The following is a 56428-nucleotide window of genomic DNA, read 5'->3' as shown; positions in this document are numbered from 1 at the left end:
ACCGCTTCCTGGCTGGTCGACAACACCTCGCTGTCGTTCGACCAGATCGCGGACTTCTGCGGTCTCCACATCCTCGAAGTGCAGGCGATCGCCGACGATACCGCCGCGACCAAGCTGACCGGCCGCGATCCGGTGCGCGCGCACGAGCTGACGCAGGACGAAATCGACAAGGGCCAGGCCGATCCCGCCTATCGCCTGAAGATGATCAAGGGTCCCGAGCAGGTCCGCCGCACCAAGGGCCCGCGCTACACGCCGGTGTCGAAGCGCCAGGACAAGCCGGACGGCATCGCCTGGATCATCCGCAACCATCCGGAAATAACCGATGGCGCGATCAGCAATTTGATCGGCACCACCCGCACGACGATCGCCGCGATCCGCGACCGCAGCCATTGGAACATCGCCAACATCACGCCCAAGGATCCGGTGACGCTGGGCCTGACGACGCAGCGCGAACTCGACGCCGCGGTTGCCAAGGCATCGAAGGGCACCGGCGAAGCCGCCCCGGCCGACACCCGCCTGGAAGGCGATCGCGAGGCGCTGATCGCCTCGCTCCGCGCCGAGCGCGACGCGGCGAACCGCGAGGTCGATTCCTACGACAACGATCCGGCAGCGGCCGCCCAGGCGCTGTTCCAAGATCCGTTCAAGCGCTGATCTAGCCCGTCACCCCGGGTCGAGCCCGGGGTGACGACATTATGGGCGCAAGGCTACGCCGCGTCCTTCACACCACCGCGGGCGTCACCGCCACGCCCGCCACGCCCGGATCGAAGGCGAACAGATTCCCCGCCTCGGGCTGCTCGGCCAGCGCCACCGCGTCCAGCCCCTTGCGCGCGCTCGTTGCGTAGGCCGTGCGCAGATCGGGCCCGCCGAACGCGATCTTGGTGATGTTCGACGCCGGCAGCCGCACCGTCCCCATCAGCTGGCCCGCTGGATCGTAGCGGCGCACGCCCCAGCCGCCCCATAAAGCGACCCACAGGCACCCCTCCGCGTCCGCGACCGATCCGTCGGGCCAGCCCGCCCCCTCCTCGATCGTGACGAAGCGCTCTTCCGGTCCCAGCGTGCCGTCGTCGCGGATCGCCGCGCGCCAGATCGTCTTGCCCAGTGTATCGGTGTGGTAGAGCGTTGATCCATGCACCGCCGGCCCGTTGGTGATCGTCACGGCCGGCAGCCCGCTGCATCGGATCGCGCCGCCGTGATGCGCGAACAGCCGGCCGGTATCGGCGCTCTCGCCGTCGTCCATCGTCCCGAACCAGATGCGGCCGTGCGAATCGGTCGCCGCGTCGTTCAGCCGGTTATGCGTCGGATGGCCATCGGGCGTGGCATGCGGGCGGAAGGTGCCGTCGGCGGGATCGAAGCGATACAGGCCGCTCTGCAACCCGGCGATCATGCCGCCGTCCGCGGCGGGCAGCACCCAGCCGACCTGTTCTGGCGCGTCCCAGCGATGCGCGGTGCCGGTCGCCGGATCGAAGCGGTGGACGTGGCGCTGCTTGATGTCGACGAACCACAAGGCCGCGTCGCGGCCGATCCACACCGGGCCTTCGCCCAAAGTCGCCTGGACCGGCAGGACGGATCGAACATCATGGCGCATCGGGAATCATCCTCTCGTCTGTCCCGCGCACCATTCCCGCTCGCGCGGCCGGCGTCTAGTCAGACAAATGCGCGCGCCGGCAGGGTGACCTGCGCGACGAGGCCGCCGCCCTCGCGGGCATCCAGCGTCAGCGCGCCGCCATGCAGGCTGGCGAGTTCGCGCACGATCGCGAGGCCGAAGCCATGGCCTTCGCCGCGTTCGTCCAGCCGCACGCCCGCCTGAGTGACGCGGCTGCGTTCCTCCTCGGGAATGCCGGGGCCGTCGTCGGCGACGGTCAGCACCAGCCGCCGCGCATCCGCGGGGTCGAGCGACGCGGATGCCTGCACCATGCTGCGCGCATGCTGCGCAGCATTGTCGAGCAGGTTGCCGAGCAGTTCGTCGAAATCCTGCGGTTCGATCGCCGCAACCGGATCGCCGCGGACGTCGCCGGTGATCGCCAGACCACGCATCCCGTGCAGCCGCCCGATCGCCTGCACCAAATCCGCGACCGCGGGCCGCACCGCGGTGCTGGCGCGCGTATCGACCACACCGGCACGGGCGCGGGCGAGGTGATGGCGGATCGTCGCGTCGATCCGCTCGACCTGCGCGGCCCCCTCCGCATCTGCGCGGAGCCGCAACGCCAGCGTCGCGACCGGCGTCTTCAGCGCATGGGCGAGGTTGGCCGCGGACTGGCGCGCGGTGGCAAGCGCCTGTGCGCGGTCCGCAGCGAGCGCATTAAGTTCGGCGGCGAGGCCCTGAAGCTCGACGGGCTGGTCCTCGTCGACCCGCTCCGCTTCGCCGGCGCGGATGGCGGCGAGCTGCGCGCGCAGCCGGGCGAGCGGCTTCAACCCCAGCCGCAGCTGCACCAGCGTCGCCGTCGCCAGCAGTCCGGCGAGGATCGCCAGCGCGGCGAGCAACGGCACCAGCGCCTCGCGCAGCGGCCGCGCGATCACCCCGCGCGGCGCGGCGGCGAACAGCGTCACCGGGCCGCTACGCGTCGTCAGCACCAGCCGTCGCGCATGCAGGCGCGCGCCGCTGGCATCGGTGCCGTCCACGCCCTGCGGCCCCGCATCCGGCAGCGGCGCCACGCCCGGTGGCGGCGGGCCCGGCGGTCCCGGCAGGCGCGGGCCGGGTCGTGCCGCATCGGGCCGGGGCACGAACCGGTCGGTCGAGCCGATGGCACCACCCGGTGCCTCGATCCGCCACAACCAGTCGCGCCCCGCGTCCAGCGCCCCCTGCCGCTGCGCCAGCGCCGCGCGATCGACCCGGCCGTCGCCATCGACGACGCTCGCCATCAGCGCGATTTCGGCATCCAGCCGCCGGTCGATGCCTTCGGTGACGACGCGCTCCAGCACGCCCGCGATCGCCCAGCCGGCGATGCCCAGCGCCGCCAGGATCGCCACCGCCGACAGCAGCAGCATCCGCCCCTGCAACGACCGCGGCATCATGATCCGCCCCCGCACGTCAGCCGATACCCGCGTCCGCGGATCGTCTCGATCCGGTCGGCGCCGATCTTGCGACGCAGCCGGCCGACGATCACCTCCAGGCTGTTCGAATCGACATCGGCGTCACCTTCGTAGACGCGCTCGAGCAGGTCGAGCCGCTCGATCACCGCCTCCTTGCGCAGCATCAGCGCGGACAGCACGCGCCATTCGAACGCGGTCAGCTTCAGCGGCAGGCCGTCGAGCTCGAAATGCCCGATCTGCGTATCGAACGACAAGGGCCCGCAGGTCAGCACCGGCTGCGCGTGCCCTGCCGCGCGGCGGACCAGTGCGCGCAGTCGCATCATCAGTTCCTCGACGCGGAACGGCTTCACCAGATAATCGTCGGCGCCCGCCTTGAATCCGGCGACCTTGTCGGACCAGCCGTCGCGCGCGGTCAGGATCAGCACCGGCAGCGCGCGCCCCGCCGCCCGCCATTCGCGCAGCACCGTGATGCCGTCCTTGCCGGCAAGCCCCAGATCCAGGACGGCCGCGTCATACGCCTCGGTCTCGCCCAGATGCGCGGCGTCGATGCCGTCGGCGATCAGGTCGACCGCGCAATGTTCGGCCCGCAGCGCGCGCGCGATCGCCGGACCCAGTTCGTCATCGTCCTCGACCAGCAATATCCGCATGACACCCGTCACCTATGGCCCCTGCCTAAACCGAAACTGAACCGCATGGTTCAGCGGGCGTCGGCTGCGAATCGGTAGAACCCCCTCATCGACCCCCAAGGAGACGACAGATGGGTAGGTTCACGAAGCGTATGAAGGAAAAACTGACGCTGGAGCATCGCCAATGGGCGGCGCTGGGCGCAGTGGTGGTGCTCGCTGCGAGCGCGGGCGGCGCCGGCGCGATGGCGATGACGCGGCCGTCGATCGAAATGGCGCCGACCGTCGCCACGCCGATCGCCAAGCTCGCCTCGAGCAGCGGTATCGTCACGGTGAAGGGCCGCGTCGCCGAGGTGTTCGGCAACCGCATCGTCGTGCAGGACGGCAGCGGCCGCGCGATGATCGACGCCGGACCCGATGGCGCGAGCAACCTCACCACCGGTGCGCCGGTGATGGTGCAGGGTCGCTACGACCAGGGTCAGTTGCGGGCGCAGTTCCTCGTCGGCCCGAATGGCGCGGTCGAGGCGGTCGGTCCGGCGCACCCGCCGCACGGCCCCGGCGCACCGCCCCCGCCTCCGGGCGCCGGTCCTGCCGGTCCGCCGCCGCCCCCATCGGGTGCCGGCCCCGCCGGTGCGCTCCCGCCGCCGCCGCCGGGCGCTGGCCCTGCCGGAGCCGGTCCGACCGGCGCACCGCCGCCGCCGCCTGCCGGCGCGAACGGTGTCGCCCCGCCGCCCCCGCCGCCGGGTGCAGCGAGCGCTCCGCCCGCCGCCGGCGCCCCGGTGCCGCCGCCCGCAGGTGCCCGTCCGCCGGCCCCCGCGGCAGGCGCGCCCACCGCGCCGCCGCCCGCCACTCCGGCGCGCTGATCTGATGAGCCGGCTGCTCTGATGGGCGGCCGGCTTTTCTTGGATCACGCGGAGACGCGGAGACGCGGAGGTGTCTCGATCAAATCCAGCTCCCGCCATTCGACATGCGGTATGCGATAGCAGGGCCTCGTCTCGCCGAGGCGAACCACCTCCGCGTCTCCGCGTCTCCGCGTGAATCTGCTACCCCGCCGCGACCGCCGCATCGTCCAGCGCCGCCGCGCGAACCAGCGCCTCGCGGCTCGCCAACCGGCCCGCATATTCCTCGAACGCCGCGCGCTTGGGCAGCGACCCGAATTGCAGCCCCCACATCACCTGCGCCCCGACATAGACGTCCGCCGCGGTGAACCGATCGCCGGCGATGTACGGATGCGCCGCGACCGCGCGCTCCAGCACATCGACCATGCGATCGTAATTGCCGTATCCCGCCGTCCGCTGCTGCTCCGCGGTCGGCGCGACGCCCATCGATCGGTTGGTGATGGCGTGCTCCGCCGGACCCGCGGCGAAGAACAGCCAGCGGTAATAATCCGCGCGCTCGTCGTCGGTCGGCGCCAGCCCGGCGTCCGGAAACGCCTCGGCGCAATAGGCGCAGATCGCCGCGCCTTCGGTCACCACATGGCCGCGATGGACGATCGCGGGCACCTTCGCCATGGGGTTGATCGACAGATACGGCTCGGCCTTCATCGTCGTCGCGTAGTCGAGCAGCACAACGTCGTAGGGCGCGCCGGTTTCCTCCAGCATCCAGCGCGCGATCCGGCCGCGTGACATCGGATTGGTGTAGAGCGTCAGATCGGCGGGCATCGGGCGTTCCTTCACAGCTGCTTGCGGAACAGGTCGAGCATCCGGCCCCAGGCGCGTTCGGCCTGCGGCTGGTTGTAGACCTTGCTGTCGATGACGCACCAGCCGTGCATCGCGTCGGCATAGACCTGGATCTCCGCCGGGCGCTTCGCCGCGGCGAAGGCGTCGCGCAGCACGGTCTTGTCGTTGGGGCTACGCGCATCGTCGTTGCTGGCGATCGCGATCAGATAGCCGCCGGCGAGCTTCGGGATCAGCCGGTGCGGGCTGTCCGCCGCCTCGCTGACGAGGCCGGCGCCATGGAAGGACGCGCCGGCATGCACGCGGTTCGGCACCGCGGCGGCGGTGCGCAGCACCATCGGCCCGCCCATGCAATAGCCTGCGCTGCCGACGTGCCGCTTGGTGTCGACCTCCTTCTGCTTGTCGAGGAAGGCGACGAAGGTCGTCCCGTCACGCGTCACCGCGTCCGCGGTCAGCGCCGCACGCCACGGCATGATCTTGTCGCGCACCGCGGGCTGGTCGAACGATTCGCCGGGCTGGACGATCGGCGACTTGGTCGACCGGTAGAATTGATTGACGACCAGCACCGCATAGCCTTCGCCCGCCAACCGGTCCGCCATCTGCCGGAACGCCGGCCGCAGCCCCATGATGTCGGGCCACATCAGCACGCCCGGATGCTTGCCGCTGGCCGGCGCGGTGAAATAGGCGTCGCACTGCCCGTCGGGCGTCGTGATCGTGACGTCGCGGCCCTTCACGGGTTTGGCGTCGGCCGAGGTCGGCAGCAGCGCCGCCATGCCTACTGCACCGGCAGACGCGCCCAATTGGCGGCGGGTAAGATGGGTGGCGTTATCGGCTTCGGTGATCTCGTCGCACATGCGGCCTCTCCTTTTGCGGGCAGAGGCTAATCGAGTGCGTGGCAAGGCTCCAGCCGGAAAAGCGTGCGGACCCAACGCTTTCCTCAACCACCCCGTCATTCCCGCGCAGGCGGGAATCCAGACGCGCTACCGTTTCGATTCCATCGCGGACGTCAGAGGTTCTGGATCCCCGCCTCCGCGGGGATGACGACAGGTGGGGGAATGACGGCCGCCCCACCCATCCCGTCACCCCGGACTCGTTCCGGGGTCCACCCAACGACAAGGGGGGGCAAGAGGCTCAAACCAACCCCCTCGCCGCAGAGTGGACCCCGGACCAAGTCCGGGGTGACGGAAGGGAAGCAACCCTTACCGCGGGCTCGCCTCACGCTTGCCGTCCAGCCGCCGCGCGATGCCCCACGGATTGGCGTCGTCCAGCGCCGCCGGCAGCAGCGCGGGTGCCAAATTCTGGAAACACACCGGCCGCAGATAGCGCGCGATGGCAAGCGTACCGACCGACGTCGTGCGCCCATCGCTCGTCGCCGGGAAGGGCCCGCCATGCACCATCGCCGGCGCGACCTCGACACCCGTCGGCCAGCCATTGGCGAGGATGCGACCCACCCGGCGCGCGATCACCGGCACGAGCCGCGCCGCATCGGCCTCGTCCGCGGCGTCCATCTGCAGCGTCGCGGTCAACTGGCCTTCCAGCCCGGCGATGACGCGCGCGATCTCCGCCATGTCGCGGCAGCGCACGACGACCGACGACGATCCGAACACCTCATGGCTCAGCGCGCGGTCGGCCAGAAACGCCTCGGCCGTCGTGTCGAAGATCGCGCCGACCGCCTGGTTGACGCCATCGCCCACCTTGCCGCGCGCGACGGTCTTCACCGCATCGTGGCCGGCGAGCGCATCGACGCCCTGTTCGAAGCTCGCATGGATGCCCGGCGTCAGCATCGTCGCCGGTGCCGCGTCGGTCATCGCCGTCGCGGCAGAGGCGATGAACGCATCGAGGTCGGGGCCGTCGATCGCCAGCACCAGACCGGGGTTGGTGCAGAACTGGCCCGCGCCCATCGTCAGCGACGCGACGAATTCCTTGCCCATCGCCTCGCCCCGCGCGGCGAGCGCGGCGGGGAACAGCACGACCGGGTTGATGCTCGACATTTCGGCATAGACCGGGATCGGCTCCTCGCGCTCGGCGGCGATGCGGACCAGCGCAAGGCCCCCGCCACGCGATCCGGTGAAGCCCACCGCCTGGATACGCGGATCGCGCACCAGCGCAGCCCCCAGTTCGTTCGTCTCGCCGGGCAGATAGGAGAAGACGCCCGCGGGCAGGCCGCTGTCCTTCACCGCTTGGGCGATCGCCCGTGCGACCAGCTCGCCGGTGCCCGGGTGCGCCGGATGGCCCTTCACCACCACCGGGCAGCCCGCAGCGAGCGCCGAGGCGGTGTCGCCGCCCGCGACCGAGAAGGCGAGTGGGAAGTTCGACGCGCCGAACACCGCGACCGGCCCGATCGCGACATTGACGCGGCGCAGGTCGGGGCGCGGCAGCGGCGCGCGATCCGGCATGGCGGGATCGATCGTCGCGTCGAGGAAATCACCCTGGCGCACCACGCCCGCGAACAGCTTCAGCTGGCCGACGGTCCGCCCGCGCTCGCCCTCCAGCCGCATCCGCGGCAGGCCGCTTTCCGCCATCGCGCGCACGATCAGGTCGTCGCCGAGTCCCACGATATTGTCGGCGATCCGCTCGAGGAACGCCGCGCGCGTCTCGGGATCGGTCGCGGCAAAGGCGGGGAAGGCGGCATCGGCCAGCGCACATGCCTCCGCCACCGCATCGGCACCCGCCGACGAGAAATCGGGGGTCAGCGTCTCGCCGGTCGCAGGATTGACCGCGGTGAAACGGGTCTCGGCCTGGCGAGTGTCGCCGCCGATCAGCAGGGCGCCGTCGATCATGGATGTGCCTCGTATCGAAGATAATGTCTGACTAATTGTAGGGTGGCACGACGCTGCGGACAATGACCGATTGTTCGGGAGTCGCTACCCATCCCCCGCCACCCGTTCGTGCTGAGCGTGTCGAAGCACGGGGTGCCACATGCGCGCCGTCTCCTGTGGCAACGCGCCCTTCGACAGGCTCAGGGCGAACGGGGGTGGGGTGAATGGGCAGCGTTTACAGAAACGCCCGCCCGCCCGTCACTGGAATCGTCGCGCCCGTGATATAGCTCGATTCATCGCTCGCCAGCAGCACATAGGCGGGCGCCAGCTCCGCCGGTTGCGCAGCGCGGCCCAGCGGCGTGTTCTCGCCGAACGTCTTCACCGCTTCCGGCGGCATCGTCGACGGGATCAGCGGCGTCCACACCGGCCCCGGCGCGACGGCATTTACGCGGATCTTCCGCTCCGCGAGCATCTGCCCCAGGCCGGATGTGAAATTGTAGATCGCGCCCTTCGTCGTCGCATAGGCGAGCAATTGCTGGTTCGGGTCCTGCGCGTTGATCGACGTCGTGTTGATGATCGACGCACCTTCGCCCATGTGCGCGACCGCGGCCTTCGACAGATAGAACATGGAATGGATGTTGGTCGCGAAGGTCAGCTGCCATTCCTCGTCGCTGATATCCTCCAACGCCTCGAAGCTGCGCTGGTGCGCGGCGTTGTTGACCAGCACGTCGATCCGGCCGAACGCCTCCACCGCCTTGGCGATCACGGTGCGGCACTGATCGGGCTGCGACAGGTCGCCCGCGACCAGTACCGCCTGCCGCCCCTCCGCCTCGACCAGCGCCTTGGTCGCCTCGGCATCGTCATGTTCGTCGAGATAGGCGATCAGCACGTCGGCGCCCTCGCGCGCAAAGGCCAGGGCGACCGCGCGGCCGATGCCGCTGTCGCCGCCGGTGACGATCGTCTTCTTGCCGGCAAGGCGCCCGGAGCCCTTGTAGCTCGATTCGCCATGGTCGGGGCGCGGGTCCATGTCCTCGGTACGGCCGGGGATCGCCTGCTGCTGTTCGGGATAGGGCGGGGTGGGGTAATCGGTCATGGGGCACTCCTTCGCTCCGGCCAACCGATCGCCCGCGCGCTCGTTCCGGCTCATCAACCTGGATCAATGAAGTCGCCCCGAACCCGACAACGACACCGACACCGACACCGCCGCGGCGCGGCATTGACGCCTCGGCCCGTCTGACCGTAAGGGCGCGGCCGTGAAAGGTCCCCGGAGACGGGGTCAAAAGGGAAGCCGGGATGCGCAACGGGAGGCGCGGATCCGGCGCTGCCCCCGCAACTGTGACCGGCAAGCCGGTCCCCATCGAGCCACTGGATCCGCGACGGATCTGGGAAGGCGGGGACACAGGCGACGACCCGGAAGCCAGGAGACCTGCCTTTCGCCGTCGATCCTTCGCGCGGACGGGGTGTGCCGGGCGGACGAGGGAACCCCCTCGATGCGAGCGACATCCGCCGTGCGCGAATGGTCGCGCGCGGTCAAAAAGGCCGCCGCGCGCGATCCGTCGCGTGCGGTCATAAGGGGTGTGCCCAATGACTGTTCGCCTATCCGTTTCCGTTGTCCGTCCGTCGCTGTTGACGCTCGGCCTGCTGCTCGCCGCGCCCGCCGCCGCGCAGATCGCGCCGACCGCCGATCCTGCGAACAGCGACGACATCGTCGTCACCGCGACCCGCGTCGCCCAGCCCGCTGCCGAAGTCGGCCAGGCCGTGACCGTCATCACCCGCGACGAGATCGATCGCCGCCAGACCGTGTCGGTCGCCGATCTGCTGTCGACCACCCCCGGCGTCACCGTGACGCGCAATGGCAGCCTGGGCGGCTTCACCGGCGTGCGCCTGCGCGGCGCAGAGGCGGAGCAGACTTTGGTCGTGATCGACGGCGTGCGCGTCAACGATCCCTCGTCGCCCGGCGGCGGCTTCGACTTCGCCAATCTGCTGTCGGCGAGCGTCCAGCGCATCGAAGTGCTGCGCGGCCCCAATTCGGTCCCCTGGGGCAGCCAGGCGATCGGCGGCATCGTCAACGTCATCACCGAAGAACCGACCGAGCGGCTGAAGGCGCGCGCCAGCGCCGAATATGGCTATGCCGACAGCCTTTACGCGCAAGGCGGCATCTCGGGTCGCAGCGGCGCGATCTCGGGCGCACTGACCGGCGGCTATCTGCGCAGCGACGGCATCTCGGCCGCGGCCAACGGCACCGAGCGCGACGGCTATCGCCAGTACGGCGCGACCGGCCGCCTGGGCGTCGACTTCACCGACGGCATTGGCCTCGACCTGCGCGGCTATTGGGCCGACAGCAAGACGCAGACCGACGGCTATCCTGCGCCCAACTACATCCTTGCCGACGACCCCAGCTTCTCGACCGCGAACGAACTGTACGGCTATGCCGGCCTGCACGCGAACTTCGGCACGTTCCGCAACCGCGTCGCCTTCACCATCGCCGACATCAACCGCGACACCTATGCCAAGCCCGGCGCCACCCCGTCGCCGTTCCGCGGCCGCTCGGAACGCTACGAATATCAGGGCGATTATCAGCCGATCGATCAGGTCCGCATCGTCGCCGGCGTCGAGCATGAAGACAGCCGCTACCGCGACGCGACGCTGCGCCGCTCGGTCGGCATCACCAGCGTCTATGGCGAAGCGATCGTGAAGCCGTTCGACGCACTGACCCTGACCGGCGGCGTCCGCAACGACGACCATGAGACGTTCGGCAATCACACCACTTTCGGCGCCGACGCCGCGCTGGCGCTGCGCACCGGCACGACGCTGCGGGCGAGCTATGGCGAGGGCTTCAAGGCGCCGACCCTGTACCAGCTGTACAGCCCGTACGGGAACACACGCCTCGATCCGGAAACCGCGCGCAACTGGGATGCCGGCATCGAACAGGCGCTGCTCGACGGTCGCGCCCGCGTCTCGGCGACCTATTTCAACCGCGACACGCGCAACCAGATCAGCTTCCGCGGCTGCTCGGGCGCCGAGCAGAACACCAGCGGTTCGATCTGCGTCAACCGCCCGTTCGGCGTCTACGACAACATCCAGCGCACCCATGCCGAGGGCGTGGAGTTCGCGATCGGCCTGCGCCCCGTCGACGCGCTGACCGTGTCGGCCAACGTGTCGTACATCGATGCGGAAAACCGCACGCCCGGCACCGCCTTCCGCACCGATCTGCTGCGCCGGCCCAAGGAAACCGCGGCGTTCGTCGTCGACTATCGCCTGCCCTTCGGTCTGGGTATCGGTGGCACCGTGCAGATCGTCGGCGACAGCTTCGACAGTGACAGCTACGGCAGCCGCGTGCGCGTCGACGGCTATGCGCTGGCCAGCGTCCGCGCCGAACTGCCGATCGGGGATCGCCTGTCGATCTACGGCCGCATCGATAACGTCACCGACGCGCGCTACCAGACGGTTGCCGAATACGGCACCTACGGCCGCGCCGCCTATGGCGGCGTGCGCGTGAAGCTGGACTGATGCGGATGCCCTCACCCTACACCGGTGTTGCCGGCTCTTCCCTCTCCCGATGGGAGAGGGAGGGAGGCGCGCAGCGCCGGAACGGTGAGGGTCGTCGCCGGCTGTCGTCTATGCTTACCTTCCTTCCGTCATTCCCGCGAAGGCGGGAATCCAGACGCGCTACCGTCTCGCAAGGGCCGAAAGGCCAGCCAGTCTGGATCCCCGCCTGCGCGGGGATGACGGAGTGGGTGGGGCGGGTCGCTGCCCTGATAGTCACCTGCGGCACTGCGCCGTGGCGGGGGTTCACCGATCGGGTGCCCCACACACCTCGTCACCCCGGACTCGTTCCGGGGTCCACTCTGCGGCTAGGGGGACGGCAAGAGGCTCGGGCCACCCCCTTGCGGCCCGGTGGACCCCGGACCAAGTCCGGGGTGACGGCAGGCGCTTGGCTGAGCGCGGCCCTCACCCTCACCGCCTGCGCCCCCGCCCCCCGGCAGGGCGGCATCGTCTCCACCAACCCCTGCGCCGACGCCATCTTGGCGCAGATCGCGCCCGATCGCCTCGCCGCGGTCAGCCATTATTCGCACGATCCGGCCGCGACCTCGATGCCGCTCGCCCTCGCGCGCCGCTATCCCGCGACCGCCGGCACCGCGGAAGAGGTGATCGCGCGCCACCCCGATCTCGTCGTCACCGACACCTTCGCCCCCGCGGCGACCCGTGCCGCCTATGACCGCGCCGGGCTGAAGGTGCTCACCCTCGATTCCCCCGCCACCATCGCCGCCAGCGAAGCGCAGGTGATGCAGATCGCCACCGCCGCCGGCGTTCCCGCGCGCGGCGCGGCGATGGTCCGCGCGATGCAGAGCGCGATCCCGCCCGCGACCGGCGCGAAGCCCGCCGCGTTGCTCTACATCTCGGGCGACCTCGCCAATGGCGGCGGCACCCTGCTCGACGACCTGATGACCCGCGCCGGTCTGCGTAACGCCGCCGCCGATTACGGCCTCGCCTTCACCGGTACGCTGCCGATCGAAACCATCGTCGCGCACCCGCCCGCGCTGATCCTCAGCGACGGCGACGGCCGCACGGCCGAGTTGCGCCGCCGCATCCTCGCCCGCAGCGGCGCGCATGTCGCGGAGGTGCGGTTTCCCCGACACCTGATGAATTGCGGTGGCCCCACCATCGTCCCCGCGCTGCGCCGCCTGTCCGCGATCCGCGCGCAGCTGCTGTCATGAGCCGCGGGCTCCGCCTCACAGGCCTTGCCGCGCTCGTCGTCGCCGGCTTCGCGCTGTCGCTGGTCGCCGGCAAGCAGTGGCTGCCCTGGGGCAGCGACGCCGCCACCGCGATCTTCCTCGAACTGCGCTTGCCACGCGCGTTGCTCGGGCTTCTGCTCGGGGCGATGCTCGGCGTGTCGGGGGCAGTGCTGCAGGGCTTCCTGCGCAACCCGCTCGCCGACCCCGCCGTGATCGGCGTCTCGTCCTCCGCCGCCTTCGGCGCGGTCGCGGCGATCCTCTATGCCGGCGCGTCCAGCCTCGGCATCTTCGCCGCGGCGATGAGCGCCGCGGTCGCGTCGATGCTGCTGCTTGTCGCGCTCACCTGGCGCAACGCGGACCCGGTCGCCTTCATCCTCGCCGGCACGGTCCTGTCGAGCCTTGCCGGCGCGCTCACCGCCTTCCTCATCTCGATCGCACCAAACCCCTATGCGGTCGCAGGCGTGCTCGACTGGCTGATGGGCGCGCTCACCGACCGCGGCCTCGCCGACCTCGCTCGTGCCGCGCCCTTTCTGATCGTCGGCACCGTCCTGCTGGCGGCGGCCGGCCCCGCGCTCGACGCGCTGACGCTGGGGGAGGGCGCCGCCCGTTCGCTCGGCATCCGGCTCGGTCGCATCCAGGCGCTGGTCGTGCTCGGCACCGGCCTCGGCGTCGGCGCAGGCGTTGCGGCGACCGGCGTGATCGGTTTCGTCGGACTCGTCGTGCCGCACCTGCTGCGCCCCGTCTTCGGCCATCGCCCATCCGCGCTGCTGTTGCCGAGCGGCCTCGGCGGCGCGGCGCTGGTGCTGGTCGCCGACAGCCTCTGCCGCCTCGCACCCGGCGCAGGCGAGGTCCGGCTCGGCGTCGCCATGGCGCTGATCGGCGCGCCCTTCTTCCTCGGCCTGCTGCTGCGCCATCGGGGGCGGGCATGGATCTGATCGCGGATCGCCTCTCGGTCGATCTTGGCTCGCGCCGGGTCTTGTACGATGTCGACGCGACCATCCGGCGCGGCCGCGTCACCGTCATCCTCGGCCCTAATGGCGCGGGCAAGAGCACGCTGCTGAAGGCGCTCGCCGGCCTCGTCACCCCGGCCGCGGGCAATGTGACGCTGGAGGGCGCGCCGCTCGCCGCGCTCGCCCCCCGCCAGCGCGCGCGCCGCATCGGCTATCTGCCGCAGGAGGCCGCGGTCCATTGGAACGTCCCCGCGCGCGATGTCGTCGCGCTCGGCCGCGTGCCGCATCGTGCGCCCTTCGCCGGCCCGTCGCCCGTGGACCGCGCCGCGATCGACGCCGCGCTCGCCACGACCCACGCCACCGACCTCGCCGATCGCCCCATCGCCGATCTGTCGGGCGGCGAGCGGGCGCGCGTCCTGCTCGCCCGCGTCCTCGCCGGCGAACCCGACTGGCTGCTCGCCGACGAGCCGCTCGCCAGCCTCGATCCCGCGCATCAGATCGACATTCTCGATCGCCTGTGCGGCATCGCCGTCGCCGGCCGCGGCGTCGTGCTCGTCCTCCACGATCTCGCGCAGGCCGCGCGCATCGCCGACGACGTCATCCTGCTGCGCGATGGCGGCATCGTCGCCGCCGGACCGGCCAGCTGCACCCTCACCGCCGCGCGCATCGCCGAGGTGTTCGACGTCACCGTCGCCAGCCTGCCCGGCAGTCGCGTGATGGTGCCGATCGGTCGCATCGTCCGCTGACCGTCGGCCCTGAGGCATCGACGCAAGGGGCGTGCGCGATTATGCGCTGACGCGTGACTGCTCCCCTCCGCCTCCGCCTCGACCCCGCCGCCCTCGCCGACAATTGGCGCACGCTCGACCGGATGAGCGGCCGCGCAGCCTGCGGCGCGGCGCTCAAGGCGAACGGCTATGGCCTGGGTGCGACCGAGGTCGCATCGCACCTCCGCGAGGCAGGATGCCGCGACTTCTTCGTCGCCACCTGGGCGGAGGCCGAACGGCTGGCGCCGCTGCGGCTCCCGCTGTCGGTGCTGCACGGCGTGCGTGACGAGGACATGGCGATCGCGCTGACCGGCATTGCCCGGCCCGTGCTCAACACCGACGCGCAGGTTGCGCGTTGGCGGGCGGCGGGTGGTGGTGCGTGCGACGTGATGGTCGACACCGGCATGAACCGCCTCGGCGTGTCACCGCAAGCGGTGCGGACCGGCCTGCTTGACGGCCTCGCCATCGACACGCTGATGAGCCACCTCGCCTGCGCCGATGAGGACAGCGCGATGAACGCCCGCCAGCTCGCTGCCTTCGCCGCGCTGCGCGGGGTGACGGACGCGCGGCGGATGAGCCTCGCCAATTCCGCCGGCATCGCGCTCGGCGCCGATTATGCCTTCGACCTGACCCGCCCCGGCATAGCGCTCTACGGCGGCATCCCGCGGTCCGACTTTGCCGGCCTGATCCGCCAGGTCGTCCAGCCCGAAGCGCAGATCCTCCAGCGCCGCACCGTCGCCGCCGGCGGCACCGTCGGCTACAATGCCACCTGGACCGCCCCTCGCGAGACCGAGGTTGCCATCCTCAACCTCGGCTACGCCGATGGCTACCTCCGCGCCTTTTCCGACCGCGGCAGCGCACGCGGCGGCACGCTGCCCGTCATCGGCCGCGTCTCGATGGACTTGCTGGCAGTGGACGTGACGGCCGCGCCGCACGTGGCGGAGGGCGACTGGCTGGCGATCGACTTCGCGCTGCCGGACGCGGCGGCGCAGAGCGGCCTGTCGCAGTACGAGCTGCTGACGGGAATGGGGCAGCGGTATGTGCGGGTGTGGGAAGCCTAAACCGATTCCGGTCCCTGCCACACGTCGAACGGCCGGGCGCGGATCCAGCGGGTGGCGATCCATTTGACGCCTGAACGCGGCGCGGCGCCGGCGTGGCGTGCGCTATCGAGCGGTCGACCTTTGGCATCGACATTATCGAAGATGATGGCATCGCCGCCGTTCGGCACGATCTTCAGGTCGTGATGGGGGAAGAGCGTCTCGCCCCCGGCAAAACCTTCATTGAGATAGACGATGACCGTCGATACGCGTTGGTTGCGAACATGCGGCAGAACGTCGGAGTGCAGTTTGAATTGCTGGCCAGGCGAATAGCGTAGCACGGTAAGCGCTTCGCCTTGCATGACGGCGGTGCCGCTGATCCGCGCGATGCGCACATTGATCGCTCGAATGACAGGGTCCTCCCGCACAGGGCCGATCACGGCGGCGTCAGATGTGCGGATGGGGTGCGGAGTCGCCCAGCCGGTTCGCGGGTCCATCACTTGCGACGGCGCCAGCAGATCGGCCGCACTGCGCGCGATATGGGCACATTCGTCTGGCGTCATAAATGCACGCACCCGCCGGACGCTGCCGTTCGGGACAAGGGACTCGATTGCTGGCAGGCGGATCGGATCGCCACGCTCATCTAAACCCATCGCCGCCAGCAACATGTCCAGCTGCTTCGCATGGGCATCGCCGGCGGCTACCGTCCCTGACAAAAGACGCATTGCCTCCGACCAGTCCGCTGGCGCTCCGCTTCCATTGGCGGTCAAGGCGATGTCAATCAGCCGTGCTTCCCCGTGGCCCAGATCCCCGGAACGCCGGAAGGCAATGCGCGCCGCTGGAAGATCGCGGGCCAGGATATCTCCCATCAATCGCCAAAGGCCTTGCTGGAACAGGGCATCGGGATCTTCCTTGGCAACTGCACTTTCGATCAGCGCCACGGCAGCGTCCCGTCGCCCTTCCATCAACAGTCGCCGGGCGGTCGCGCTAATGTCCTCAGCCATCATGGGACGATGAACGAAAAAGATCCCATGGGCGCGGGCTGGCGCCGGTTGAGGCAGACTGACCTTCCCGCTTTGTCGTGAAGGAGGTTGCCCGTGCCCGTGTCCGTCTCATGCCATGCCGCCGTCAGCACGCAGCTGAACGCAATCTTCGTGTCGCTGGAGCTGAGCCGCTCCACCTGGCTGGTGACGTCGCTGTCGCCGGGTCGCGGCGAGCGGATCTCGCGGCATCAGGTGAAGGGCAGCGACGTGCCGGCACTCCTGGAGCGGTTCGCGCAGTTACAGGCGAAGGCCGAGGCGCGGATGGGCGAGCAGTACCCGTTGGTCGTCATCCAGGAGGCGGGCCTCGACGGCTTCTGGATACACCGCTGCCTGGTGCGCGAGGGTATCGAGAGCTACGTCGTCGACGCCGCCTCGATTGCCGCTTCACGACGCAGCCGGCGCGCCAAGACGGACAAGCTCGACGGCGAGGCGCTGGTCCGCACGCTGCTGGCCTACAAGCGCGGGGAGCCGCGGGTGTGTGCGATGGTGGCGGTGCCGAGCGTCGAGGACGAGGACCGGCGACGCATCTCGCGCGAGCGGCGGGCTTTGGTCGTGGAGCGGGTGCGGCACGTCAACCGCATCAAGGGCCTGCTGTTCGCGCAAGGGGTCGGCGACTACGAGCCACTGCGCGCCGACCGGCGGGCGCGGCTGGACGAACTGGTGACCGGCGATGGACGACCGCTGCCCCGGCATGTTCGCCGCGAGATCGAGCGCGAGCTGGACCGGCTGGAGATGGTCGTCGGCCAGATCAAGCAGGTCGAAGCCGAGCGCGACGCGCTGCTCGAGCCGCGGTCGGATGCCGCCGGTGAGGCGGACACTGGTCCCCGGCTCATCCAGTTGCGCGGCATCGGTCCTGAGTTCGCCGGCGTGCTGCACGCAGAAGCGTTCTTCCGCAGCTTCAGCAATCGACGACAGGTCGCCGCCTATGCCGGGCTGGCCCCATCACCGTGGCAAAGCGGCAGCATGGACCGGGAGCAGGGCGTGTCCAAGGCGGGCAACAAGCGGTTGCGAACGACCATGATCCAGGTCGCCTGGCTGTGGCTGCGTCATCAGCCGGACTCGGAGCTGACGAAGTGGTACGCGGAGCGGGTGGGCGCGAACGGTGGTCGCGCGCGGCGGGTCATGATCGTGGCAGTCGCACGCAAGCTGCTGATCGCGCTGTGGCAGTTCGTCTCGGCCGGCGTGGTGCCCGCAGGCGCGCTGCTGAAGGCCGCATGAGCACGTAACCCGATACGAGTTCCCGCAGGGCATCGTCCCTGCCGGATCCAGGTGGACGGACCGGAGGTCCCTGTTGGCTTCAGATGCCGAAAAAAAGGTTGGTCCCGTCTCCTGAGCCAGACCCGACGCAAGCGGGATTGTGGTGCAGCCGCGCACGAGCGGCGACCGGATGTGAGGTTAGAGCGGACCGGTCACCGGGACGCTTGTTGCAACAGGCTCAGGCCAGTGATCCAGAAATTGAGGAGGACGACCATGGCCTGACGCTCTGACCATTCCTGACGATTGATCTGGAATGGCGACGACAAAGCGATAAGCTGGCGTCATGTACGCCGCACGAGCCAAGCGCACCTATCCTTCAATTTGGCGGGTGATCCTCGCCTTTGTAGTGGTCCCGGGCGCAGCCGCCTTGTTGATGGCTATTGCTATGCCAGCATATGAGGGCATCACCGATCCGCTCGAACGGATCTGGCGGAGCGCTGTGGCATTTGCCGTGTTTGGCGCTTACCCTCCAGCCTTTATCATCGGGCTCCCGGCGTTCTTCATGTTACGCCGACACGTCAATGCGACAATCATCAACTGCGCTGCGACTGGTGCAGTGGTCGCCGCTCTTCCCTGGCTCGTGCTCGCGTTAATAAGTCGACCGGATAATGCGAGCATTGATGGACGATCAACCGTCATCGACGGATCTTTGACTGCTTACGGATGGCTGATGAACTTCTACTACGTCGGCCAAATTGCCCTATTAGGCGCTATTGCAGGCGCGCTGTTTTGGTTCATTGCTGCGGCTGGCAGCCGAACCGGCAAGGTAGAACAGATATGATTGTGCGGAAGGAAAGAGGCTGCACGCTCTACCGCACAGCCTCTTGACCTGAGAACTCCCATGTGAGGGGCCGGTGGAAACCACCGACCCCAAAGGTCTTTTCGATGTCGATCGCGATTAGAAGCGAGCGGTGACGCCCGCGTAGAAACGACGGCCGATATTGTCGAAGATAGCGCTGCCCGCACCGATGCCGGTCGCGCCGAGCGGCGGCAGGCGGTCGGTCAGGTTGTCGACGCCGATGTAGAAGTTCGACTTCTCGCCGATGTCGATGCCCAGCTTCATGCCGATGTACAGGACGTCGGGATAATAAGGGATGTCGAAATCGTCGAGGTTCTGCGGCGCACGGCCCTGGAACGCGATGTGGTTTTCGATCGCGCCGACGGACTGCTTCGACAGATAGCGGAACTGCGTGTCGAGCGTGATCAGACCGAAGTCTGCACCCAGGTTAACCGTGAACTGATCCTTCGGATAGCCGAGTTCACCCACGGTCGTGTCCGCGAAAGCGGGCTGCAGCGGATTGAGGAAGCTGCTGCTTTCGAGGATGTGGGTGTAGATTACCTCCGCACCGATCCGGGTCTCGCCGAACCGCCGCGAATAGCTGAGGTCCATGTCGATGCCGCGACGCTTCAGGCTGGCGAAGTTCAGCGACGACTGCAGCAGGCTGCCTTCGATGATGCGATAGGCCTGCTCACCGCGAGGACCCGTACCGCCGGCTGCGACGCGCTGGAACTGCGAACAGAACTGGTTGTTCGTGATCGAAGGCGAATCGTAGCAGTTGTTGACGATGCCTTGGGCGCTGACCGCCGTGATGACGTCGTTCACCTTGATGTTGTAATAATCGACCGTGAAGACGAGGCCGGGCGCGAAGGTCGGGCTGATGACCGCACCATAGGTGTAGGAGTCGGACTTCTCCACCTTCAGGTTCGGGTTGCCGCCGCTGCGAATCTCCAGCGATTGGGCGTACTGGTAGTTATAGGTGGTCGGGATACCCGCGGCGGCGCAATTCGCTTGGCGGAACTGCGTGCCACGACCCAGGTTGTCGGCCGAGCAGGGGTCGGCGAAGCCGGGTGCGAAGTTCTGCCCCGCTGCCGAATACAGTTCCGAAAGGTTCGGTGCACGAACCGCGCGGCCATAGTTCGCACGGAAGCGCAGGCCCTCGAACGGCGCATAGGTGCCGTTCAGGTTGTACGTGTAGACCGTACCTGCCGAACCCTTGTAATCCGACACGCGGCCTGCACCACTGAGCGTCAGCTCCTTGATGAGCGTGATGTCCTTCAGCAGCGGCAGGCGGAGTTCGCCGAACGCTTCCTTCACTTCGAAGGCCGGCGGCGTAAAGGCGGCCAGCGCGTTGTAGAAGGTGTAGCCCTTCTCGACGTAGGGATCGGCCCGGAAGAAGTTCGTCTCACGGCGATATTCCGCGCCGATCGAGAAGCCGATTCCGCCGCCGGGCAGGTTGAAGAACTTCGACGTATCGCCGGCGACGTTGGCAAGGATGTCGAGCTGCGTGATCTTGCCGCGCGACGTCGTGTTGCGGAGCACGAAGTTGCGCGCCGCGTCCGAAACGCTGCCGACGCCAAACGGATTGAGCGGCTGACAGTTCTTGATGTCATTGGCAAGGTTGGCGGCGTCACCGCCCAGGTCAGTTCCGAACGCGAAACGGGTCGGATCGATCTGCGCGCCGCAGACGATCTGGCCATTGGCGTTGCGGACCGCGTCGAGCGCCAAGCTGAGGCGCTGGACGTCGACGTTGCCGAGGACGCGGGTGGCTTCCTTGAACTCGCCGTAGTTCGCCGACACTTCGTAGTTCAGCGTGTCAGTGATGTCGCCGCGGACACCCGCCACGAACCGGTATGTTTCACGACGCGCATCCTCACGACGCGAACCGAGGTCGGTCAGATTCTTGCGCAGGATGAAGCGATACGCACCGCTGTTGATCTGCGTACGCAGCGTCGCGGCCTGTGCCGCGGTGATGGCCGCGCCGGTGGTCGGGCTGATCCCGGCATCGACCGCCGCCAGCGCCTGTGCGGTCAGCGTGGCGCGCGAGTTGGCGTCGAGGAACGGGTTGTCGAGGCGCGGACGCTCATACAGCGCATCGATCGTCGAACCGGTGAAGAACGCGGGACCCGAACCGCCGAGGCCGACGCTGTCGAGGCGGACGTACTTCGCTTCGACGAACGGTTTGAACGCATCGGAGACGTCGAAGTGGCCGATCAGGTTCGCCGAATAGCGGTCCAGCTGCGGCAGGAGCTGTAGCAGCACGCCTTCGCGACGGGTGTTGCCGTTGCCGCCGATGAACGAACCTGACGGCGTTGCCGACGGAGCCGCTGCGCTGCCCGCGGCGATGCCGACGCGCGTGCCGGTCTGCTGCGCAAGCGAACCGCCCGGCTGGAACAGATAGTTGCAGGTGTAGGCGCGGCCCAGCGGATCGCGACCGCAACGCGCGGCTGCCGTCGCGCCCAGGCCGGCGCCAGCGAACGAGACGAGACCGCCGTCCGAGAAGGAGCCGACGCGAATGTCACGGAAGAATACCGCGTCCGGCACGCCGTCATAGTTCAACTTGCCGTCCAGACCGGGGCCCGCGGCGTCGATGTTGGTCGTGATGAAACCGTCGGTCTGACGATATTCCTTGCGGTTCGACGCGAACAGATCCTGGGTGCGGGCGTATTCCAGGCTGACTGCCACGTTGCCGCGGCCATCTGCGAAGTTCTTGCCGCCGGTCATGCTGACGAAGTAGCTGCCGGCATCCTTGCGGTCGCTGACGCCGCCCTGTGCGCGGATCTGCAGGCCGTCGAACGTCTGCTTCAGGCGGAAGTTGATGACGCCCGCGAGCGCATCCGAACCATAAACGGCAGAGTTGCCGCCGGTGACGACGTCGACGGCTTCGATCAGGTCGGTCGGGATCGTGTTGGTGTCGACCGAGACGGCGTTGTTCAGGATGTCAGAGCCGACGTGGCGGCGACCGTTGACCAGCACCAGCGTGCGCGACGTGCCCAGACCGCGAAGATCGAGCAGGTTGAGGCCCGACGTGCCGAGGAAGCGGGTCGAGTTCGACTGGCTGAACGTGCTGTTGAGCTGCGGCAGGTCGTTGAGCACGTCGCCGATCGACGTGCGCGCGGTCTGCGTCAGTTCTGCGGCCGACACCGTGGTGATCGGCACGACCGATTCGGCGTTGGGCGAACGGATGCGCGAACCGGTGATGACGATGTCTTCACCCGGACGGACCGAGTCATCCTTGTTGGTGTCGGCGATCGACGCGCCCGCCGGAGCTTCCTGCCGCTGGCAGTTTTCCGTCACTGTATCGGAGCACGGCGGAAGCGTCGTCGTCTGAGCCAGCGCAGAGGGGGCGAGCAACAGCCCGCCCGCGAGCGCGCTCGCGGAAAGCAGCCAAGTCTTCATTATGGTCCCCTATTTTCGGCACGTTTGCCTTAAACAGGGGGCCATGTTGACGCAGTCCGATGAAACGAAACAAGTCGATTTCTAACAGGGTGATGAACGAAGCGTCACATTACTCGAAACTGTCGCCGAAAAGACACAAAAGTATGTACGGATTGTTTCCATAACTCATTAATTGCGTCAATGACGTTTACCCAATCACCGCTCCACGCACATCGCGATCCCCATGCCGCCGCCGATGCACAGCGTCGCCAGGCCCTTCTTCGCGTCGCGCTTCTGCATTTCGTACAGCAAGGTGGTCAGCACGCGGGCGCCGCTGGCGCCGATCGGGTGGCCGATGGCGATCGCGCCGCCGTTGACGTTGGTCTTGGCGGGGTCGAGGCCCAGTTCCTTGCACACCGACAGCGCCTGTGCCGCAAACGCCTCGTTGGCTTCGATCAGGTCCAAGTCGGCGACGGTCCAGCCCGCCTTTTCCAGCGCCTTCCTGGACGCCGGCACCGGGCCGATGCCCATCACCGACGGGTCGACGCCCGCGCTCGCCCAGCTCTTGATCGTCGCGAGCACCGGGGCACCACGCTTCTCGGCTTCCTCGCGGCTCATCAGCACCAGCGCGGCGGCGCCGTCGTTCAGGCCGCTGGCGTTGGCGGCGGTGACGGTGCCGTCCTTCTTGAACGCCGGGCGCACGCCGCTGACGCTGTCGATCGTCGCGCCGGCGCGAATATATTCATCGTCGGCGACGACGGTGTCGCCCTTGCGGCCCTTGATCGTGACCGGCGCGATCTCGTCCTTGAACCGGCCAGACCCACGCGCCGCCTCCGCCTTGTTCTGGCTGGCGACCGAGAAGCTGTCCTGTTCGCCGCGCGTCACCTGATATTGCTCGGCGAGATTTTCCGCCGTGATGCCCATGTGATAGCCATTGAACACGTCGGTCAGGCCGTCGTTCACCATCGTGTCGACCAGGCTGACGTTGCCCATCTTGGTGCCGCCGCGCATCGTCTGTGCGTGCGGGCTGAGCGACATGCTTTCCTGCCCGCCGGCGACGACGATCGACGCGTCGCCGGTCTGGATGGCCTGGCACGCGAGCGCGACCGCGCGCAGGCCCGATCCGCACACCTGGTTGACGCCCCACGCCGGCACTTCCTTGGGGATGCCCGCGGCCATCGACGCCTGGCGTGCCGGGTTCTGCCCTTGCGCCGCGGTGAGCACCTGGCCCAGGATCACCTCCGACACCTCTTCGCCCTTCACGCCCGCCTGTTCCAGCGCGGCCTCGATCGCGACGCGGCCCAGCTCGTGTGCCGGGGTGGCGGCGAACGCGCCCAGGAAGCTGCCGACGGGGGTACGCTTGGCGGCGGTGATGACGATCTCGGTCATGATGATCTCCTTGTGCGCCGCCTATCTAGCGGCGGGCAGGGCCGCGATCCAGTCGGCAAGCGGCTGCCATAGCGATGCGCGGGCGCGCCCGCCGACGATCATGCCGACATGGCCCAGCGCCAGCTCGCGGTGATCGGCGAGTCCTGCGGCGGTGGCGGCGGGGACGATCCGGTCGGTGGTGGAGACGAATTCCACTGTCGGGCAATCGAGCGCGTGCGGCGCCACCGTCCGCCCGCGGATCGTCCATTGCCCTTGTCCCGGCGCGTCGGCGGTGATGAAGCGATCGAACAGGTCGCGCGCACAGGCGAGCGGCAGCGGCTCGCCGGCATTCGCCCAATCCTCCAGCCTGACGAAGGCGCGCGCCGCCTCGCTGTCGGGCGCCATCCGGCCGAACGCCTCATATTTCGTGATCGTGCGCGCCGGGTCGAGCCGCCAGAATCCCGCCTGCAGCACCTCCATCGGCAGCACGCCCAGCGCCTCCGCGGTCGGCAGCGCCGCCTGCCACAGGTCGCGCATCCCGCCACGCGCCGCGCCATAGCCATCGAAGCGCCACGGCGCCGCGATCGTGGCGAGGCCCCCCACGGTCGTATCCGCCGCCGCCGCGGTCGCCATCGTGCCGCCCAGGCAGTATCCGACCAGCACCGGCGGCGCATCGAGCTGCTCGATCAGCGGCAGCAGCAGCGATTCGACATGGCCGGTCATGTCCATGTCCCGGTCCGCCGACGTCGGCACGCCCCAGTCGACCAGCGCGACGCGAAAGCCCTGTGCCGCCAGCCAGCGCACCAGCGATATTTCGCCCAGATCGAGAATTGCGGGCGGATTGATCAGGGACGGCACGCACACCACCATCCGCCCGCGCCCGCCATAATAACGCAACGCCGCCCGTCCCGCGGTCGCGAGCGCCGGCATGGGCGGCGGAGCTGCGGGCCGGGGCGCCCGCTGATAGGCGGTCAGCCCGGCGAGCGCGGCGGCCATCCGCTCGGGATATGCTGCGGTTTCGCTGCGCAGCATGTCGAGGAACAAGGGCAACGGCCGCGGACCGTGTTGCGGTGCGGAAAATTGAGGCGTAGCATGCGGTTCGATCACGGGCATAACACCGGAACGGGCAGGGGACGCGTATGAAGAAGCAACAGCCGGGCGACGGCGTCGTCATCATCAAGAAATACGCCAACCGGCGGCTCTACAATACCGAGACTTCGTCCTACATCACGCTCGATCATCTCGCGACGATGACCCGCGAAGGCCGCGACTTCAAGGTCGTCGATGCCAAGACCGACGACGATATCACGCACAACGTGCTGACCCAGATCATCATGGAAGAGGAAAGCCGCGGGCAGACGATGCTGCCCGTCAGCTTCCTGCGCCAGCTGATCGCCATGTACGGCGATTCGATGCAGTCGATGGTGCCCGGCTATCTGGAGGCGTCGATGGACAGCTTCCGTCGCAACCAGGAACAGTTCAAGTCGGCGGTTGAGGGCGCGTTCGCCCATTCGCCCTTCGCCGAAATCGCCAAGCGCAACATGCAGATGTTCGAAGCCGCGACGCAGGCGTTCGGCGTCGCGCCCGCGATGGCGCCCGCCGCGGCTGCGCCCGCCGCGCCCGCCAGCAAGGATGACGAGATCGCCGCGCTGAAGGCGGAGCTGACGCGATTGCAGGACAAGGTCGAAAAGCTCGGCTGACGGCGCGCGCCCGTGCCGGTGATGTTCTGGAGCGCGGGCGCCAGCCTGTGCGTCGCCCTCGTCGCGGCATTCGCCGATCGGCGGCGACGCCTGCGCGACGATCCCGATCGCGTCGGATTCATCGACTGGCGCACGGTGCAGATGGCGGCGCTGCTCGCGACGATCCTGCTGGTCAGCGTCGGGCTGCATACGCGCTGAGGGGCGCAGCGACCAGCCAGTCTGTCGCGCCATCCCCCCGTTCGCCCTGAGCCTGTCGACGGGCAGGCGTCCACCGCCGGGCCGCGCGTGTGGCGACCCGTCCTTCGACAGGCTCAGGACGAACGGCCAAAGGGGTGAAGCGCACCTCCGCAAAATCCCGTTGCGTCCTGCCTTCAATGGCTTACGCTTGCGGCCATCGCGGGCCTATCTCCCCGCCGTCTACCGGGGGAACGACATCCGTGCGCCATCTGCTGATCCCGACCGCCGCGGCGGCCGTCCTGTTCGCCGCGCCTGCCCACGCCGACGAGCTGCAATCGCGGCTGCTCGCGGGCATGCAGGCGGCGCGCGCCACCGCCTTCGCCTTCCAGCAGACGATCGTCGTCGAGACGACCGGGCAGGCCCGGCGCACGATCGTCGAACGCTACGACCCCCGCCGCCCCGCCGCCGAGCGCTGGACGCTGGTCAGCGTCGACGGCAAGGCCCCCACCGCCAAGGACATTGCCAAGGCGCGCGAGGGCAAGAAGAAACCCGGTTCCTATGGCGACCTTGCCGACTGGTTCGGCACGCCTGCCCGCCGGGTCGAGGCGCCTGCGGGCTATGCCGCCTATCACTTCGATCGCTTGCCCGACGGCGAGCTGAAGATCGGCAACCACGACGCCTCCGCCGACACCGCGGCCGACGTGCTGGTCAACACCAAGGGGGCGACCCCCTTCGTCGAACGCGTGCGCTTCACCTCGACCAAGGGGTTCCGCATGATGCTGGTCGCCTCGGTCAAGCGGATCGACAGCAGCAGCCGCTATGTCGCTGCGCCCGGCATCGGCATCGTCCCCGAATCCTTTGCAATGACGATGACGGGATCGATGATGGGCAAATCGGGCGAACTGAAAACCAACGTGACGTTCAGCGGCCACCAACCGGTGAAGTGAGCGCGGATGGCGCGCTTGCAATCCACTTTCGCCGTCGCGCTTTGCCGGCGATCTCCATGGAGGTGGTTATCGGCGTTTCACGCGGGTCGATAGTCCTCCCCCGCCAGGGGGAGGTGGCGCCGCCGAAGGCGGTGACGGAGGGGGCGGACAGGAACGTCCCTCATAACGAGGCGCTACCCTTACCTCCCCCTCCGTCATGCCTGCGGCATGCCACCTCCCCCTGGCGGGGGAGGACTTCCCACACCGCATCGAACGGCGGTCGGGTCTAATAGAAGCGCTTCAGCGTCAGCGACCGGACGGTGCCATCGCACAGGCCCAGCCGCACGATCGTGCCCGGCGTACCGATCGACCATTTGGCGAGCGCGATCGTCGGATAGTCCGCACCGATCGGCTGGCCGTCGATCCGGCAGATCAGGTCGCCGACCTGCCACCCTGCCGTCGCCGCGGGGCCGCCGCGCATGACGTGCAGCACCTTCAGCCGGTCGCGCTCCAACCCGACGAGCAGCCCGCTGGTCGATCGCAGCGGCGGCCGGTTCGCATCGGGGCCGGGCTTCAGCACCATGCGTCCGGCGGCGGGATCGAGCAGCACGCGATAATTCTGCAACAGCCCCGACCCGATCCGGCCGGCGACGCCGATCGTCTCGGAAAAGCCGTTTGCCGGCTCGATCCGCGTTTCGACGCTACGGATCGCCTGTTCGCCGATCGTGATCATCGGCACGATCGTCAGCGTGCTCACCGTCTCGCCGGCGAGACCGAACGAGACGGTGGTGGTGCTCGGCAGCCGCGTCACGCCCGCGCGCTTCGCCGCGCTCTCCGACAGCGTCAGCGCCGATCCATCGCCGGTATCGACGATCACCGGCGACAGCGTGCGGCGCCCGATCCTGACCTGGCTTTCGTAGACATGGCGCGCGGGCGAGATCGTCAGCGGCGCCAGCGCGCCGACGAACGGCAGCCGGCCGGAGGGGAGCAGGCGAAACCGGTGGTTTGCATAGTCGATGTCGAGCGCCTGCCCGCCGATCGCGTCGCGCCCGATCAGCATGTCGACGGCTTTGGCGCTGCCCGTCGCCAGCGCCGGCAGGTCGGCGACGGTGACGCCGCCGCCGCTGCGCGTCAGCCCGCCGATCGTCAGCGTCCGCGTCGGCTGCCACCCGACCGCGACCGCGCCGCTGCCGGCCCCGCCGATCGCGGTCGCCTGCCCGTCGCTCTGCACGCGCGCAGGATCGGCGGCGGCACGCGCAAGCACCGAATAGCTCACCCCCGTATCGAGGATCGCGGTCAACGGCGCCCCGTCCAGCGTCAGCGTGAAGCGGATCTGGTTGCCCGGCGTCAGGTCAAACGGCACCCAGCGCGCATCGGTATCCGCGGCCAGCGTCGCGACGCCCTCGCGTCCCGCAGGCGGGGGTGCCGCGGCGAGCAGCAGCAGGGCGAACGGTAGGAGGACGCGCATCGGGCGCACCCTAGCGCGCCCGAACCGACCTATAAACCCGTGCGGGCCATCGCGCGGTTGATGAGGAAGGGGGATTCGCTTGCCCCCGTGCAGCCGCCGCTGCGCGCCAGCACGCACATCCGGATGTTCCAGCTTTGCTCGCAATGGTCGACGCGCCAGCCGGCGGGAACGCGCAGCGTGCCCTGGGTCGCGGTGACGATGCGGTTGAACCCCGCCTGATGCGCCAGCGCATTCGCCATGGGGCGGTCGGCGGGATCGGCGGAATCGCCCGTCCAGAACATGCTGATCGGCGTGCCCCGGCGCAGCGCGACCGCACCTGGCAGCACGGCGAAGCTGGCGGGCTTGACCAGCGCGACGCCGCACACGGCCGGATCGGCGCGCAGATGGGCAAAGGTCCGCCAGCCGTCCGCGTTGGGCGACAGCTGATTGGGCGCGAGCTTGCCCTGCGCCAGGCCGATCGAGGCGAGCGCGAAAGCCGCGAAGACGCCGACCGTCACCGCGTGCGCCTGCCCCTGCGACAGCCGCGCACGGGCGATCGCAATGATCTCGCCCCAGCCCAGCGCGGCCAGGATCACCAGCACGGTAAAGGCGAGGAAGATGAACCGATATTCCTTGTGCGGGATCAGGCTGTGGATCACCAGCGTCACCGCCGCCGCGGCGAGTAGCCCGGGCGCCTGTCGCCAGCCGTACAAGATGCCGATCACCGCCGGCACCATCCACCACGACCACACTTCCATGAACCACGCGACATAGGCCAGCGCCGGGAAGGTGCCGTAGCGCGCGGAAACGTTGTGGACGATATTCTGTTCGAAATTGCCCAGGATCCAGGCGAACGGCACCAGCCCGCGTGCGGCGTCGACGATCGCGCTGGCCGCGGCGACCGCGAGTGCTCCCGCGAGCAACATTGCCCAGCGCTTGCCGTCGAACAGGTCGCGCCGCCATTCCACCAGCACCAGCACTGCCGCAGCGGGAGCGTAATGCGGCCGGGCGAGCGCGGCGAAGGCGAACAAGGCGCCCGCCGCGGCGATGCGGCGTGGCCCGGCATGCCTTGCGGTCAGCAGAGCGGCGGCGGGCAGGAAGGCCGTGACCGCGATCGGCTCCGCCAGCGTTTCGGCGGCGAAGAAGACGATCTCGAACCAGGTCGCCGCGACGATGCCGGCGAGCACCCCGGTGGTCGCGCTATGCCGTCGCCCGATATCCCACGCCGCCCAGATGATTCCGAGCGACGCCGCCGCGGTGGCAAAGCGGGGCAGGATCATCGGCAGCAGACCGTTCGGGTAGATCGCCTCGCCGATTCCCAGCGGGATGGCGAGCAAGGCGGGCAGCATCCAGCTGCGGATGCCCGTGCGCCATTCCCAGGTGATGACGCCCTCGCCGGTCAGCAGGCGATGCGCGGGCTCCAGATATTGATAGATCGCGTCGGGGTGATGAAAGCCGGGGGTCAGCGCCGCCCAGACGCGCAACATTGCGCCGAGCAGCATCAGCCAGGCGAGCGGCCGCGCCATGACGACGCGCTTGACCGCGTCGTACAGGCCCGGTCCGCGCAGCGCCGCATCCCGCGTCGTCGCCATGTCACGCGCGTGGATCGCCGCGGTCATCCGGCCACCCCGCCTTACAGACACGCCTCGAGGAACGCCTGGTCGAAGCCGAACTGCTTCGCCTTGTCGAGCGTATAGGGGCGCAGGCCCATCGAGCGATATTCGCCGATGATCTTGCCGTCGGCGCTTTCGTCCAGATATTCGAACTTGAACAATTCCTGCGTCACGATCACCGGCCCTTCCATGCCGATCACTTCGGTGACGTTGGTCACGCGGCGGCTGCCGTCGCGCAGGCGCTTGACCTGGATGATCATGTCGACGCTGTCGGCGATCTGGCGGCTGATCGCTTCCTTGGGCACCTTGATGTCCGACATCATCACCATGTTCTCCATACGCGCCAGCGCCTCGCGCGGGGAGTTGGAGTGGAGCGTACACATCGAACCATCGTGGCCGGTGTTCATCGCGGCGAGCATGTCGAAACACTCGGACCCGCGGATTTCGCCCAGGATGATACGATCCGGGCGCATACGCAGCGCGTTCTTCACCAGGTCGCGGATGCTGATCTCGCCCTGGCCCTCCAGGTTGGCGGGCCGCGTTTCCAGCGGGAGCCAGTGGGGCTGCTGCAGCCGCAATTCGGCCGCGTCCTCGATCGTCAGCACGCGCTCGCCCGGGTCGATCATCTTCGACAGCGCGTTGAGCATCGTCGTCTTGCCCGAACCCGTACCGCCCGAAATGACGACATTGAACCGGCTGGCGCCCGCGATCTTCAGCGCGGTCGCCATCTTGGGGCTCATGCTGCCGAACCCGGCCATCATGTCGAGCGTGATCGGCTTGGCGGAGAATTTACGGATCGAGATCGCGGTGCCGCGCAAGCTCAGCGGCGGCACGATCACGTTGACGCGGCTGCCGTCCTTCAGGCGCGCGTCGGCGAGCGGCGTGGTCTGATCGACGCGGCGACCGACCGAATTGACGATGCGCTGCGCGATCTGGAACAGATGCTCCTCGTCGCGGAACTGGATCTGCGCCAGCTCCAGCTTGCCCTTGCGCTCGACATAGGTCTGGTCGGGCCCGTTGACCATGATGTCGGTGACGGCGGCGTCGGCGAGCAGCTCTTCGAGCGGCCCCAGGCCGAGCAGCTCGTCGACCAGCACCTTTTCCAGCGCGAACTGTTCGCGGCGGTTCAGCGTCAGCTTCAGCTCGGCGAGCACTTCGCCAATGATCGGGCGGAATTCTTCGGCCAGCTCGTCCTTGCTCAGCGTCGCCGCGGCTTCCGGATCGACGCGTTCCAGCAGACGCGGCAGCACCTGTTCCTTGATCTTGTGGATCGAGGCTTCGAAGCCCTCGTTGCGGCTGCTGCCCGCATCGCCGCTGGCATTCTGGCGCTCGGTCAGCCGTGCCATCGCATCGACGGTGCCGGCGGGCGGCGCGGGGGCGAGCGGATCCTCGGGCGCGAGCAAAGCCGATTCGATCGGCGGGAACTGGCTGCCCGGCGGCGTGTCTTCCGCCGGCCGCGGCGCCACGCCGCTGCTCTGCATCGGGCGCGCGACGCCGAACGCCGGCCTCGCCGGCTGTCCGCCACCCATTCCGTTCCGACGCCCGAACGCGCTCATACCCAATTCCAATATGGTCCTGCCGAGAGGGGTAGGGGGCAAGGTTTGACATTTTCCTAACCACGATGCGCCGCAGCCGGCTTGACAGCGTGGCGTGGCTAGCCTTCGAGACCGGGCCATGCGCCGCCTGTTTCTCGCCCTGCTGCTGCTCCTCGGCTGGACCCAGCCGGCGCGCGCCGACGATATCGGCGCCACCGCGCGCGGCGTGGTGCGCGTCGTCACCATCGCGGTGGTCGACGGGCAGGTGGTGGGCTTCGGCCATGGCAGCGGCGTCGCGGTGGCGCCCAATCGCGTCGTCACCAACGCGCATGTCGTCGACCTTGCCGAACGCTATCCCGACAATGTCGTCGTCGGCGTCGTGCCGTCCGAAGGCGACAAGAGCTACCAGGGCCGCGTCATCGCCTATGACGCGCGCGCCGACCTCGCGCTGATCGAATTCACCGGCGCCAGCCTGCCGCCCGCGACGCTCTACACCGGGCCGATCGGCGAAGGCGATGCGGTGGTCGCTCTGGGCTATCCTGGCAACGTCGACCTCGCGACCGCCAAGTCCGCCGCCGACTATATCCGTCCCACCTCACCGGTGCGGTCGGAGGGTGTGTTCTCCGGCCGGCGCAACCTCACCGGCACCGAAGTGCTGCTCCACACCGCCAGCATCGCGCGCGGCAACTCGGGCGGGCCGCTGCTCGATCGCTGCGGCCGGGTGATCGGCATCAACTCGGCGATCACCCGCGGCGAAGAGGGCGACAGCTCGTTCGGCTTCGCCATCGCCGATACCGAACTCGCCGCCTTCCTGCGCACCGCCAAACAGCCCTTCGCCACCACCGGCGCGCCTTGCACCTCGATCGAGGAGCGGCTGCGGCAGGATAGCGAGGCCGACGCCCGCGCCCGCGCCGACGCGCTCACCAGCGCCCGCGAAGCAGCGACCCGCGCCGCCATGGGCCGCGAGGAAGCGCTGGCCACCGCGCGCGAGGCCGCACAGGCGCGCCGCGAGAATGTCATGGGCATCGCCGGCCTGTTGCTGGTCTTCGGTGCGATGGGGCTGGGCGGCGCCGGCCTGCTCGACGCAAAGGGCCGCCGCCGCGCCGCGCTCTGGGCCGCGGGTATCGGGGCCGCGACGATGGCGGCGGGCATCGCGACCTTCGTCCTGCGCCCCTCGGCCCGCGCCGATCTGCCGCCCGTCGCCCTTGTTGCCCGCCAGGCGGTGCCCAACGCGCCGCTCGGCAAGCTCGTCTGTACGTTGCAGGCCGACGCCAGCCGCGTCACCGTCTCGTCGACCGACGACGTGACGCTCGACTGGGGCAAGAGCGGCTGCGCCGACGGTCGCACCCAATATCTCGCCACCGGCGACGCGTGGCAGCGCCTCACCGTCCCCAACGACGAACAGACCGTGTCGTCGCGCGTCTTCGACCCCGTCACCCGCCGCCTGACGGTCACGCGCTACATGCTCGGCGCGCAGGCGATGCAAGCACTGCGCAGCCTGAGTGCGAAGACCGTCGGCCAGCGCTGCACCGTCGATCCGGTCGCCACCGAACGCCTGGTCCAGCAGCAATCCGCCCAGCGCGCCGCGCTGCCCCCGCTCCCCAACGAAAAGCTCGTCTACACCTGCCGCCGCGCAGGCTGAGCCCGATCGATCGCAACGACGAGCAGCGGCCGCAAAAGACCGCTGGCACCTCGCACGGGCCGCGTTACGCTGCCCACATCGGACCGAAGGGGGCGGGGGATGCGATTCGCGATACGGGGCATGATGGCGGCGGCGAGCGGAGCGGCCACGCTCGCTGCGCCCGCACAGGCCGAATGGTATGAAGCGACCGGTCGCCACGTCGTCGTCTACGCCAACGACAGCGCCGATGCCGTGCGCAAGCAGGCCGAGCAGCTGGAGCGGTTCGATGCGGCGATCCGCCTGGTGCGCGGCTTGCCCGACACCGACATCGATACCTCGAACAAGCTGACCGTCTACGTCGTCGCCAACGATTCGGTGGTCCAGCGGCTGTTCGGCGCCGGCGGCAAGAACATTGCGGGCTTTTATGATGGCCGCGCCAGCGGATCGGTCGCCTTCACCCCCGGTCGCAGCGATCGCTCGGAGGGCGGGCTCGATCCGCAGATCGTCCTGTTCCACGAATATGCGCATCACGCGTTGCTCGGGCATTCCGAGCTTGCGGTGCCGCGCTGGTATTCGGAAGGGTTCGCGGAGTTCATGTCGACGACGCGGTTCGACAAGGACGTCTTCTGGATCGGCGCACCGGCGCAGCATCGTGCCTATACGCTGCTGGAAGGGCAGGGCATGTCGGCGGAAAAGCTGTTCGCCACCGATCGCCGCAAATTGTCGGATTCGGAAACGAGCGAGCTGTATGCGCGCGGCTGGCTGCTCACGCACGTCCTCGCGCTCGACCGGACGCGTGCGGCGCAATTCTCCACCTACCTCACCCTGTTCAACCAGGGCATGCCGAGCAGCGAGGCGGCGACCAAGGCCTTCGGCGACCTCAAGGCGCTGAATAAGGAGATGAACAAGCGCCTCAGCGGTTCCAGCTTCCCCGCGTACAAATTGTCCAACGATCGGCTGCCCAAGCCCGAGGTGAGCCTCAGACCGCTACGGCCGGGCGAAAAGGCGATGATCGCGCTCCGCATGCGGTCCGATCGGGGCGTCAATCGCGAAACGGCGCAGCCAATCCTCGCCGAAGCCACGCCGATCGCGGCGAAATATGCCGACGATCCCGTGGTCCAGGGCTGGTTTGCGGAAATGGCGCTGGATGCGGGGCGCAACGACGTTGCCGAGGCGGCGGCGGATCGGGCGCTCGCACTCGATCCGAAATCGTCGCAGGCTTTGGTCTACAAGGCGCAGGTCCACCTCCGCCGCGCCAGCGCCGCGCACGCCAAGGACCCGGCCGTGTGGAAAGAGGCGCGCTCGTGGCTGCTGAAAGCGAACAAGCTCGACAACAACGACGCTTATGCCCTCATGCTCTATTATTCCAGCTTCGGCATGGCACACGACGTGCCAACCGCGAACGCGAAGGCTGCGCTGGCACAGGCGCATATGCTCGTGCCGCAAGACGAGGCGTTGACCTTCGCCTACGGCGTCCAGTCGCTGCTCGACGGCAAGACCGACGACGCGCGCCTCGCGCTCCGAACGCTCGCCTATTCCCCGCATGCCCCCGTGGACAACCCCGCCGCCCGCCTGCTCGCCCAGATCGATGCCGGCAAGACCGGCCCCGCCGCGCTCGCTGCGGCCGGCGGCAAGAAGGACGACGTAACGCTGGACTAGCGCAGGCCCCCAGCCGACCCCATAGGCCAAGCCCACCAAGTCCTCCCCCGCCAGGGGGAGGTGGCATGCCGCAGGCATGACGGAGGGGGAGGTCAGGGGAGCCTCGCGACCGCAGACACTCCCATCTACCGCCTTAGGCGTCACCCGATCGCGCCGATCACGCCCCCGGCATCGTCTTCGAGAACCCGAGGCCGATCAGCCCGAAACCGCACACCGCGCTCGCATGCACCACCCAAGCGGCATCACGCACCGCTACCCCCGCTCGCGCGCCAACAGCGCACGCTTGCGCTCCACGCCCCAGGCATAGCCGCCCATCGCACCGTCGCCGCGCGTCACCCGGTGGCACGGCACCAGCACCGCCAGCGGGTTGCGCCCGCAGGCCGTCCCCGCCGCGCGCGTGGCCCCCGGCCGTCCGGCCGCCGCGGCCAGCTCGGCATAGCTGCGCGTCTCGCCCGCCGGGATGGTGCGCAGCGCCTGCCACACCGCCTCCTGAAACGCCGTGCCCTGCACATCGACTGGCAGGCCCGCGTCGCGTCCCGGCGCCTCGACCAGCGCGACTACCTCCGCCGCCAGCGTCGCCAGCGCGGCATCGCCCGGTACGATCGTCGCCTGCGGGAAATGCGCCGTCAGCGCGCCCGCATCCTCGTCGAACGCGATCCGGCACAGGCCAGTCTCGGTCGCCGCGACCAGCAATGGTCCCAGGCTGGTCGCCACCACGGTCCAGCGGATCGTCAGCCCCGCCGCACCCTTAGCCCTCGCGCGCGGCGCCATGCCCAGCCGCGCGGCGCCGTCGGCATAGAAACGACTCGCCGCGCCATAGCCCGCGGCGTGGATCGCCTCGGTCACGCCCGCGCCCGCATCCAGCGACGCCGCCGCCCGTCCGGCGCGCACCGCCCGCCCGTAAGCGGCGGGGCTGACCCCCGTCGCCCGCGTGAAGACCCGCTGGAAATGATGGGGCGCATAGCCCACCACGCCGACCAGCTCCGCCAGCGTCACCGGCCCCTCCGCCGCCGCGATCGCCGCGCAGGCGTCGGCCACCGCCTGCGTGTCGCGCGCCACGCCATCGGGCAGGCAGCGCCGGCACGCCCGATAGCCTGCCGCCCGCGCCGCCGCGCCATCTGCCAGAAAGAGCACGTTCGACCGTGCCGGGCGCCGCGCCGGGCAGCTCGGCCGGCAATAGATGCCCGTGCTGGTGACCGCGACGACGAACGCGCCGTCCTGACTCCTGTCCCGCGCCACGAAGGCGGCCCAGGCCGCATCCTGATCGATCTCGCTCATGCCCCCGTCATAGCGCGCGGGCGGGCGCCGCTCATCCCGCGGCTTGCGATCAAAACCCGGTGCCGCGCACCGGCGACCGTGCGCGCATGATCGCGACATCGTCGCGCCCCGCGGCCAGGCTCGCCACGCGCTCCAGCCCCTTGCTCACCGCGCTGCCCGCATCCGGCGCGAACAGCCGCGCCCGCGTATAGCGGTCCGCCGCTTCGGCATAGCGGCCCGCGGCTTCGGCGCACAAAGCCAGGTTGAACGTCGTCGATCCCTGATCGGGCACCGCCTTGTCGATCGCGGCAAAGGCGTCGCACGCCGCGTGTTCGTCGCTCTTGGTCAGATGGACCGCGGCCTTGAACTGTTTCGCGATGTCGGGCGGCAGGCCGTCGCGCTCCTCCCGGACGCGCACCTTATAATCCTCTGCATGTGGGGCGAGGTCGAGGCGCACCTCCTGCGCGATCGAATCGGCCATGCTGCCGACGGTGAAGCCGACATCGGTCGCGATGCCGCTGTCCTCGCACCAGCTCGAAAAGTCATGCCGCGTCTTGGTGGTGTCGTACGGCTTCTCGCCGCTCCGCGCCTCGCGCATCACCAGGTCCGCGCGGAAATCGACCGTGCGGCTGGTGCAGCGGACGACATAGCGCTGCCGGGCGACGCATTTACCATCCTTGTTCTTCTCGACGCAGCGCTCGCGGCTTTCGGTATAATCGTTACTCGCCACCTCGACGCCGGTATGGCCGGACAGCAGCCCGTCGGGGCGCAGGCCCGCGGGCACCAGCACCGCATGCGGCACGCCGTCCGCGCCCAGTTTCGCCAGCCGCCGCTCGATCGCATCGGCCAGTGTACCGCCATAAGCGCCGTCGAACGGCCCGATCCCGATCGTCGGCAGCAAGCTCGCCGCGCGCGCATTGGCGCCGAACACGCCGGCCACGTGCAGCACCTCGGCCCGCGCCGTGCCCGTGATCGCCAGTCCCGCCAATACGATCGCCGCCCACCGCATCATCCGCCTCCCGTTTTACCCTGTTGCCATCGTTACGGCCCCGTTCCTGAACAGAAGCTGCGCGTCTACTTGCGCTTGTTCGCCCCCCATGCTAGCCGCCCGCCACCCATAAGTGGTGCGCGAACTCGCGCGCCCTCTTCCCCATGGGCCAACATTTCGGCACGAGGACTTCGATTCCGTGGAGACATCCAGCGGTAATTTGGGCGGCGGTATCCAGGCGAGCCTGGGCGGACGCTATGCGATCGCGCTGTTCGAACTCGCCCGCGATTCGAAGAGCATCGACACCGTCGAGGCGAGCCTCGTGGCGGTCCGCGACGCGCTACGCGACAGCGAGGACTTCGCCAAGCTCACCACCAGCCCGCTGGTCGCCCGCGGCGCCGCGGTGAAGGCGGTGCTCGCCGCCGCCGACGCGATGGGCCTCGACGCGACGACCAAGAACTTCCTCGGCGTCCTCGCCGAAAACCGCCGCCTCGCCGCGCTGCCGCAGATCATCCGCGCCTTCCGCGCGCTCGCCAGCCGCCATCGCGGCGAAGTGTCGGCCGAGGTCACCAGCGCGCATCCGCTGACCGAGGAACAGGTCGGCGAACTCAAGCAGCAGCTGCGCACCCGCGTCGGCCGCGACGTTTCCGTCGACCTGTCGGTCGACCCCGAACTGCTCGGCGGCCTGGTCGTCCGTATCGGTTCGCAAATGATCGATTCGTCGATCCGCACCCGTCTCAACACTCTCGCGCACGCGATGAAGGGCTAACGCAAATGGATATCCGCGCCGCAGAAATCTCGAAGGTCATCAAGGACCAGATCAGCAACTTCGGTGACCAGGCCCAGGTCAGCGAGACCGGCCAGGTGCTCAGCGTCGGCGACGGCATCGCGCGCATCTACGGCCTCGACAACGTCCAGGCGGGCGAGATGGTCGAATTCGCCAATGGCGTGCAGGGCATGGCGCTGAACCTCGAAGCCGACAACGTCGGCGTCGTGATCTTCGGTTCGGACGCCGAAATCCGCGAAGGCGACACCGTCAAGCGCACCGGCACCATCGTCGACGTGCCGGTCGGCAAGGGCCTGCTCGGCCGCGTGGTCGATGGCCTCGGCAACCCGATCGACGGCAAGGGCCCGATCGTCGCCGACCAGCGCAGCCGCGTCGAGGTGAAGGCGCCGGGCATCATCCCGCGCCAGTCGGTCAGCGAGCCGATGCAGTCGGGCCTGAAGGCGATCGACGCGCTCGTTCCCGTCGGCCGTGGCCAGCGCGAGCTGATCATCGGCGATCGCCAGACCGGCAAGTCCGCCGTCGCGATCGACGCCTTCATCAACCAGAAGGGCGTCAACGCCGGCACCGACGAGAAGAAGAAGCTGTACTGCGTCTATGTCGCGGTCGGCCAGAAGCGCTCGACGGTCGCGCAGCTCGTCAAGACGCTGGAAGAGAATGGCGCGATGGAATATTCCATCGTCGTCGCCGCGACCGCGTCGGAGCCCGCACCGATGCAGTTCCTCGCGCCCTACACCGGCGCCGCGATGGGTGAATATTTCCGCGACAACGGCATGCACGCGCTGATCGTGTTCGACGATCTGTCGAAGCAGGCGGTCGCCTATCGTCAGATGTCGCTGCTGCTGCGCCGTCCGCCGGGCCGTGAAGCGTACCCCGGCGACGTGTTCTATCTGCACAGCCGCCTGCTCGAGCGTGCTGCGAAGATGTCGGACGCCAACGGTGGCGGCTCGCTCACCGCGCTGCCGATCATCGAAACGCAGGCGGGCGACGTGTCGGCCTACATCCCGACCAACGTGATCTCGATCACCGACGGCCAGATCTTCCTCGAAACCGACCTGTTCTTCGCCGGCATCCGCCCCGCGATCAACGTCGGCCTGTCGGTCAGCCGCGTCGGCTCGGCCGCGCAGACCAAGGCGATGAAGAAGGTGTCGGGCAGCATCAAGCTCGAGCTGGCGCAGTATCGCGAAATGGCCGCCTTCGCGCAGTTCGGCTCGGACCTCGACGCCTCGACGCAGAAGCTGCTGAACCGTGGCGCGCGCCTGACCGAACTGCTCAAGCAGAAGCAGTTCAGCCCGATGCCGTTCGAGGAGCAGACCGCGTCGATCTTCGCCGGCACCAACGGCTATATCGATAACGTCCCCGTCGCGGACGTGACCCGCTACGAAGCCGCGATGCTCGCCGACCTGCGCGCCAACCACGCCGACGTCCTCACCAAGATCCGCGACACCCGCGATCTCGGCGACGAGGCGAAGGCAGGCCTCAAGGCCGCGCTCGACCAGTTCGCGAAGACCTTCGCGTAACGTTCAATGTGCTCCCGCGCAGGCGGGAGCCCAGTACTGGGTCTCCGCCTTCGCGGGGACACATGAAGGACAACAATGGCGTCGTTGAAGGCCCTCAAGATCCGGATCAACTCGGTCAAATCGACCCAGAAGATCACCAAGGCGATGAAGATGGTCGCCGCCGCCAAGCTGCGCCGTGCGCAGGAAGCGGCGCAGGCCGGCCGTCCCTATGCCGAGCGGCTGGAGGCGGTCGTCGCCAGCCTGTCGCGCCAGCTGGCGGGCGGCGCTGGCGTCTCGCCGCTGCTCTCGGGTACCGGCAAGGACCAGGTTCACCTGCTCGTCGTCGCGACCTCGGAACGCGGCCTCGCCGGTGCGTTCAACAGCAACATCGTCCGCGCCGCCCGCCGCAAGGCGGAGGAGCTGGAGGCGCAGGGCAAGACCGTGCGCTTCTACCTCGCCGGCAAGAAGGGCCGCGTGCTGCGTCGCTTCTACCCGAACGCGATCCTCGCCGACCATGAGCTGGGCCAGCACAAGGTGCTCGGCTTCCAGCAGGCGCGCGAAGTCGCCGACGACCTGCTCGCGCGCTACGCCGCGGGTGAGTTCGACGTCGCGCACCTGTTCTACGCCAAGTTCGTCTCGGCGCTCGTCCAGCTGCCCGTCGGCCGTCAGATCATTCCGGTCGCGGTGGACGTCCTGGACAAGGACGTACCCTCCACTTCGTCCACTTCCAGCAACACTTCCGCCCCCGCCGCGGTGGTCGAATACGAGCCCGACGAAGAGTCGATCCTCGCCGACCTGCTGCCGCGCAACGTCGCGATCCAGATCTTCCGCGCGATGCTGGAAAACGCCGCGTCGGAACAGGGCAGCCGCATGAACGCGATGGACAATGCGACGCGCAACGCGGGCGACATGATCAACCGCCTGTCCATCCAGTACAACCGCACGCGCCAGGCCGCGATCACGACCGAACTGGTCGAGATCATCTCCGGCGCCGAAGCGCTCTAACGAATCCGAAGCAGGAAGAACCGCCATGGCAACCGCCGCAGACGACATCCGCCCGACCCAGTCGACGGGCAGCAGCAACACCACCGGCACGATCGCGCAGGTCATCGGCGCCGTCGTCGACGTCCACTTCCCCGAAACGCTGCCGGCGATCCTGTCGGCGCTGGAAACGGACAACAACGGCACCAAGCTGGTGCTCGAGGTTGCGCAGCACCTGGGCGAGAACACCGTCCGCACGATCGCGATGGACGCGACCGAGGGCCTGACCCGCGGTCAGACCGTTCGCGACACCGGTTCGCAGATCAGCGTTCCCGTCGGTCCGGCGACGCTCGGCCGCATCATGAACGTCGTCGGCGAGCCGATCGATGAGCGTGGCCCGGTCGCCACCGACCTGCGCGCGCCGATCCACGCGAAGGCGCCGGAATTCGTCGACCAGTCGACCGACAGCGCGATCCTGGTCACCGGCATCAAGGTCATCGACCTGCTCGCGCCGTACGCGAAGGGCGGCAAGATCGGCCTGTTCGGCGGCGCCGGCGTCGGCAAGACCGTGCTGATCCAGGAACTGATCAACAACATCGCCAAGGGCCACGGCGGCACCTCGGTGTTCGCGGGCGTCGGCGAGCGCACCCGCGAGGGCAACGACCTCTACCACGAATTCCTCGACGCGGGCGTCATCGCCAAGGATGCCGAGGGCAATCCGATCAGCGAGGGATCGAAGGTCGCGCTGGTGTTCGGCCAGATGAACGAGCCGCCGGGCGCCCGCGCCCGCGTCGCGCTGTCGGGCCTGACCATCGCGGAATATTTCCGCGATCAGGAAGGACAGGACGTGCTGTTCTTCGTCGACAACATCTTCCGCTTCACGCAGGCGGGCGCGGAGGTGTCGGCACTGCTCGGCCGCATCCCGTCGGCGGTGGGCTACCAGCCGACGCTGTCGACCGACATGGGCGCGCTGCAGGAGCGCATCACCTCGACCAACAAGGGCTCGATCACCTCGGTGCAGGCCGTCTACGTCCCCGCGGACGATTTGACCGACCCGGCGCCGGCGACCTCGTTCGCCCACTTGGACGCAACGACCGTGCTCAACCGCGCGATCTCGGAACTTGGCATCTATCCGGCGGTCGATCCGCTCGATTCGACCAGCCGCGTGCTTGAACCGCGTATCGTCGGCCAGGAGCATTACGACACGGCGCGCGCCGTCCAGTCGCTGCTCCAGCGCTACAAGTCGCTGCAGGACATCATCGCCATCCTCGGCATGGACGAACTGTCCGAAGAGGATAAGCTGACGGTGACCCGCGCGCGCAAGATCCAGCGCTTCCTCAGCCAGCCGTTCCACGTCGCCGAAGTCTTCACCGGCATCAGCGGCAAGTTCGTGCAGATCGAAGACACGATCCGCTCGTTCAAGGCGGTCGTCGACGGCGAATATGATCACCTGCCGGAAGCAGCCTTCTACATGGTCGGCGGCATCGACGAAGTCGTCGCCAAGGCCGAAAAGATGGCCGCCGAGGCCTAATGCCCGCGCTGCGCCGCGAGGACGCCGTCAACGCCGTCTGTCCCTGGTCGGGTAAGCCGATCAGCGACGATGCCTTGACGGTCTATCGCGGCGCGGTGGTCGGTTTCTGCAATCCCGGCTGCCGGGACAAATTCGACGCGGCCATCACCGCGTTCGATCGCGTGATTGAAACGAGACTCTGACATGCTGCACTTCGAACTCGTCACGCCCGAAAAGCTCGTCCGCTCCGAGGACGTGTACATGGTCGTCGTGCCCGGCACCGAAGGCGACTTCGGCGTGCTGGAGGGCCATGCGCCCTTGATGTCCACCGTCCGCGACGGCGCGCTCTCGGTCTACCGCACCGAAGGCGGCCAGCCCGAAACCATCGCGATCCAGGGCGGCTTTGCGGAAGTGAACGCCCAGGGCCTCACCGTCCTCGCCGAACACGCGGCGTAATCGATCCGAGGCCGGCGGCGATCCAGACTGTTGGATCGCCCTCCCGCTAAGTCCCTGCGCAAAGGCACATAATCGGCACCGGCTGTCCTACAGCCCGTCACCCCGATACAGCCGGCGAATCCCGGCTCTTTCTCACCACGGCTAACCCCATTCCCGTCACCCCGGCCCTGAGCCGGGGTCCCGCTTCTTCTTCTCCGACGACCAAAAAGCGGGACCCCGGATCAAGTCCGGGGTGACGGAGTGTTTCAATCAGACCGGAAACGATACCCCCGCATCGTTTCCGCCAAGGTGTCCATCGTCGCTCACGCAGTGAACAGCGACCGCCCCTTGCGCACTACGGTCCGCCCCGCCGCATCGGTCACCGCATAGGTAAAGCCCGGCAACAGGCAGAACGCCCCCACCTCGCCCTGCGGCGACAGGGCCAGGAAGCCCACCTGCACGCCCTTGATCGCATCCCCGCGCAGCTTGGCGATATGCTTCACCACCTCCTCGCACGCCGCCTGCGGCGTTAGCCCGGCGCGCATCGATGCGACGACGCGCGCCGTGCCCGCGATCCGCGTCACCTCCTCGCCCAGCCCCGTCGAGGTCGCGCCACCGACGCCCGCCTCGACGTACAATCCGCTACCGACCTGCGGCGAATCGCCCACCCGCCCGCGCATCTTGAACGCCATGCCCGACGTGGTGCAGGCCCCCGCCATCCGCCCCGTGGCGTCGCGCGCCAGCAACCCGATCGTGTCGTGATCCAGCGCACCGCCCAAAGGCGCGCGGCGGTTTTCGATATTGGCGACCGGCGTGTATTGCGAGGTCTTCAGCCACTCGCGCCACGCCTTCTCCGCCGGCGGCGTCAGCAGATCGACCTTCGGAAAGCCCTGGTCGCGCGCGAACCGCGTCGCGCCCTCGCCGACGATCAAGGTGTGCGGCGTCTTCTCCATCACCCGCCGCGCGACGGAGATGGCATGCACCGTATCCTCCAGCGCCGCGACCGCGCCGACGCCGCCGGCATCGTCCATGATCACCGCATCCAGCGTCACATGCCCGTCGCGATCGGGATAGCCGCCATAGCCGACCGAATGGTTTTCCGGGTCCGCCTCCGGCACCATCGCCCCTGCCTCGACCGCGTCGAGCAACGTGCCCCCCGCCTTCATCCGCGCAAACGCCGCATCGTTCGCCGCCGCACCGAAATCCCAGGTGGACACGATCAGCGCGCGATCCGGGCTCGCCGCCATCGCGGGCATCGCCGCCGCTCCGCTTGCCGCCGCCATGCCACCCAGAAACCCGCGCCGCGTCGTCATGCCGTCATCCTTTGGACCGGTATTGGTCCTTACAGGAAGTTATACGGATCGACGTCCACCGTCACGCGCGCTTTCGCCGGCCAGTCGAGCCCGCCCAGCCAGTCGCGGATCACGTCCTGCACGTCGAGCGCGCGCCGGGCATGCACCAGCAGCCGATAGCGATGCCGCCCCCGCAGCATGGCGAGCGGGGCAGGGGCGGGGCCATAGACCGCCATACCATCCACCCGTGGCGCGCTCTGCGCCACCGCACGCGCCACCTCATGCGCACACGCCTGCTCCTCCGACGACACGACGATCGCGGCATAGCGGCCAAAGGGCGGAGCGCCGGCATCGCGACGCGCCTCGGTTTCCGCCTCGTAGAAGGCCTCGGCATCGCCGGTGATCAGCGCCTGCATCACCTGCGCCGACGGACTGTGCGTCTGGATGAACACATGCCCCGGCTTGGCTCCACGCCCCGCACGCCCCGACACCTGCCGAATCTGCTGGAACGTCCGTTCCGCCGCCCGCAGGTCGCCGCCCTCCAGCCCCAGATCGGCATCGATCACGCCGACCAATGTCAGATTGGGAAAGTGATAGCCCTTGGTGACGAGCTGCGTGCCGACGACGATGTCGATGTCGCCCGCTTCCATCCGGCCGACGAACTCCGCAGCCTTGGCCGGCGACCAGATCGTGTCGCTGGTGACGACCGCGGTCTTCGCCTCAGGGAACAAAGTCGCCACCTCGTCCGCGATTCGCTCGACGCCGGGACCGCAGGCGACCAGGCTGTCCTCCGCCTTGCACTCCGGGCAGGCGCGGGGCGTCGGCATCACATGGCCGCAATGGTGGCAGGCCAGCCGGCGGGTGAGGCGATGCTCCACCATCCAGGCGGTGCAATTGGGGCATTGGAAGCGGTGCCCGCAATTGCGGCACAGCGTCAGTGGCGCATAGCCGCGACGGTTGAGGAACAGCAGCGACTGCTCGCCCTTCTCGAACGTCTCACGCAGCGCCGTCACCAGCTTCGGCGCGATCCACGTGCCGCGTTCGGGCGGGTGCTGGATCAGGTCGATCGCCTCGATCGTCGGCATCTCGGCGGGGCCGTAGCGGCCGGGCAGCTTCAGTTCGGCATAGCGGCCCAGCGCCACCTGCTGGCGCGTCTCGATCGCCGGGGTCGCGCTGGCCAGGATCACCGGGCATTGCTCGAACTTGCCGCGCATCACCGCGACGTCGCGGGCATGGTAATGGACGCCCTCTTCCTGCTTGAAGCTCGTCTCGTGCGCCTCGTCGACGACGATCAGGCCGAGGTTGCGATAGGGCAGGAACAAAGCGGACCGCGCGCCCACCGTCACCAGCGCCTCGCCGCTCGCGATCGCGCGCCACGCCCGCCGTCGCTGGGTGGAGCGTAGGCCCGAATGCCACGCCACCGGCTCGCAGCCGAAACGGTCGTGGAAGCGCTTCAGGAACGGTTCGGTCAGCGCGATCTCGGGCAGCAGCACGAGGGTCTGCCGCCCCTGCCGGATCGCTTCGGCCACCGCCTCGAAATACACCTCGGTCTTGCCCGATCCGGTGACGCCGTCGAGCAGGGTGGGGCGGAATTCATGGGCGGCGACCCCGGCGACCAGCTCGTCCGCGGCGGCCTGCTGCGCCTCGGCCAGCGTCGGCGGACCGAAGGCCGGGTCGGGATGCGGATAGGGGCTGTCGATATCGACGCTCACCGCCTCCAGCGCGCCGGCCTTCACCAGCCCACGGACCACCGCGTCGGACACGTCGGCGAGGGTGGCGAGCTCGCGGATCAGGCCTTGCCGGTCGCCGATCCGCTCCAGCGCCTGCTCGCGCTGTGGGGTGAGGCGCGGCGGCACGGTGCCGGTGGCGCGATACTCGGTGACGGTCCGCGCCCCCTCCAGCGCGGAGGTGGAGGCGAGCGCCATCCGCACCACGGCGGCGGGCGGCGCGAGATAATAATCCGCCGCCCACTCGATCAGCCGGCGCAAGGGCGCGGCGAGCGGCGGCACGTCGACCACGCCGAGCAGCGGCCGCAGGCGGTTGTCGCCGACCTCCGCATCCGATGGCATCCGCTCGGGCTCCCACACCACGCCGAGCAACTGACGCGGACCCAGCGGCGCGATGACCACCGATCCCGGCTCGACATGCGAGCCCGCCGGCACGCGATAGTCGAGCGGGCCGAGCGCGGAATTGAGGACGAGAACGCGGGCGCGCGACGACATGGCGTCCATATGGGGGCTGATCGACTCGGCGTGAAGCGCCGGATTGCGCCGCTTCGACGGCTAGGCGACGTCGTCGGCGCTTGCCGCGATCGTTTCCTGCCGCTGGCGCACCTGCTCGCGCCAGACGATGATCAGGCCGCTCGCGATGATCACCGGCGCGCCGATCCAGGTCGCGCTGGCCGGCAAGGTGTCGAAGATCAGCCAGCCGAGCGCGGTCGCCCACAACAGGCTGGAATAATCCATCGGCACCACCACCGACACGGGGCCGAGCTTCAACGAATTGGTCATCGCGATCTGCGCACAGCCGCCCAGCACACCGACCGCGGCCAGGCACGCCCAGCCGAACGCCCCGTGGTTCTGGGCAACCGGCACGTAGAAGAGCGACAGCGGCACCAGCGACAGCGTCGAAAACCAAAAGACGGTGGTCAGCGCCGCCTCGGTCCGCCCGATCTGGCGCAGCAGGATCGTGACGCAGGCGGTGCCGAACGCCCCGCCCAGCGCAAAGGCCGCGCCGCCCAGCGGCAGATGCCCGTCGTTCGCCGCAAGGCCCGGCGCCGCGACGATCAGCACGCCAGCGAACCCCGCCACCACCGCGCCCCAGCGCCACACCCCGGTCGGCTCGCTCAACACGAGTGCGCCCAGGATCGTCGTGATCAGCGGCACGGTGAAGCCGATCGTCGTCGCCTCGGCGAGCGGCAGCAGCACGATCCCGTGGAAGGTCAGCGCCATCGCGCTCAGCCCCACCACCGCCCGCGCAACATGCGCCGGCAGTCGCCGTGTCGCGACGCTCGTCATGCCGGGACCGCTGGCGATGACGGCCGACACCAGCAGCGCCGCGCCGAACTGGCGAAAGAACAGGATCTCGACCACGCTCGCGCCGGCATGTTCGGCCAGCTTGATGCTGGCATTCATCGCGGCAAAGAACACGACCGACAGCAGGCGCAGGCCGATCGCGGGCAGGATGCGGTCGTTCATGCCGGGGCTGTAGCGGGATTGGGAGCGAGGGCGCGACCTAAATTCCTCCCCCGCCAGGGGGAGGGGGACCGTTCGGCGCCAGCCGAATGGTGGAGGGGGAGGTGCCCGGTGCCGTGCGCGAGGAAGCCTCTCGCTTACCTCCCCCTCCGTCACCGCCTGCGGCGCTGCCACCTCCCCCTGGCGGGGGAGGACTTGCGGGGTGACGGAAACGTCCGTCGGAGATAAGAGCCACCACCATGAAGCACGCTCTCCCCATCACCCGCGACGCCGATTTCGCCGCCTGGTATCAATCCGTCATCACCGAGGCCGACCTTGCCGAGGAATCGGGCGTGCGCGGTTGCATGGTCATCCGGCCGTGGGGCTATGGCATCTGGGAGCGAATCCAGCGCCTGCTCGACGACCGGATCAAGGCGACGGGGCATGAGAATTGCTACTTCCCGCTCTTCATCCCGCTGTCCTATTTCGAAAAGGAAGCCGAGCATGTCGAGGGCTTCGCCAAGGAGATGGCGGTCGTCACGCACCATCGCCTGATCCCCGACGGCCACGGCGGCCTGAGGCCCGATCCCGCCGCCAAGCTGGAAGAGCCGCTGGTCGTGCGCCCGACGTCGGAGACGGTGATCGGCACCGCCTTTGCCCGCTGGGTGCAGTCGTGGCGCGACCTGCCCGTGCTCATCAACCAATGGGCCAATGTGGTGCGCTGGGAGATGCGGACGCGCATGTTCCTGCGGACTAGCGAATTCCTGTGGCAGGAGGGGCATACCGCCCACGCGACCGCCGACGAAGCGCGCGAAGAGACGCGCAAGATGCTCGAAGTCTATCGCGACTTCGCCGAAACCTGCCTCGCGCTGCCGGTCGTCGCGGGTGAGAAGCCCGAGAACGAGCGTTTCCCCGGCGCGGTCGCGACCTACAGCATCGAAGCGATGATGCAGGACGGCAAGGCGTTGCAGGCGGGCACCAGCCACTTCCTCGGCACCAATTTCGCGCACGCCCAGAACATCCGCTTCCAGAATGCCAGCGGCGAGCTGGAGCTGGCGAACACGACCAGCTGGGGCGTCAGCACCCGCATGATCGGCGGCGTGATCATGGTCCATGGCGACGACGACGGCCTGCGCGTGCCGCCGCGCATCGCGCCGTGGCAGATCGTGATCGTCCCGATGCTGCGCGATCAGCCCGAGGACGAGGCGCTGATCGCCTACGCCAAGGACATCCAGTCGAACCTCGCCGGCCTGACCGCGCTGGGCGAGCCGGTGCGCGCGCTGCTCGACCTCAAGCCCGCCAAGGCCGCGACCAAGCGCTGGGGCTGGGTGAAGAAGGGCGCGCCGATCGTGATCGAGATCGGCGGCCGCGACATGGCGGGCGGCAACGTCTCAGTGATCCGCCGCGACCGGCTGTATCGCGAGGACGGCAAGCTCGACGCGGCAGTGATGCCGCGCGGCGATTTCGAGGCGGATGCGCCCGCCTTGCTCGCCGCGATCCAGCAGGCGCTGCACGAACAGGCGACCACGCGGATGCAGGCGGCGATCGTGCCGGCGGCGGACTTCGCCGCGGTCGAGGCGCATTTCGCCGAAGGGCAGAAGAACCCCGGCTGGGTCGAGGTGCAATGGTCGCGTCCCACCGGTGCGGCGCTCGACCAGGTGGTCGAGCGGCTGAAGGCGCTGAAGCTGACGATCCGCAACGCGCCGGGCGATCAGGCCCCGGCGGACGGCGCCTGCGTCTTCACCGGCGCGCCGGCCGTCGAACGCGTGCTGCTCGCCCGGGCGTACTGATCGACAGGCGCCCCCCGGAAACGTCGCCCTAGCGAAGGAAGGGGCCTCGAGCGGCTCTTGCTGGGCGCGACAACAGGGAAACCGCTGCGTTCGCTGGGATGACGTCGCGTAGGGGGGAGCCTGTACGTCGCTCCCGCCTTACGTCACCAGCCGCCGCAGCGTTTCGACCCGATCCGCCTCTGCCGCGGGCTTGTCGGTGCGGATGCGTGCGATGCGAGGGAAGCGCATCGCGACGCCGGACTTGTGCCGGGTGGAGGTGTGGATCGAATCGAACGCGATCTCCAGCACCAGCGTCTTCTCCACTTCGCGCACTGGGCCGAAGCGCTTCACCGTATGGCGGCGCACGAAGCTGTCGAGCATCCGCAATTCCTCGTCGGTGATCCCCGAATAGGCCTTGCCGACCGGCAACAGCTCGCCCTCTTCGGTCCAGCAGCCGAAGGTATAGTCGCTGTAATAGGACGATCGCCGCCCGTTGCCGCGCTGCGCGTACATCATCACGCAATCGGCGGTCAGCGGATCGCGCTTCCATTTGTACCACAGGCCGGCGCGCCGCCCACCGACATAGGGGCTGTCGCGGCGTTTCAGCATCACGCCCTCGATCGCCGCATCGCGCGCGCCGGCGCGGATCGCCTCCAGTTCCGTGAAGCTGTCGGCCGCGATCACCTGGCTGAGATCGAAGCGATCGGGATCGAGCCGCGGCACGAACGCCTCCAGCCGGTCGCGCCGCTCCGTCCAAGGTAGCGCCCGCAGATCCTCGGGACCGTCGAACAGGATGTCGTAGAGGCGGACGAACGCGGGATAGTCGGCTAGCATCTTCGCCGACACCTGCTTGCGTCCCAGCCGCTGTTGCAGCGCGTTGAAGCTTGCCGCCCCACCACCGTCGTCCAACGCACCGCCCTGGAATTCGCCCTTCACCAGCAGTTCGCCATCGACCGTGCCGGGGGTGGTGAAGGCCGCGGCGACGTCGGGAAAGCTGCCGGTCACATCGTCGCCGGTACGGCTGTACAGGCGCGTCTTACCCGCGACATGGACGATCTGGACGCGGATGCCGTCCCATTTCCACTCGGCGGCATAATCGGCGAGGTCGACCTGCGCATCCTCCAGCCCGTGCGCGAGCATGAAGGGGCGGAAGACCGGCACGTCCGCCGGGGTGGGTTGCGCGCCCTTTCCCTCCGCCCAGGCGAACAGGCTGGCGTAGGGCGGCGACAGGCCGTGCCACACCTCCTCGACCGCATCGACATCCAGCCCGAACGCCTGCGCCAGCGCGGTCTTGGCGAGCCGCGCGGATACGCCGATACGCAGCCCCCCGGTCGCCATCTTGAGCAGCGCGAACCGCTCCTCCGCATCCAGCCGGTCGAGCATGCCGGCGAGCACCGCGGGGGCATCGGAGCGCGACAGATGGCGCAGCGCGTCGACCGCAGCGGTGATCGACAGCGGACCGGCATCGGGCGGCGGCACCACCGGCGCCGGCCACAGCAAAGCGACCGTCTCGGCCGTATCGCCGACATAGTCGCGGCTCATCCGGAACAGCACGGGATCGACCCGCGCCTCGATCAGCGCCCGGATCTGCGCGGGCTTCACGCCGGGCAGATCGAGATCGCCGGTCAGCGCCGCCATCGCCCAGCCGCGATCGGGATCGGGCGTCGCGTGCAGATAATCGACGATCAGCTTGAGCTTGGCGTTCCGCCCCCGCGTGTAGATCAGCGAATCGAGAAGCGCGGCAAAGGCTTGCATGGACACACGAACGCATGGCGCCGTCGAAGCGCTCCCGCTAGGACCCGCATCGTGAAACGTCCGCTTCTCAGTGCCGCGCTGATCGTCGCCTTTATCGCCGGCGCCGTCTTCCTCATCGGCTATCGCAACGCCCGCGCCGATCCGGTCGTTCGCCGGGTGACGATGGCGCTGCCCGACTGGCCGGCCGGCAAACCGCCGATCACCATCGCGCTGATGAGCGATATCCACATGGAAAGCATGGCGATGGACGAGGGGCGGCTGGCCCGCATCGTCGGGCAGGTTAATGCGCTCCACCCCGATCTGGTCGTGCTGGCCGGTGATTTCATCGAGGGGCGCGGCGCCGGCGAGGCGGAGCGGGCGATCCCGTTGCTGGCACGCCCGCTGTCGCAGTTGAAGGCCCCGCTGGGGGTCGTCGCGGTACTCGGCAATCACGATCACTGGACCGATCCCGCACCGATCGCGGCGATGCTGCGGCGGATCGGCGTACTCGTGCTGGTCAATCAGGGTGAGGGGCTCGGGCCGCTTGCGCTGGGCGGCCTCGACGATCCGGCGACACATCACGATCGCATCGCCCCGACCCAAGCGGCGCTGGCGACACTGGCCGGCGCCGGCGTGATGGTCGCGCATTCGCCCGATGTCGCGGTCAAGCTGTCGCGGCGCACGACGCTGCTGCTCGCCGGCCACACGCATTGCGGACAGGTCGTGCTGCCGCTGATCGGCGCGCCGGTCGAGGTGACCAATCCGCGCTATCGCTGCGGCATCGTGCGCGATCCGCATCGGCTGACGGTGGTGACGGCAGGGCTGGGCACGAGCAATCTGCCGATCCGCTTCGGCGCACCGCCCGACCTGTGGCTGGTGCGCGTCGGGCCGATCCCCTCCCGCTGACGGCCGGGCACAGGGATGTACCGTCACCCCGGATCGGGTCCGGGGCGACGGAAAAGCCGGGCTCAGCCCTTGCGGCTGGCTTCGAACAGGAACCAGGCGCGCTCTTCGGCCTGGTCGGTCCAGTCGTCGACGATGCCGCTGGTCGCATTGTCCTTGGCCGCTTCGGCCGCGTCCTTCACCGCGCGGAAGCTTTCGACCAGCTTCAGATTGTCCTCGCGCAGTTCGGCCAGCATCGCGCCGGCTTCGACGAAATCCTTGTCATTGTCGGCGATCGTCTGGCGGCGGCTGATGTCGCCGATCGAGCGCAGCGTCACGTTGCCGGTCTTGCGCACGCGTTCGGCGATCGCGTCGGTCACGCCCAGGATCTGCGCGGCCTGATCATCGAGCAGCAGGTGATAGTCGCGGAAATGCGGGCCGCTGACGTGCCAGTGGAAGTTCTTGGTCTTCAGATACAGCGCATAGCAATCGGCGAGCGAGGCATTCAGCGCGTCGGCGACCGAGCGCGTGTTCGACAGATCGGTGGGCGTGTTGAGCGCCGGATTGACGTCGGCCATGGGGAAGCTCCTGACAGAAATGGGTTCGTTGCGGAAACGATCCGATAGCGCAAACGCTCCCGGTCGGACCGGGATTTTGCATCAGGAATCATGGTCAGATTGATCGGGCGGCTAGATCAGACGAAGGGCCCCCACGCCAAGCCAGAGCCCGACGATCAGGAACAGGATGCCGATCCCGATCCGCAGCGACCGCAGCGGCAGCGCGCGCCATCCCGCTTCGCCAAGCAGCGCCGCGGGCGCGATCACGGCAAGCGATCCCAGCGTCGCACCCAGCGGCGCGAGCCACACCAGCTCCGCCCGAGCGCTCAGGGTCAGGACGATGAACTGCACGCCGTCGCCGAAGGCGAGGATGAACAGCCCGAGCAGGCTGGTCGCCGCAGCGCCGAGCCGCCAGCGTTCGAGCCGGTCGGGGGCCTTGGCGGGAAACAGCGCGCCACCGCCCTGCAGCACCAGCGCCAGCGCCAGGAACAGCTGCTTCGCCTCGGGCGTCAGCTGCGGGGCGATCAGGCCCCCCGCGGCGCCCGCCAATCCCGCGGCCACGGCAAGCGCGATGGCCGCCATTGCGACGACGAGGCCCGGCGCGCGGTAGCGATCGGCCAGGATCGCGGCGAGCCAGGCGGGGCGGTCGCCCACCTGTGCCAGCGCGGCGGCGACCAGCGCCGCCATCAATGCATCCATGCCGTCCCGTCCCGTCGTCGGTGTTCAGCTTGCGAGGCGCACCGAACAGGCCGCCGCAAAGGTGTCGCACGCCCGCACATCCTGCCGGTCGCAGGCGACCGCGTCGCCCAGCATCGACAGCCAGCCATGCACCAGGGCACCATGTTCGCCGCGCGACAAGGCCGAATCGACGAAATGCGCGACCGTCACCGCGGGGTTCAGGCCATGACGATGTGCGATCAGGCGGATCTGGTTGATATCAGGCTTCAGGTCGCGTGCGCAGGTATAGGGCGCCTTCACGTCGATCGCGGCGATTCGCGCCGCCAGGTCGGCGCGCACCGCCTCCAGCGCCATGTCGTTGATATGCCCCTGATGCCCCATGTCCCGCTCCCGTCATGTCATATGGCATTCATGCGCCCGCACCGGTAACGTGGTGGTTAACGATGGGGGTGGGGGCATCCGCGGTTGACTTTCGTCGCCGTCTGGCCCATGCGCCGCGACTGATCGAGCGGCGGCGTTGGTGCTGCCGCTCTCCTTGTTTTCAGGATTAGGGCTCATGGCCAAGCCGACTACCGTCAAGATCAAGCTCGTCAGCACTGCCGACACCGGCTTCTTCTACGTCACGAAGAAGAATCCGCGCACCAAGACCGAGAAGCTGAGCTTCAGCAAGTACGACCCCGTCGTGCGCAAGCACGTCGAGTTCAAGGAAGCCAAGATCAAGTAAGCTGCTGCCGGGGCGCCGCTGCCCCGCGTTGCTTGCCGAATCGAATCGCGAAGAGCCGCCGGTGCCCCGCGCATCGGCGGCTCTTCGCGTGCGTGCCTGCGGACGGAAAGCGACGTGCGGGCAACCTATGCGTTTTTGTGACGAAGCCATGGTGGGGGCTAGGTTCGGCCACATTGCGTTCATGTTCGGTCGGCATAGCGGACCGTGGTGGCCGGACGATCCGGCCGCCCTGTATCGCGTCACTACGGGCTAAGGGCGGTCCTCTCGAATCGAGGGGGCCGCCCTTGGTTTATGCGGGGTGCTGGCGGCATGACGGCCGTGTCCCCACATGTCGGTCATGTCGAAGCGCGCCGTCCTCTACCGCATGGTCATGCCGACCCACATCTGTCCCTATGGCCTGAAGGCACGCGATCTGCTGCGTCGCAAAGGCTATGCGGTCGACGATCGGCACCTGACGACCCGTGCCGAAACCGATGCGTTCAAGGCCGCGCACGACGTGAAGACCACGCCGCAGACGTTCATCGATGGCGTGCGGATCGGCGGCTACGACGACCTCCGCCGCTATTTCGGACTGTCGGTGCCGGACCCCAAGGCGGTCAGCTATCGGCCGGTCTTGGCCGTATTTGCGATGACCGCGCTGATGGCGATGGCCGCCAGTCTCGCCGCCTTCGGCACGCCGGTCACGGTCCGCGCGGGCGAATGGTTCATCGCCTTCAGCATGGTCGTGCTGGCGATCCTGAAGCTCCAGAACGTCGATCGATTCGCGACGATGTTCCTGGGCTATGACCTGCTCGCGCAACGCTGGGTGCCCTATGCCACGCTCTACCCGTATCTGGAGGGGCTGGCGGGCGTGTTGATGATCGCGGGTGTCGCGACATGGCTGTCGGTGCCCGTCGCGCTCGTCATCGGCGGTGTGGGCGCGGTGTCGGTTTACAAGGCGGTGTATGTCGATCGGCGCGAACTCATATGCGCCTGCGTCGGCGGCGACAGCAAAGTGCCGCTGGGCTTCGTGTCGCTGACCGAAAACCTGATGATGGTCGCGATGGCCGTGTGGATGATGCTGGCGGGATGACGCCGGGAACCGCGTTGAGGAATCATCGTTTTTACCGATAGCTCGCAGCTCCCGCGCCCTTTTCGGGGGGTAAGGGCGCTGAGAGCGCGCGGCACCCTGTCGCGGCCCGATCGCCGCGGCAGGGTGCCTTTTTCGTGTCGCGCCTCGCAGGTCAGACCAGCGCGTTCACCGCATCCATGAATCGCGCGAGACTGATCGGCTTCGACACATAGGATCGGGCGCCGGCCGCCCGGATCCGCTCCTCGTCGTCACGTCCCGCATAGGCGGTGACCGCCATCACCGGAATATCGCGCAGCTGTTCGTCCGCCATCAGCTCCAGAATCAGCTCATATCCCGTCACATGCGGCATCTGGATATCCATGATGATCAGGTCGGGCATCACCTCGCGTGCGCGGGCCACGGCCTCTCGTCCGTCGCGCACCGGTTCGGCGACGAACTCGTGCGCCCGCAGCAGGTCGCAGAACAGCTTCAGATTGAGTTCGTTGTCCTCGACAACGAGCACCCGTTTCGCCACGTGGGTCACCGATCCTTTCCCGTCACCGGACGATAGGCAATGCGCGGTCGCGATACAAACACCCCCGATGCGGAATTGCTCGGGCTTCAGGCGCTGGCCTGGACGCTCGGCGAACAGGCGCGTGCCGATCGCCTGATCGCGACGACCGGCCTCTATCCCGACGATCTACGCGCCCGTGCCGGCGAACCCGCCGTGCTCGCCGCAGTACTGGCCTATCTCGAGGCGTACGAACCTGATCTCATCGCCTGCGCCGATGCGCTGGGCGTCACCCCGTCGGCGCTGGTCGCCGCACACCAGATGCTGGAGGCTCGCTGATGACCCAGACACCCCGATTCTTGCTGATCACCGATTGCGACGAAGTGCTGCTGCATATGGTCAAGCATTTCGGCACATGGGTGCGCGAAACGCACGATATCGACTTCACGCCCGATGGCGCCGATTTCGCCAATTCGATGCGCCGCCGCTCGACGGGCGAAACGCCGACGCAGGCGGAGATGTGGTCGATGCTCGGCGGCTTCTTCCCGTCCGAAATGCACCGCCAGACCCTGGTCCCCCACGCCGCCGAGGCGCTGGCGCGATTGAGCGAGGTGGCGGACATCGTCGTCCTCACCAATCTGCTCGACAGCTGCCGCACCGCGCGGATCGACCAGCTCGCCGCCTTCGGCATCCATCACCGCGTCGAATGCAACCAGGGCGGCAAGGGCGATCCCGTATCGCGCCTCGTCGAGGAGCATGGCAATCCGGTGACGGTGTTCGTCGACGATCTGGCCGTCCATCACGAATCGGTGTCGCGCCACGCGCCGCAGGTCCACCGGCTGCACATGGTCTCCGAACCCAGCCTCGCGCCCAGCGTCGCCCCCGCGCCGCACGCGCATGCGCGCATCGACGACTGGCGCGAGGCGGCGGACTGGATCGCCGCCCGCTTCGCCGCGGGGCAACCCGCCGCCTGACGGTTTACCGCCCGCTGCGCCATCGGCTAGACGCGCGGGCAACGCATCATCGAAGGATACTGCCATGACCACGCACGTCGATCGCAAGCTCGAGGAACTCGGCCTCACCCTGCCCGAAGCGGCGGCGCCGGTCGCGGCCTATGTGCCGGTGGTCGAGGCGGGCGGCATGCTCCATCTGTCCGGCCAGCTGCCCTTCAAGGACGGCCAGCTCGTCACCGGCCGTCTGGGCGACGGCGTGTCGCTGGAACAGGGGCAGGAGGCCGCGCGTCTGTGCGGCCTGATGATCGTCGCGCAGGTCAAGAAGCACCTCGGCGGCGACCTGTCGCGCATCAAGCGCGTCGTGAAGCTGGGCGTGTTCGTCAACAGCCACGGCGACTTCACCGATCAGCCCAAGGTCGCGAACGGCGCCTCCGAACTGATGGTTGCGCTGTTCGGCGACGCCGGCAAGCACGCCCGCAGCGCCGTCGGCGTCCCCGTCCTGCCGCTGGGCGCGGCGGTCGAGGTCGATGCGATCATCGAGCTGGCGTAACGCGGCGCGGCGTCACCCCCGCCGCGCCACCGCGCTCAGCGTGGTGCCGGCGGTGATGACCTCGATATCGGTGCGGATATGCAACAGGCGCACTCCGCGTTGCGCCTGCGCGCGCGCGAGGGCCGGCGCGAAATCCTCGGTCCGCGTCACCGTCTCCGCCCAACAGCCATAGGCCCGGCCGAGCGCTGCGAAATCGGGATTGGCCAGCGCCGTGCCCGACACGCGACCCGGAAATTCGCGCTCCTGATGCATGCGGATCGTGCCGTATCCGCCATTGTCGATCACCAGCACCAGCAGCTGCGCGTCATATTGCACCGCGGTCGCCAGTTCCTGCCCGTTCATCAGGAAACAGCCGTCGCCGGCGAGCGCCACCACCTGCCGCCCCGGATGGCGCAGCGCCGCGGCAACGGCGGCGGGCAGGCCATAGCCCATCGCCCCCGCCGTCGGCGCCAGTTGCGTGCCCGGCGCGGCATAGGGCCAATAGCGGTGCCACCAGCCGCTGTAATTGCCCGCGCCGTTGCAGATGATCGCATCCGCGGGCAGCGCCTCACGCATCGCCGCGACGCAGGGCCCCAGGTCCATTGCTACGCCGTCGCGTGCCGCGGGCGTCGACCACGCCTGCCAATCGGCGTGCGCAGCGGCGCCACCGGCGTTCGGCGGTCCGTCGATCGCGTTCAAGCCTTCCGCAAACTCCGCCATGCCCGCGCAGATCGCGAGGTCGGTGCGGTACGTCATGCCCAGTTCGTCTGCGTCCGGGTGGACGTGGATCAGCCGCTGCCCGGGATGCTCCGGGGTGATCAGTGCATAGCCATCGGTCGTCGCCTCACCCAGTCGCGGGCCCACGACCAGCAGCAGGTCGGCGGCCTTGATCCGCGCGACGAGCTTCGGGTTCGGGCCATAGCCCAGGTTCCCGGCATAAGCGGGGCAGGCGTTGGGGATGGCATCCTGCCGGCGAAAGGCGGCGGCGACGGGCACGCCGGTGCGATCCGCCCAGGCGGCGAAATCCTGCGCCGCGATCCCATC

At 68.7% G+C, this 56428-nt stretch carries 52 protein-coding genes and 1 riboswitch (2 of these 53 only partly in view); of the genes, 27 read left to right on the top strand and 25 right to left on the bottom strand.

Features of this window, described 5'->3' with window-relative positions; translation table 11 throughout:
• Nucleotides 1–651: the 3' portion of a DUF1013 domain-containing protein gene (locus SPHME3_RS0102515; protein WP_020486343.1), read on the top strand. It extends 27 nt beyond the left edge of the window; 651 of the gene's 678 nt are visible here — the last part of the coding sequence; its start codon lies beyond the left edge, outside the window; the stop codon is at nt 649–651.
• A gap of 67 nt (nt 652–718) precedes the next feature.
• Here the strand turns inward: SPHME3_RS0102515 and SPHME3_RS0102510 are convergent, their stop codons facing one another.
• Genes SPHME3_RS0102510 through SPHME3_RS0102500 form a run of 3 tightly spaced genes read right to left on the bottom strand, consistent with a single transcriptional unit; the run spans nt 719 to nt 3677 of the window.
• Nucleotides 719–1585 carry an SMP-30/gluconolactonase/LRE family protein gene (locus SPHME3_RS0102510; RefSeq protein ID WP_017977427.1) on the bottom strand — a complete coding sequence of 289 codons (867 nt, stop codon included), beginning with the start codon at nt 1583–1585 and terminating at the stop codon, nt 719–721.
• Nucleotides 1586–1644: 59 nt separating this feature from the next.
• Nucleotides 1645–3012 (bottom strand): sensor histidine kinase, encoded by a 1368-nt coding sequence (locus tag SPHME3_RS0102505; protein ID WP_017977428.1) that lies wholly within the window; start codon nt 3010–3012, stop codon nt 1645–1647.
• A complete protein-coding gene (locus SPHME3_RS0102500) occupies nt 3009–3677 on the bottom strand; it encodes a response regulator (RefSeq protein ID WP_017977429.1) in 669 nt (222 codons plus the stop codon). Before SPHME3_RS0102500 ends, SPHME3_RS0102505 begins: the two co-directional genes overlap by 4 nt.
• Before the next feature lie 110 nt (nt 3678–3787).
• Here SPHME3_RS0102500 and SPHME3_RS0102495 point away from each other — a divergent pair, with 110 nt between their 5' ends.
• A complete protein-coding gene (locus SPHME3_RS0102495) occupies nt 3788–4516 on the top strand; it encodes a hypothetical protein (protein WP_231292096.1) in 729 nt (242 codons plus the stop codon).
• A 180-nt stretch (nt 4517–4696) separates the two neighbouring features.
• Here the strand turns inward: SPHME3_RS0102495 and SPHME3_RS0102490 are convergent, their stop codons facing one another.
• From SPHME3_RS0102490 to SPHME3_RS0102475, 4 genes are all read right to left on the bottom strand, one after another.
• Entirely contained in the window at nt 4697–5314 is a 618-nt protein-coding gene (locus tag SPHME3_RS0102490) for a glutathione S-transferase family protein (protein WP_020486345.1), read from the bottom strand.
• 11 nt (nt 5315–5325) lie between these two features.
• Nucleotides 5326–6183, bottom strand: coding sequence for a dienelactone hydrolase family protein (locus SPHME3_RS0102485; RefSeq protein WP_017977432.1), 858 nt, complete (start codon nt 6181–6183; stop codon nt 5326–5328).
• 345 nt (nt 6184–6528) lie between these two features.
• Complete coding sequence (locus SPHME3_RS0102480; RefSeq protein WP_017977433.1) at nt 6529–8109, bottom strand: aldehyde dehydrogenase (NADP(+)); 1581 nt, start codon at nt 8107–8109, stop codon at nt 6529–6531.
• A gap of 214 nt (nt 8110–8323) precedes the next feature.
• Nucleotides 8324–9181: an SDR family oxidoreductase gene (locus tag SPHME3_RS0102475; RefSeq protein WP_017977434.1), complete on the bottom strand. Its 858-nt coding sequence runs from the start codon at nt 9179–9181 to the stop codon at nt 8324–8326.
• 148 nt (nt 9182–9329) lie between these two features.
• Nucleotides 9330–9536, top strand: a riboswitch (cobalamin riboswitch).
• A gap of 136 nt (nt 9537–9672) precedes the next feature.
• Between SPHME3_RS0102475 and SPHME3_RS0102470 the strand changes: the two genes are divergently transcribed.
• From SPHME3_RS0102470 to alr, 5 genes are all read left to right on the top strand, one after another.
• Nucleotides 9673–11598: a TonB-dependent receptor plug domain-containing protein gene (locus SPHME3_RS0102470; RefSeq protein ID WP_020486346.1), complete on the top strand. Its 1926-nt coding sequence runs from the start codon at nt 9673–9675 to the stop codon at nt 11596–11598.
• Between the two features lie 410 nt (nt 11599–12008).
• A complete protein-coding gene (locus SPHME3_RS0102465) occupies nt 12009–12806 on the top strand; it encodes an ABC transporter substrate-binding protein (protein ID WP_017977436.1) in 798 nt (265 codons plus the stop codon).
• Nucleotides 12803–13759, top strand: a complete 957-nt coding sequence (locus tag SPHME3_RS0102460) for a FecCD family ABC transporter permease (RefSeq protein WP_017977437.1) — start codon at nt 12803–12805, stop codon at nt 13757–13759. The genes SPHME3_RS0102465 and SPHME3_RS0102460 overlap by 4 nt, the downstream gene beginning before the upstream one ends.
• Nucleotides 13750–14520, top strand: coding sequence for an ABC transporter ATP-binding protein (locus SPHME3_RS0102455; RefSeq protein ID WP_017977438.1), 771 nt, complete (start codon nt 13750–13752; stop codon nt 14518–14520). The genes SPHME3_RS0102460 and SPHME3_RS0102455 overlap by 10 nt, the downstream gene beginning before the upstream one ends.
• A 53-nt stretch (nt 14521–14573) precedes the next feature.
• Nucleotides 14574–15599: an alanine racemase gene (gene alr / locus SPHME3_RS0102450; RefSeq protein WP_017977439.1), complete on the top strand. Its 1026-nt coding sequence runs from the start codon at nt 14574–14576 to the stop codon at nt 15597–15599.
• On the opposite strand, the gene SPHME3_RS19945 is transcribed toward alr, so the two are convergent.
• A complete protein-coding gene (locus SPHME3_RS19945) occupies nt 15596–16516 on the bottom strand; it encodes a 2OG-Fe(II) oxygenase (protein WP_231291966.1) in 921 nt (306 codons plus the stop codon). The two genes, alr and SPHME3_RS19945, sit on opposite strands and share 4 nt — an antisense overlap.
• Nucleotides 16517–16678: 162 nt before the next feature.
• Between SPHME3_RS19945 and SPHME3_RS0102440 the strand changes: the two genes are divergently transcribed.
• Both SPHME3_RS0102440 and SPHME3_RS0102435 read left to right on the top strand, forming a co-directional pair.
• Entirely contained in the window at nt 16679–17836 is a 1158-nt protein-coding gene (locus tag SPHME3_RS0102440; protein WP_172436192.1) for an IS110 family RNA-guided transposase, read from the top strand.
• Nucleotides 17837–18158: 322 nt separating this feature from the next.
• The gene (locus SPHME3_RS0102435) at nt 18159–18656 is read left to right on the top strand and encodes a hypothetical protein (protein ID WP_018250504.1); all 498 of its coding nucleotides are present in this window, start codon (nt 18159–18161) and stop codon (nt 18654–18656) included.
• Between the two features lie 117 nt (nt 18657–18773).
• Here the strand turns inward: SPHME3_RS0102435 and SPHME3_RS0102430 are convergent, their stop codons facing one another.
• The 3 genes from SPHME3_RS0102430 to SPHME3_RS0102420 all read right to left on the bottom strand — a co-directional run bounded on the left by SPHME3_RS0102430 (nt 18774) and on the right by SPHME3_RS0102420 (nt 24449).
• Complete coding sequence (locus SPHME3_RS0102430) at nt 18774–22052, bottom strand: TonB-dependent receptor domain-containing protein (protein ID WP_017977441.1); 3279 nt, start codon at nt 22050–22052, stop codon at nt 18774–18776.
• A 195-nt stretch (nt 22053–22247) separates the two neighbouring features.
• Nucleotides 22248–23420 carry an acetyl-CoA C-acetyltransferase gene (locus SPHME3_RS0102425; protein ID WP_017977442.1) on the bottom strand — a complete coding sequence of 391 codons (1173 nt, stop codon included), beginning with the start codon at nt 23418–23420 and terminating at the stop codon, nt 22248–22250.
• 21 nt (nt 23421–23441) lie between these two features.
• A complete protein-coding gene (locus tag SPHME3_RS0102420) occupies nt 23442–24449 on the bottom strand; it encodes an alpha/beta fold hydrolase (RefSeq protein WP_020486348.1) in 1008 nt (335 codons plus the stop codon).
• An 89-nt stretch (nt 24450–24538) separates the two neighbouring features.
• On the opposite strand from SPHME3_RS0102420, the gene phaR reads away from it, so the two are divergent.
• From phaR to SPHME3_RS0102405, 3 genes are all read left to right on the top strand, one after another.
• Nucleotides 24539–25099, top strand: coding sequence for a polyhydroxyalkanoate synthesis repressor PhaR (phaR, locus tag SPHME3_RS0102415; protein ID WP_017977444.1), 561 nt, complete (start codon nt 24539–24541; stop codon nt 25097–25099).
• Between the two features lie 12 nt (nt 25100–25111).
• Nucleotides 25112–25297, top strand: coding sequence for a hypothetical protein (locus tag SPHME3_RS20950; RefSeq protein WP_020486349.1), 186 nt, complete (start codon nt 25112–25114; stop codon nt 25295–25297).
• Nucleotides 25298–25536: 239 nt separating this feature from the next.
• On the top strand, nt 25537–26223 hold the full coding sequence (locus tag SPHME3_RS0102405; RefSeq protein ID WP_017977446.1) for a hypothetical protein: 687 nt from the start codon (nt 25537–25539) through the stop codon (nt 26221–26223).
• A 265-nt stretch (nt 26224–26488) separates the two neighbouring features.
• Here the strand turns inward: SPHME3_RS0102405 and SPHME3_RS0102400 are convergent, their stop codons facing one another.
• The 3 genes from SPHME3_RS0102400 to SPHME3_RS0102390 are packed head-to-tail and all read right to left on the bottom strand — an operon-like array spanning nt 26489 to nt 30818.
• Nucleotides 26489–27670 (bottom strand): aspartyl protease family protein, encoded by a 1182-nt coding sequence (locus SPHME3_RS0102400; protein ID WP_017977447.1) that lies wholly within the window; start codon nt 27668–27670, stop codon nt 26489–26491.
• Between the two features lie 29 nt (nt 27671–27699).
• Entirely contained in the window at nt 27700–29268 is a 1569-nt protein-coding gene (locus SPHME3_RS0102395; protein ID WP_018250535.1) for a glycosyltransferase family protein, read from the bottom strand.
• Between the two features lie 14 nt (nt 29269–29282).
• A complete protein-coding gene (locus tag SPHME3_RS0102390; RefSeq protein ID WP_029720768.1) occupies nt 29283–30818 on the bottom strand; it encodes a CpaF family protein in 1536 nt (511 codons plus the stop codon).
• Between the two features lie 118 nt (nt 30819–30936).
• On the opposite strand from SPHME3_RS0102390, the gene SPHME3_RS0102385 reads away from it, so the two are divergent.
• Nucleotides 30937–32439 (top strand): S1C family serine protease, encoded by a 1503-nt coding sequence (locus SPHME3_RS0102385; RefSeq protein WP_017977450.1) that lies wholly within the window; start codon nt 30937–30939, stop codon nt 32437–32439.
• 99 nt (nt 32440–32538) lie between these two features.
• The gene (locus SPHME3_RS0102380; protein WP_020486350.1) at nt 32539–34077 is read left to right on the top strand and encodes a hypothetical protein; all 1539 of its coding nucleotides are present in this window, start codon (nt 32539–32541) and stop codon (nt 34075–34077) included.
• Between the two features lie 252 nt (nt 34078–34329).
• Here the strand turns inward: SPHME3_RS0102380 and SPHME3_RS0102375 are convergent, their stop codons facing one another.
• Both SPHME3_RS0102375 and SPHME3_RS0102370 read right to left on the bottom strand, forming a co-directional pair.
• Nucleotides 34330–35355 carry a methylated-DNA--[protein]-cysteine S-methyltransferase gene (locus SPHME3_RS0102375; RefSeq protein ID WP_017977452.1) on the bottom strand — a complete coding sequence of 342 codons (1026 nt, stop codon included), beginning with the start codon at nt 35353–35355 and terminating at the stop codon, nt 34330–34332.
• 49 nt (nt 35356–35404) lie between these two features.
• Complete coding sequence (locus SPHME3_RS0102370) at nt 35405–36346, bottom strand: hypothetical protein (protein ID WP_017977453.1); 942 nt, start codon at nt 36344–36346, stop codon at nt 35405–35407.
• A gap of 196 nt (nt 36347–36542) precedes the next feature.
• Here SPHME3_RS0102370 and SPHME3_RS0102365 point away from each other — a divergent pair, with 196 nt between their 5' ends.
• The 6 genes from SPHME3_RS0102365 (at nt 36543) to SPHME3_RS0102340 (ending at nt 41552) form a co-directional block, all read left to right on the top strand.
• A complete protein-coding gene (locus tag SPHME3_RS0102365) occupies nt 36543–37091 on the top strand; it encodes a F0F1 ATP synthase subunit delta (RefSeq protein ID WP_017977454.1) in 549 nt (182 codons plus the stop codon).
• Between the two features lie 5 nt (nt 37092–37096).
• Nucleotides 37097–38626, top strand: a complete 1530-nt coding sequence (atpA, locus tag SPHME3_RS0102360) for a F0F1 ATP synthase subunit alpha (RefSeq protein WP_017977455.1) — start codon at nt 37097–37099, stop codon at nt 38624–38626.
• 75 nt (nt 38627–38701) lie between these two features.
• A complete protein-coding gene (locus SPHME3_RS0102355; RefSeq protein ID WP_017977456.1) occupies nt 38702–39610 on the top strand; it encodes a F0F1 ATP synthase subunit gamma in 909 nt (302 codons plus the stop codon).
• Between the two features lie 25 nt (nt 39611–39635).
• A complete protein-coding gene (gene atpD / locus SPHME3_RS0102350; protein WP_017977457.1) occupies nt 39636–41117 on the top strand; it encodes a F0F1 ATP synthase subunit beta in 1482 nt (493 codons plus the stop codon).
• Entirely contained in the window at nt 41117–41299 is a 183-nt protein-coding gene (locus tag SPHME3_RS0102345; protein ID WP_017977458.1) for an eL24 family ribosomal protein, read from the top strand. Before atpD ends, SPHME3_RS0102345 begins: the two co-directional genes overlap by 1 nt.
• 1 nt (nt 41300) lies before the next feature.
• Nucleotides 41301–41552: an ATP synthase F1 subunit epsilon gene (locus SPHME3_RS0102340; protein WP_017977459.1), complete on the top strand. Its 252-nt coding sequence runs from the start codon at nt 41301–41303 to the stop codon at nt 41550–41552.
• 302 nt (nt 41553–41854) lie between these two features.
• Here SPHME3_RS0102340 and SPHME3_RS0102335 read toward each other — a convergent pair whose 3' ends face one another.
• From SPHME3_RS0102335 to SPHME3_RS0102325, 3 genes are read right to left on the bottom strand one after another with little or no spacing between them, the layout of a single operon-like run.
• Nucleotides 41855–42844, bottom strand: coding sequence for a N(4)-(beta-N-acetylglucosaminyl)-L-asparaginase (locus SPHME3_RS0102335; RefSeq protein ID WP_017977460.1), 990 nt, complete (start codon nt 42842–42844; stop codon nt 41855–41857).
• A gap of 29 nt (nt 42845–42873) precedes the next feature.
• Nucleotides 42874–45045 carry a primosomal protein N' gene (locus SPHME3_RS0102330; RefSeq protein WP_024310433.1) on the bottom strand — a complete coding sequence of 724 codons (2172 nt, stop codon included), beginning with the start codon at nt 45043–45045 and terminating at the stop codon, nt 42874–42876.
• A gap of 60 nt (nt 45046–45105) precedes the next feature.
• Nucleotides 45106–46020 (bottom strand): DMT family transporter, encoded by a 915-nt coding sequence (locus SPHME3_RS0102325; protein WP_018250534.1) that lies wholly within the window; start codon nt 46018–46020, stop codon nt 45106–45108.
• Nucleotides 46021–46256: 236 nt separating this feature from the next.
• Between SPHME3_RS0102325 and proS the strand changes: the two genes are divergently transcribed.
• Complete coding sequence (proS, locus tag SPHME3_RS0102320) at nt 46257–47786, top strand: proline--tRNA ligase (protein ID WP_017977463.1); 1530 nt, start codon at nt 46257–46259, stop codon at nt 47784–47786.
• A 138-nt stretch (nt 47787–47924) separates the two neighbouring features.
• Here the strand turns inward: proS and SPHME3_RS0102315 are convergent, their stop codons facing one another.
• Entirely contained in the window at nt 47925–49520 is a 1596-nt protein-coding gene (locus SPHME3_RS0102315; RefSeq protein ID WP_017977464.1) for a cisplatin damage response ATP-dependent DNA ligase, read from the bottom strand.
• A 51-nt stretch (nt 49521–49571) separates the two neighbouring features.
• Here SPHME3_RS0102315 and SPHME3_RS0102310 point away from each other — a divergent pair, with 51 nt between their 5' ends.
• Entirely contained in the window at nt 49572–50405 is an 834-nt protein-coding gene (locus SPHME3_RS0102310) for a metallophosphoesterase (protein ID WP_017977465.1), read from the top strand.
• Between the two features lie 62 nt (nt 50406–50467).
• On the opposite strand, the gene SPHME3_RS0102305 is transcribed toward SPHME3_RS0102310, so the two are convergent.
• The 3 genes from SPHME3_RS0102305 to SPHME3_RS0102295 all read right to left on the bottom strand — a co-directional run bounded on the left by SPHME3_RS0102305 (nt 50468) and on the right by SPHME3_RS0102295 (nt 51997).
• Complete coding sequence (locus SPHME3_RS0102305) at nt 50468–50959, bottom strand: Dps family protein (RefSeq protein WP_017977466.1); 492 nt, start codon at nt 50957–50959, stop codon at nt 50468–50470.
• Between the two features lie 111 nt (nt 50960–51070).
• The gene (locus SPHME3_RS0102300) at nt 51071–51637 is read right to left on the bottom strand and encodes a TMEM165/GDT1 family protein (RefSeq protein ID WP_018250533.1); all 567 of its coding nucleotides are present in this window, start codon (nt 51635–51637) and stop codon (nt 51071–51073) included.
• Between the two features lie 24 nt (nt 51638–51661).
• Nucleotides 51662–51997, bottom strand: a complete 336-nt coding sequence (locus SPHME3_RS0102295; RefSeq protein ID WP_017977468.1) for a hypothetical protein — start codon at nt 51995–51997, stop codon at nt 51662–51664.
• A 175-nt stretch (nt 51998–52172) separates the two neighbouring features.
• Between SPHME3_RS0102295 and rpmG the strand changes: the two genes are divergently transcribed.
• Nucleotides 52173–52340 carry a 50S ribosomal protein L33 gene (rpmG, locus tag SPHME3_RS0102290; RefSeq protein ID WP_017977469.1) on the top strand — a complete coding sequence of 56 codons (168 nt, stop codon included), beginning with the start codon at nt 52173–52175 and terminating at the stop codon, nt 52338–52340.
• Nucleotides 52341–52668: 328 nt separating this feature from the next.
• Entirely contained in the window at nt 52669–53412 is a 744-nt protein-coding gene (locus SPHME3_RS0102285) for a MauE/DoxX family redox-associated membrane protein (RefSeq protein ID WP_017977470.1), read from the top strand.
• 151 nt (nt 53413–53563) lie between these two features.
• On the opposite strand, the gene SPHME3_RS0102280 is transcribed toward SPHME3_RS0102285, so the two are convergent.
• Complete coding sequence (locus SPHME3_RS0102280) at nt 53564–53926, bottom strand: response regulator (RefSeq protein ID WP_018250532.1); 363 nt, start codon at nt 53924–53926, stop codon at nt 53564–53566.
• Nucleotides 53927–53965: 39 nt separating this feature from the next.
• On the opposite strand from SPHME3_RS0102280, the gene SPHME3_RS0102275 reads away from it, so the two are divergent.
• From SPHME3_RS0102275 to SPHME3_RS0102265, 3 genes are all read left to right on the top strand, one after another.
• Nucleotides 53966–54241, top strand: coding sequence for a DUF3572 domain-containing protein (locus tag SPHME3_RS0102275; protein ID WP_017977472.1), 276 nt, complete (start codon nt 53966–53968; stop codon nt 54239–54241).
• On the top strand, nt 54241–54876 hold the full coding sequence (locus SPHME3_RS0102270; RefSeq protein ID WP_017977473.1) for a hypothetical protein: 636 nt from the start codon (nt 54241–54243) through the stop codon (nt 54874–54876). Before SPHME3_RS0102275 ends, SPHME3_RS0102270 begins: the two co-directional genes overlap by 1 nt.
• 64 nt (nt 54877–54940) lie before the next feature.
• Nucleotides 54941–55405 carry a RidA family protein gene (locus tag SPHME3_RS0102265; RefSeq protein ID WP_017977474.1) on the top strand — a complete coding sequence of 155 codons (465 nt, stop codon included), beginning with the start codon at nt 54941–54943 and terminating at the stop codon, nt 55403–55405.
• Between the two features lie 12 nt (nt 55406–55417).
• On the opposite strand, the gene SPHME3_RS0102260 is transcribed toward SPHME3_RS0102265, so the two are convergent.
• A protein-coding gene (locus tag SPHME3_RS0102260; protein WP_017977475.1) for a thiamine pyrophosphate-binding protein crosses the window boundary here: on the bottom strand, nt 55418–56428 show its 3' portion. Its footprint extends 642 nt past the window's final position; the window shows 1011 of its 1653 coding nt (coding positions 643–1653); its start codon lies off the right edge, out of view; its stop codon occupies nt 55418–55420.

Source organism: Sphingomonas melonis DAPP-PG 224, from assembly GCF_000379045.1.
In the GTDB taxonomy this organism is placed as follows: Bacteria; Pseudomonadota; Alphaproteobacteria; order Sphingomonadales; family Sphingomonadaceae; genus Sphingomonas; species Sphingomonas aquatilis.
This window is presented reverse-complemented; position numbering and strand designations above follow the sequence as displayed.

Excerpts from the sequence above, each read along its gene's own strand:
- SPHME3_RS0102490 (WP_020486345.1), bottom strand. The coding sequence starts at position 5,314 with ATGCCCGCCGATCTGACGCTCTACACCAATCCGATGTCACGCGGCCGG.
- rpmG (WP_017977469.1), top strand. The coding sequence starts at position 52,173 with ATGGCCAAGCCGACTACCGTCAAGATCAAGCTCGTCAGCACTGCCGAC.
- SPHME3_RS0102295 (WP_017977468.1), bottom strand. The coding sequence starts at position 51,997 with ATGGGGCATCAGGGGCATATCAACGACATGGCGCTGGAGGCGGTGCGC.
- atpD (WP_017977457.1), top strand. The coding sequence starts at position 39,636 with ATGGCAACCGCCGCAGACGACATCCGCCCGACCCAGTCGACGGGCAGC.
- SPHME3_RS0102510 (WP_017977427.1), bottom strand. The coding sequence starts at position 1,585 with ATGCGCCATGATGTTCGATCCGTCCTGCCGGTCCAGGCGACTTTGGGC.
- SPHME3_RS0102330 (WP_024310433.1), bottom strand. The coding sequence starts at position 45,045 with ATGTCGTCGCGCGCCCGCGTTCTCGTCCTCAATTCCGCGCTCGGCCCG.
- phaR (WP_017977444.1), top strand. The coding sequence starts at position 24,539 with ATGAAGAAGCAACAGCCGGGCGACGGCGTCGTCATCATCAAGAAATAC.
- SPHME3_RS0102275 (WP_017977472.1), top strand. The coding sequence starts at position 53,966 with ATGCGCGGTCGCGATACAAACACCCCCGATGCGGAATTGCTCGGGCTT.
- SPHME3_RS0102435 (WP_018250504.1), top strand. The coding sequence starts at position 18,159 with ATGTACGCCGCACGAGCCAAGCGCACCTATCCTTCAATTTGGCGGGTG.
- SPHME3_RS0102265 (WP_017977474.1), top strand. The coding sequence starts at position 54,941 with ATGACCACGCACGTCGATCGCAAGCTCGAGGAACTCGGCCTCACCCTG.
- SPHME3_RS0102370 (WP_017977453.1), bottom strand. The coding sequence starts at position 36,346 with ATGATGCGGTGGGCGGCGATCGTATTGGCGGGACTGGCGATCACGGGC.
- SPHME3_RS0102455 (WP_017977438.1), top strand. The coding sequence starts at position 13,750 with ATGGATCTGATCGCGGATCGCCTCTCGGTCGATCTTGGCTCGCGCCGG.
- atpA (WP_017977455.1), top strand. The coding sequence starts at position 37,097 with ATGGATATCCGCGCCGCAGAAATCTCGAAGGTCATCAAGGACCAGATC.
- SPHME3_RS0102500 (WP_017977429.1), bottom strand. The coding sequence starts at position 3,677 with ATGCGGATATTGCTGGTCGAGGACGATGACGAACTGGGTCCGGCGATC.
- SPHME3_RS0102505 (WP_017977428.1), bottom strand. The coding sequence starts at position 3,012 with ATGATGCCGCGGTCGTTGCAGGGGCGGATGCTGCTGCTGTCGGCGGTG.
- SPHME3_RS0102345 (WP_017977458.1), top strand. The coding sequence starts at position 41,117 with ATGCCCGCGCTGCGCCGCGAGGACGCCGTCAACGCCGTCTGTCCCTGG.
- SPHME3_RS0102355 (WP_017977456.1), top strand. The coding sequence starts at position 38,702 with ATGGCGTCGTTGAAGGCCCTCAAGATCCGGATCAACTCGGTCAAATCG.
- SPHME3_RS0102315 (WP_017977464.1), bottom strand. The coding sequence starts at position 49,520 with ATGCAAGCCTTTGCCGCGCTTCTCGATTCGCTGATCTACACGCGGGGG.
- SPHME3_RS0102385 (WP_017977450.1), top strand. The coding sequence starts at position 30,937 with ATGCGCCGCCTGTTTCTCGCCCTGCTGCTGCTCCTCGGCTGGACCCAG.
- SPHME3_RS0102395 (WP_018250535.1), bottom strand. The coding sequence starts at position 29,268 with ATGACCGCGGCGATCCACGCGCGTGACATGGCGACGACGCGGGATGCG.
- SPHME3_RS0102460 (WP_017977437.1), top strand. The coding sequence starts at position 12,803 with ATGAGCCGCGGGCTCCGCCTCACAGGCCTTGCCGCGCTCGTCGTCGCC.
- SPHME3_RS0102470 (WP_020486346.1), top strand. The coding sequence starts at position 9,673 with ATGACTGTTCGCCTATCCGTTTCCGTTGTCCGTCCGTCGCTGTTGACG.
- SPHME3_RS0102340 (WP_017977459.1), top strand. The coding sequence starts at position 41,301 with ATGCTGCACTTCGAACTCGTCACGCCCGAAAAGCTCGTCCGCTCCGAG.
- SPHME3_RS0102480 (WP_017977433.1), bottom strand. The coding sequence starts at position 8,109 with ATGATCGACGGCGCCCTGCTGATCGGCGGCGACACTCGCCAGGCCGAG.
- SPHME3_RS0102335 (WP_017977460.1), bottom strand. The coding sequence starts at position 42,844 with ATGACGACGCGGCGCGGGTTTCTGGGTGGCATGGCGGCGGCAAGCGGA.
- SPHME3_RS0102285 (WP_017977470.1), top strand. The coding sequence starts at position 52,669 with ATGTCGGTCATGTCGAAGCGCGCCGTCCTCTACCGCATGGTCATGCCG.
- SPHME3_RS0102390 (WP_029720768.1), bottom strand. The coding sequence starts at position 30,818 with ATGAGCGCGTTCGGGCGTCGGAACGGAATGGGTGGCGGACAGCCGGCG.
- proS (WP_017977463.1), top strand. The coding sequence starts at position 46,257 with ATGAAGCACGCTCTCCCCATCACCCGCGACGCCGATTTCGCCGCCTGG.
- SPHME3_RS0102475 (WP_017977434.1), bottom strand. The coding sequence starts at position 9,181 with ATGACCGATTACCCCACCCCGCCCTATCCCGAACAGCAGCAGGCGATC.
- SPHME3_RS0102485 (WP_017977432.1), bottom strand. The coding sequence starts at position 6,183 with ATGTGCGACGAGATCACCGAAGCCGATAACGCCACCCATCTTACCCGC.
- SPHME3_RS0102300 (WP_018250533.1), bottom strand. The coding sequence starts at position 51,637 with ATGGATGCATTGATGGCGGCGCTGGTCGCCGCCGCGCTGGCACAGGTG.
- SPHME3_RS0102495 (WP_231292096.1), top strand. The coding sequence starts at position 3,788 with ATGGGTAGGTTCACGAAGCGTATGAAGGAAAAACTGACGCTGGAGCAT.
- SPHME3_RS0102430 (WP_017977441.1), bottom strand. The coding sequence starts at position 22,052 with ATGAAGACTTGGCTGCTTTCCGCGAGCGCGCTCGCGGGCGGGCTGTTG.
- SPHME3_RS0102380 (WP_020486350.1), top strand. The coding sequence starts at position 32,539 with ATGCGATTCGCGATACGGGGCATGATGGCGGCGGCGAGCGGAGCGGCC.
- SPHME3_RS0102400 (WP_017977447.1), bottom strand. The coding sequence starts at position 27,670 with ATGCGCGTCCTCCTACCGTTCGCCCTGCTGCTGCTCGCCGCGGCACCC.
- SPHME3_RS0102305 (WP_017977466.1), bottom strand. The coding sequence starts at position 50,959 with ATGGCCGACGTCAATCCGGCGCTCAACACGCCCACCGATCTGTCGAAC.
- SPHME3_RS0102325 (WP_018250534.1), bottom strand. The coding sequence starts at position 46,020 with ATGAACGACCGCATCCTGCCCGCGATCGGCCTGCGCCTGCTGTCGGTC.
- SPHME3_RS0102270 (WP_017977473.1), top strand. The coding sequence starts at position 54,241 with ATGACCCAGACACCCCGATTCTTGCTGATCACCGATTGCGACGAAGTG.
- SPHME3_RS0102375 (WP_017977452.1), bottom strand. The coding sequence starts at position 35,355 with ATGAGCGAGATCGATCAGGATGCGGCCTGGGCCGCCTTCGTGGCGCGG.
- SPHME3_RS0102425 (WP_017977442.1), bottom strand. The coding sequence starts at position 23,420 with ATGACCGAGATCGTCATCACCGCCGCCAAGCGTACCCCCGTCGGCAGC.